Raw genomic sequence first — 53,222 nt, 5'->3', positions numbered from 1 at the left:
CCAGAGATTGCGTGGCGTCAGGAAGGTCCGGCTGTCGAAGTCGAACGGATTGACGCCGAGCCGTACGCTAGAAATGACATGCAGGCCGACCCAGATGACCAGCAGCGCGCCGACCATGCCGAGCATGCGCGTGTCGAGTTCGGTTGCCTTGAGAAATCGGGCAACAATGCCGAGTTCGGATTCCCGTGCCCGGTCTGTCGTGCTGTCGACCGGCGTGTTGGACGTCGTGTCGGTCATGATGTTTCTCCCGCCGGGTTGCCGTCTGCCGCGGATGCCGGAAGCAGCCTAGAAGTTATCCGCCGGAAGCGGAAAAACAACTCTTGTTGGAAAAACGCCGCGGCGAGCGGCCGCGGCGTTCGGACTTTTCGGAAACGTCGGCTCAGTTGCAGACTGCAACAGTGCCAGCCGTCACCCCGGCGCAGACCTCTTCTTTCTTGATCCAGCCGGCGTCGATGACGACGTTGAGGTTGTCCTTGGTGATGGCGACCGGGGTCAGGAACAGCGACTTGACGGTATTGCCGCCGGGCGTGGTGAAATCCTTCACGCCGGCAATGTCGGTCATCTGCTTGCCGTCGGCCAGTTGCGAGGCGATCTCGGCGGCATTCTTGCCGAGCTCGCGCGCATCCTTCCACACCGACACGGTCTGTGTGCCGAGCGCGATGCGGTTCAGCGCGGCGTGGTCGCCGTCCTGGCCCGAAACCGGAACCGATCCGGCCAGCCCTTGCGCCGTCAGCGCGGCGACGACGCCGCCGGCAGTGCCGTCATTAGCGGCGACCACGGCATCGACCTTGTTGTCGTTGGCGGTCAGGAACTGTTCCATGTTCTTCTGAGCGTTGGCCGGCAGCCAGCCGTCCGTATAGGCCTCGCCGACATTCTTGATCTTGCCGCCGTCAATGGCCTCCTTCAGCACCTCCATCGAACCGGCAAACAGGAAATCGGCATTCGGATCGGAACCCGAACCCTTGATGAAGACGTAGTTGCCTTCCGGCTTCACCTTGAAGACTTCGCGGGCCTGCATGCGGCCGACTTCCTTGTTGTCGAAGGTCAGATAGAACACGTCCTTGTTCTCGATCAGCCGGTCATAGCCGACGACCGGGATGCCTTCGTCCAGTGCCTTCTGCACGGCCGGCCCGATGGCCGAGGCGTCCTGCGCCAGGATGATCAGTGCGCTGGCGCCCTGCGAGATCAGGCTCTCGACGTCGGTGAGCTGCTTGCCGGGGTTGGACTGTGCGTCGGCGGAAATATACTTGTCGCCTGCGGCCTCAATGGCCGCCTTCATTGCGGCCTCGTCGGTCTTCCAGCGCTCTTCCTGGAAGTTCGACCACGAAACGCCGATGACCTTGTCTTTAGCCTGCGCCACCGACGCCAGCGCCAGCGTCATGGCGACACCCGCCAGAATGGCGGTCGTGAATTTCTTCATCATATCCTCCCTGCGCCGCGTACGGCGTGACCAATTGGCTCAAAGACCAGCTTAGAAGCTCTAATTTTTTCGAGCCTCGAAAAAATACTGGCCCGATCTCCGGCTGCTGTCAACATCGATTCTGATGGATTTTGATGACTCTGCGGGTTTTTTCGAGCGTCGGAATAAACGATGACAGCGCCACCTGCATCTGACACTATTTGCCTGCGTCCGACACTATTTGTCGGACATTACCGACGGCTTCCGGTTCATGAGCGGCCGCGGCAACCGGGAGGAAAGCAAAACAATGTCGGTCGGAATCCGCCATGACGATTTGCGCCGGCGCAACCGGGCGATGGTGATCTCGGCGGTGCGCCGGGCCGGCCAGCCATCGCGTACTGAGATCGCAGCTACTACCGGCCTCAGTCATTCGACCATATCGGCGATCTCTTCCGACCTGATACGGGAAGGCATCCTCGCCGAGAGCAAGGCAAGTGAGCCCGTTTCGTTGAAACGCGGTCGTCCGCAGGTCGGCCTCGCCCTCAACCCGGAAGCGGCGGCGGTGCTGACCGTGGTGTTGTCGCTGAATTTCCTGTCGGCCGCCATTATCGACTATACGGGACAGGTGGTCGCCGAGGAACAGCGCCGACTGGACACGCTGACCATGCCGCGCGACGAGCTGATCCGTGAATGCATGGCCATCGTCCGGCGCCGGCTGCAGGATCCAGACCTTGACGTCCGCAGTGTCGCCCGCATCGCCCTGGCGATTCAGGGCATTACCGACTCCCCTGCACGCGCCATGCTGTGGTCGCCGATCACGCCGCAGACCGACATCGCCTTTGCCGACATGCTGGAGGACGAATTCGGCATCCCGGCAACGGTGGAGAACGACTGCAACATGATGGCGGTGGCTTTGCGCTGGCGCAATCCGGATCGCTATCGCGACGACTTCATCGCCATCCTGCTTTCGCATGGCATCGGCATGGGGCTGGTGCTGAAGGGCGAACTGTTCACCGGGACGCATTCCTCGGGTGGCGAATTTGGCCACATGATCCATCGTCCGGGCGGCGCGCTCTGCCGTTGCGGGCGGCGCGGCTGCATCGAGGCCTATGCCGGCAACTACGCCATCTGGCGCAACGCCAGGCAGATGAGCGAAGAAAGCGAACCGATCGCCGACGTCAGCGACGCCGACATGCGAGCACTGGCGGCCCGGGCGCGCGAGAAAGATGGGCCGGAACGCGAGGCCTACCGCAAGGCCGGCGAAGCGCTGGGTTTCGGTCTCGGCTCGCTGTTCGCGCTGATCGATCCGGCACCGGTCGCGATGGTCGGCGCCAGTGCCGCCGCCTTCGATCTGATCGAGCCGGCCTTGCGGAAGGCAATCGCCCAGACCGCCGGCGGCCAGCATTCGGGCTCGATCTCCTTCGATACAGAGCCGAACGAATTGCCGCTGATCCGCGAAGGCTGCGCGATGCGGGCGCTAAGCTTCGTCGACCAGGAGATTTTCGCGCCGGGCGCGCAAATGAGGCCCAGCGTCAGAAAGAACGTAGCCTGACCAGGCGGGTCAATCTTCCCTGATCGCATAGCCGGCACCGCGGATGGTGCGGATGACATCCGGCATCCGGCCGTTGTTGACGGCTTTGCGCAGCCGCCCGACATGCACGTCGACGGTGCGTTCGTCGATGTAGATTGTCTCGCCCCAGACATTATCGAGTAACTGGCTGCGCGAGAAGACACGGCCCGGATGCCGCATCATGAACTCGAGCAGCCGGAATTCGGTCGGCCCGAGCCTGATTTCGCTCTTCTTGCGATAGACCCTGTGCGATTCGCGATCGAGCACGATGTCGCCGACCTTCAGCACGCTGGACAGCACTTCCGGCTTGGCGCGCCGCAGCAGCGCCTTGACCCTGGCCATGAATTCCGGTGTCGAAAACGGTTTGACCAGATAGTCGTCGGCGCCGGTCGAAAGCCCGCGCACCCGGTCGCTCTCCTCGCCGCGCGCGGTCAGCATGATGATCGGCAGCCGCTCGGTTTCGGGGCGCACCCGCAACCGACGACAGAGCTCGATGCCGGAAACCGCTGGTATCATCCAGTCGAGCACCAAAAGGTCGGGCACATTCTCCTGCAAACGGATCTCGGCTTCGTCGCCGCGTGTCACCACCTCGACCTGGTAGCCTTCGGATTCGAGATTGTAGCGGAGCAGCACACCCAATGGCTCCTCGTCCTCCACCACCATTATGCGTGGTGCGATCATCGGCTGGGCACCCCCATCATGTCACCGGTGCGGACATTGTCGTTTCGTCCTGCTTCGGACGATTGACCGGCAATTGCTCGCCGGTCAGCACATAATACGCATTTTCGGCGATGTTGGTGACATGGTCGCCGATCCGCTCCAGATTCTTGGCGCAGAACAGCAGGTGCGTGCAAGCGGTGATGTTGCGCGGATCTTCCATCATGTAGGTCAACAGCTCGCGGAACACGGACGTGTATTTGACGTCGATGCGCTCGTCGGCGGCACGCAGCTTGGCCAACGCGGCCGCATCGCCTGCAGCATATTCCTCGATGACACCCTGCACCTGGATGAGAACCAGCTGCGCCATCGCGTCGATGGAATGCGACAGGTCCCGCGGCGTAGCGCTGAGGCCGACCGCACTCACGCGCTTGGCGATATTCTTGGCAAGGTCGCCGATGCGTTCGAGGTCGCCCGCCATGCGGATCGCTCCGACCACATGGCGAAGATCGTGGGCCATCGGCTGGCGTTTGGCGATCAGGGTGATGGCGCGGTCGTCCAGTTCGCGTTGACGCGCATCCATGATGGCGTCGTCGGAAACGACGCGTTGCGCCAGCACGTTGTCGGAATTCAACAGGGCCTTGGTCGCCCCGCCGACCATCGAACCGGCGAGGTCGGCCATGTCGCGGATCAGCTTGCTGATCTGCTCGAGATCCTCGTCGAAAGAAGCGACTGTGTGTTCGCCCATGGTCCTGTCCTCATATGCATGATCGGAACGGCTCAGCCGAAGCGGCCAGTGATGTAGTCCTGCGTGCGCTTCTCGCGGGGCGACGTGAAGATCTTCTCGGTCCGGTCGAACTCGACCAGTTCACCCAGATACATGAAGGCGGTCTGGCGCGACACGCGCGCCGCCTGCTGCATGTTGTGGGTGACGATGACGATCGTATAGTCGGCTTGCAATTCGTCGATCAGTTCCTCGATCTTGGCAGTCGACAGCGGGTCGAGGGCCGAAGCCGGTTCGTCGAGCAGAATGACTTCCGGCTTCACGGCCACGGTGCGGGCGATACAGAGCCGCTGCTGCTGGCCGCCGGACAGGCTCAAGCCGCTGGCGTTGAGCTTGTCCTTGACCTCGCTCCACAGCGCGGCGCGCTTCAACGCCTGTTCGACGCGGCCGTCCATCTCGGACTTGCCGAGGTTCTCGTAGAGCCTGACGCCGAAGGCGATGTTCTCGTAGATCGACATCGGGAACGGCGTCGGCTTCTGGAACACCATGCCGATCTTGGTCCTGAGGAGGTTGAGATCCTGCGACCGGTCGAGAATGTTCTTGCCGTCGAGCAGCACCTGGCCCTCGGCCGTCTGTTTTGGGTAGAGCTCATAGATGCGGTTGAACACACGCAGCAGCGTCGATTTCCCGCACCCCGAAGGGCCGATGAAGGCCGTGACACTGCGCTCAGGCAGTGACAGGCTGATGTCCTTCAGCGCCTTGCTCTGGCCGTAGTAGAAGTTGAGATTCTTGACCTCGATCTTCGTCTTCTCGACGACCGTTTCGGCCATCGTCATGTCTGGGGACAACATCTGTGTCATCTGTCCTCTCTGCGTCCGGTAAGGCTGCGGGCGAGGATGCTCAAGCCCAGAACCGTCAGGGTGATTATGAGTGCGCCGGTCCACGCCAGTTGCTGCCATTCCTCGTAAGGGCTGAGAGCGAACTGGAAGATGGTCACCGGCAGGCTGGCCATCGGCGCGTTGATATTGCTGCTCCAGAACTGGTTGTTGAGCGCGGTGAAGAGCAGCGGCGCCGTCTCGCCGGAAATGCGTGCTATCGCCAGCAATATGCCGGTGACGATGCCGGACAATGCGGCGCGGTAGGCGACCGAACGGATCACCACCCAGCGTGGCGCGCCGATCGCGGCACCGGCTTCACGCAACGCGTTCGGCACCAGGTTGAGCATGTCTTCAGTGGTGCGCACGACCACCGGAATGACCAGGATGGCAAGCGCAACGGCGCCGGCAATGGCCGAGAAATGTCCCATTGGCCGCACCATCAGCTCATAGACAAACAAGCCGATGATGATCGACGGCGCCGACAACAGGATGTCGTTGATGAAGCGGACGACGGTGGTGATGCGCGAAAAGCGTCCATACTCGGCCATGTAGGTTCCCGCCAGCACGCCGATCGGCGTGCCGACGACAACGGCGATGATCGTCATCAGCAGGCTGCCCGCGATGGCATTGAGCAGGCCGCCGGCCTCGCCCGGTGGTGGCGTCATCTCGGTGAAGACCGCGAGCGAAAGCCCGGCTGTGCCCTTATAGACCAGTGCGCCGAGAATGAGCGCCAGCCAGGCAAGCCCGATGCCGGCGGCGACGACGCAAAGCGCCATCATCACCGAATTCCTGGCTTTGCGGCGGCTGTGGAGCGATGAGGATGTCGACATCGGTCAGGCTCCCGTACGGGCGTCGATCCGCATCAACATATAGCGGGCGGCGGCAAGGATCAGGAAGGTGATAACGAAGAGGATCAGGCCGAGCGAAACCAGCGAGGAGGTGTAGAGGTCGCCGTCGGCCTCGGTGAATTCATTGGCGATGGTCGCCGAGATCGTCGTGCCCGGCGCGAACAGGGAGGCACTGATGCGGTGGGCGTTGCCGATGACGAAGGTCACCGCCATGGTCTCGCCGAGCGCCCGGCCCAGGCCAAGCATGACGCCGCCCATGATGCCGATGCGGGTATAGGGAATGACCACGCGCCGGGTCACTTCCCAGGTCGTGCAACCGATGCCATAGGCCGATTCCTTCAGCACCGCCGGCACCGTATCGAAGACGTCTTTGGTGATCGAGGTGATGAAGGGCAGCACCATGATGGCAAGGATCAGCGCCGAGGTCAGAAGGCCGATGCCGTAAGGAGGGCCGGCGAAAAGGCTGGATAGTCCCGGCACGCCGTGGAAGACGTTGATGATGAAGGGCTGTATCGCCGTCTGCAGGAACGGCGCGAACACGAACAGGCCCCAGATGCCGTAGATGATCGAAGGAATGCCGGCCAACAGCTCGACCGCTATGCCGATCGGGCGCCTGAGCGGGCGCGGGCAGAGCTCGGTGAGAAAGACTGCAATGCCGATGCCGATCGGAACCGCGATCAGGATGGCGATGGCCGCCGTGACCAGGGTGCCGTAGATCGGCGCCAGTGCGCCAAATTTTTCCGTGACCGGATTCCAGCTTTCAGTCGTCAGGAAGGAGAAACCGAAGGACGACAGCGCCTGCCACGAGCCGGCAAACAGCGAGATCGCGACACCGCCGAGGATGACCAGCACAAGAATTGCGGAAGCGCGGGTGAGTCCGCGGAATATGGCATCGGTGAGCGCGAAGCGCCGCACCGTAGCTTCCCTGGCCCGGGCTGCTGCAGATGATGGCATGGCATCGGAAGCGATGGTCATTGGGTCCTCGCGATTAAAGGCAACAGGGAGGGCGCCGTCGACGCCCTCCCTGGAGGAGATTACATAGCCGAGTAGAGCGGCTTGCCGTCGTCGCCGACAACTTCCTTGGCCCACATGGCCTTGACGCTCTCGACCACCTTGTCGGGCATCGGAACGTAGTCCAGCTCGCCGGCCATCTCGTCGCCCTTGTCGTATGCCCAGGCGAAGAATTTGAGCGCTTCGCCGGTGGTCGCGGCATCATCCGGCTTCTTGTAGAGCAGGATCCACGTTGCCGCCGTCATCGGCCAGGACTCGGCGCCCGGCTCGTTGGCGAGGATGACGCCATAGCCCGGCTGCGAGCTCCAGTCGGCATTGGCCGCTGCCGCCGAGAACGCCGCCGCGGCGGGCTCGACCTTCTTGCCGTCCTTGTTGATCATATCGGTGTGGGTGAGCTTGTTCTGCTTGGCGTAGGCATATTCGACATAACCGATCGCGCCGCCGGTCTGGGAGACGTTGTTGGCAACGCCCTCATTGCCCTTGGCGCCGATGCCGACCGGCCATTCCACGGCCTTGTCGACGCCGACCTTTTCTTTCCAGTCCGCGCTGACGTCGCCGAGGTAATAGGTGAAGTTGAACGTCGTGCCCGAACCATCGGAACGGTGAACGACCGCGATCGCCTGCGAAGGCAGCTTGACGTCGGGATTAAGCTTCTTGATCGCTTCGTCATCCCAGCTCGTGATCTTGCCGAGGAAGATGTCGGCCAGCGTCGGGCCGTCGAGAACCAACTCGCCCGGCTTGATGCCTTCGAGATTGACGACGGGAACGATGCCGCCCATCACCATCGGGAATTGAGCCAGTCCGGACGCTTCAAGCTCGTCGCCCTTGAGCGGCGCATCCGAAGCGCCGAAGGTAACGGTCTTGGCTTTGATCTGCTTGATGCCGCCGCCGGAACCGATCGACTGGTAGTTAAGGCCAATGCCGGTGTCTTTCTTGTAGGTGTCGGCCCACTTCGCATAGATCGGGTAGGGGAAGGTGGCGCCGGCGCCGGAGATGTCCGCGGCGAGCGCGGCGGACAGGGTGAGGGTGGTCGTCGCCGCAGCCATTGCAATCGCAACGGCCGCCGAGCGGATGAAATGTCTCATGTGGCCTGCTCCTGTTCGGAATATGGTCTCTCGGCGCCATTCCTCCGGCGCCCGCTGAGGCCAATAGCCCCCGATTATTACAGTCGCATGACAGTTTCATGTCGCTCCGGTAACGTCGTCCAGCCGGGTAAGAAGGAGCGGCCGCGGGGTTTGTCGGCATGGGCCGCGGTTTGCCGCTGGAATCAGCAGCTTGCTTGAATTCCGGCCGGCATCGTCTGCTCGGCGATCGTAGCCACCGGCTTTAAAAGAAAAAAAGCCGGACGGGAGCGCGTTGCATGCAGCCAGAACGTGTCATGGCCGCGCCATCGCCGAAACAGGTCCGTTGGGGTAAATCTGACCCTGTTTCTTGCCGGCGGTCGCTGCTCCCGCCCGTAACTGGAGGAGCGGAACTTCGAATATCCCATTGTCGCCACTGAGCGCGGCTTTGGTATGGTGCGATCGCACCATGGCCTTACGCTGGAAGCGTTGACGAATCGCAAGGTTCTAACTCGCGCTGGACCTCCATCCGCGCCCGACCCGGCGCTGGATCTTCGAGCAACGCCTTCGACTGGAAATGCGACGACTCTACTTCACGGTATCTACTCCCTTCGCCCTATTCCGCCGGTTGTCGGTTAGGCCGAAGCAGCGTTATAAGCTTGCAGGGGTATTGCTGATGTCTCGACGGATTCTGCCTGTCTTCCTGTGCCTGGCGCTGCCTCTGGGAAGCGGCTGCGCGCGCAGCTATGACGGCACCGTCATCATTCCCAAGCCGCTCGATGTTCGCCGTTTCTGGGACAGGCCTTCGCCGCAGGCGCAAGCCGAACAGTCGCAACTGGAGACCGACGTCTTTCCAGTGGCGCCGCAAACGCCGAAAAGGCCGGCGGTGCGCAGGAGCGCGGCTTCCGTTGCAGCGCCTCGGAGGAGGGTCACCAACAACCCGCCCATGCTGTCGCCGGAGCCGACGAAGCCGCTAACTTGCAAGAATGTCAGCGAGCCCGGCAAACGGGCCCGCATGGTCTGCGAATAACCAGCCGACGTCGGTCGATGCGCACGGCTCCAGGCCTTGAAGCGGCTATCCGATCCGGCCGTCTCGGAACATCGCCCGCCTTGGTCAGTCCGCCGGGAAGAAGGCCGGCCCGACCACTCTCACCGGCCGCGCGCCGATCGCTCTTTCGATCGACTGATGCTGGGCAACCCCCTGCACTTCGGCAGCCTGCGTTTTTGCCTCTGCCGGAGCGGCACCGGCGGTTTCGATCCCGGATTCAGGAATTTCCGCGACGATGCCAAAATCCGGCTTTGCCGTCGGCAACGGTATGATGGCATTGGTCATGTTGGCCGGTGTCACGGTTCGTGCCCTGAGCTCGGCGACGCGCCGATAATAGCGCTTGACGTCGCAGGCCTTGAAGTTCGCGTCGTCGCGGTACCGGAACGCGGCAGGTAGCTCCACATAGGGTTTTCCCGACTCGAGCGCGACCATCTCCTCGGTCTCGCGAGTGGCGTCGCTCAGCGTATAGAGGTCGACGCCGGCATCGTCGCAGATGTAGCGACACTGATCGACCATTTCCTTCAGATCGTCGCTCTTGGCGAACTGCGATTTTGGCGCGGGGAAGAAATATCCGTCCGACAAGCGAACGCAAAACAGCATCCGATTGCCGCCAATTGTTGTGCCTGCGGACTGGGCCTTGGGTGCCGTGCGTTGCTGCGCCGGCTGTTTCTTGGCAGCGGGGGCGGCGCAGCCCAGCGCGACAAACCTGGCCTTCAATCCGGACGTGTCCCTGCTCGAATTCGACAGTCTGGCGATCTGCCGTTGCACCTCCGCCTTGCTGCTGACCAGGTCGGCGCAGGGATTGAAGAAGAAGCCGGCCGTTCTCGCCGTGCATCTGCGTTGTCTCTCAAGCTTTTGAATCGCGGCGAGTTGCCGGCGCAGTTGGGCAAGCTCGGGGCTGGTCCCGCCGCTGCGCCCCGCCGAAAGCAATTGGCTCCTGATGGCACCGCAGCTATCCGCGTAGGAGAAGGATGTGCCGAGCGCAACGGCTATTGCCGACACCAGCATCAGAATCGTGAGGGGCCAGAAGCGTGTCATTGGAACGACCATTATCCTTGTTGCACCGAGAACAGGATTTCTTTGTCGACTATGGATAAGTACTAGCTAAATCAGTCTTTCCTAATTGGAGTAGATCAAATCGCCACCAGAGACTTTAGCTCTAGTGTATTAGATCCACTCGTGTAAATTCAATATTACATTTTTATTTCAAGATTGAGACGAACCGGCAGCAACGCCGGCGGACGCCCGCCACGGCGAAGTTTTGATGCGCGCGGCGGGTTCGGCATCGCGATCAATCCGGCGTTACCGGCCGGCCGTTGCTGAAACCTTAGCCCTCGGATCGGCGTTGAGCGGCCAAAGGAGGAGACCGCAAATGTCGATCCACTTCACTGTCGCGGACCTGACCAGGAATCTGTTCCATTCACTTGGGTTGGACCATGAACGCGCACCGAGGCCACTCGACCACGAGCAGAGGCTTTTGCTGGAGTGCTATCTCGCCGGCCAGATACCGGAATCGGCCTGGAGCGACTATGTCTTCGAGATGCCGGAACTGGCGCGACATGTCGAGGCCAGACGAAGGCGCCACTAAAGCGCATCGCGGTCGACCGGGCCTCATGCGACGCGCTTAGGTTCTTGTCTAATGCATGTCGTTGTCGCAAAACCGCTGCACACTTTTGCGCGACATGCACTAGATCCCGAAAAGTGGAATCCGGTTTTTGGAAAAGATCAAGGCGAAGCCTTCACTCGCGGTGCAGCCTGTTCTTGTTTGGGCGAGTTGAATTGCAGAGTGAACACCTTGCCCGGGATGCCTTGAGCCAACGCCGGTGAAAAGCTCAACGGCAGGCAATGGTCCACGGCCGCGACCGCCGCGTCGACAAAAGCTTGGCGCGTCTTCTCCTCGCCGGCGACGCGGATGGCGGTCGGCTTGGGCCGGCCGATCAGCGTGCCATCGCGCCTGAAGCTGAAGCTCAGGGTGACGGTGGAATTCCCGGCATTCGCCGGCGGGGTCCAGCACGCCTGGATGGCAGCCCCGACCTCGGGCATGGTGTTGAGCGTCGCTGCATTCGATTGACCGGCTGCACCCGCCAGCATGGCGCCTGCAATCACCATCATTCCAGCAATGCTTTTCATGACAGGGCCTCTGTCCTTGAACCGCCCTCGAGGAGGGTACTACTTCGATGGTAGGGCCGACATCGGCGATGGCAAGATGCCGGCAACGCGCTTCATCAGCCATGCAGGCGTCGTGAAACGCCGTCTGGCGCAACTTCGGCAGGGGCTGAAATAAGCAAAAGGCCGGCGAGCAGCCGACCTTTGCTTTCCATCCGCGCCAGTACATCCGTGGTCGCAAGCTGGAGGTGGATACCAGTAGAAAGGGTTTCGGTTAACGAAACCTTAAGCTCCCCACACCGTGCAAACAGGGGAGAGTAAGAAAGAATTACCCCAGATCATTACCGGCTCCCGCAGAACGTGCGGACGATCGCCGGCCTGCACGTGCCTCAGGCGTTGGCCTGCGACCGCACATAGGCGATATAGCCGCGCACGTCGCCGGCCGGCTCGGCATAGGCCTTGCCGAGCTTCTTCTCGATCGCCGCCATATAGTCTTTTGCCCATTGGGGCAGCGCATAGTCGATGACGGCGAGGAATTCGAGCGTCGCCGCCAGACGGATGTCGGCGATCGACGGGTTCTTGCCGCCGATGAACGGCTTGCCGTTCCTGAAGAAGCTGTGAAACACCTCCAGCGGCTCGGCTATCGCTTCTATAGCGGCCTTCTGGGCTTCCGACTTCTTGTCGGGATGAGCGTCGCTGTGGCCGACCTCGCCGGCATATTGCGGGAAATTCAGCACAGGATATGTGGCGCGCGCCACATAGGGGTAGAGCGTCCCGATCAGGTAGAACATGGCGCTGTCGATCATTGCCCGCTTGGCCGGCGCCTTGGGATATAATTTCTCCAGCCCGTGCTTGTTGGCGAGGTACTGCATGATGGCGCAGCTTTCCCACAAGACACCTCTCGGCAGGCCCTTGTCCTCGATCATCGGCGTAAGATGGGCCGGGTTTCGCGCCATATATTCGGGCGAGCGCGTGAGGCCCCAAACGTCGGTTTCGGAATGATCGAGCCCGGCGGCGCGTGCAAACACCCGAACGCTCATATTGTTGACGCTGGGCTTCAGCATGCTGAGCGTGAGCGCCGGCTTTTTCGCAGGCTTCGCCTTGGCCTTCGCGGGCTTTCTGCCGGAGACCTTCGTCGCCGGCCTTGCCACTTTCGCCGCTGACTTGGCGGCGGCTTTGGCCGCCGGCTTGGCTCCTGGTTTGGCTGCCTTGGCGGCGGGCTTTTTCGCACTCTTCGTTGCTGTCTTTGCCATTATGTCCTCCCTTTGTTTGGCGTGTCGTCAGTATGGATTTTTCGGTGCGCGATCCTCCGACAAGGTCGTGCGCGAGCGCTCGACAAGCGCTTGGATCGCGTCGGCGAGATGCACTTCGGCTATTGCGTAGTCGCCGCGCGCGACGCGGATCTTGTGCGCCTGCATCAGCACGTCGGCATGGGTGAAGCCCGCCGGCGGTTCGAAACGGTAGGAGGCGAGTTCGATCAGCAGGCCGAGCGGATCCTCGAAATAGATCGAGTCCATGAAGCCGCGATCCTTGACGCCGCTGTGCTTGATGGCGCGCTCGTCGAGCCGGGCAACCGCCTGCAGAAAGGTGACGCGCGACACCGCGAAAGCGATATGATGGACGCAGCCCGTGTCGGTCGGCGTGCGCCGCTTGACCGGCGTGCGGCTTTCGTCGGTGAAGACGGTGATCAGCCGGCCGTCGCCCGGATCGAAATAGAGATGGCTTTCGCTTGGCTTGTCGAGGTTGGGCTGCTCGAAGATGAAAGGCATGCCAAGCACGCCCTCCCAAAAATCGATCGAGGTCTGACGCCCGGCGCCGACCAGCGTGATGTGATGGACGCCTTGCGATTGTAGTTTTTGCATCTGACTCCTCCCGGCCACGCCGTCTTGCCGCCGAACGGAAGTTCGGATGCCCAGTCGCGCTTGGATCGGCGCCCGGCATGTGACCGCGCCCGGCCTCGCTCGCCTGCGCTCCGCATTCCGCATCCTGCAGGAGTGCGGCCGGAGCTTTGATGAACGGATGCTAATTCAATCCGAGGCGTTGCGCCAGAAGCGCTGAGTTTCAAGAACTCCACGCAGGCGCCAAGAGCGGCACCGGGATCGCGGACGCCTTCGCCGAGCTCGCTGAAACGATCCGTCGCCGGCAGCTGTAATGGTGCGGCGGCCCGCAGGCCGCTGGGTTTCCCGAGCGGCCGGTCTGGCGACGGCAGGTCAAAGGGGCCTCGCTGACGCATGCCGCGCCTGGTTCGGATTACGGGCATCCGCGGCCCTTAGATGAAAATCACATATTCTTCATCGGCACGTCGGGATCGACATGTCCCCCATCGGCAGTGATCTTCAGCCTTGAGAGGTAGTGCTCCCATCCCCTTCGGTGGCTGTCACGCTCCTTTGCGTTCGGCAGTCCGCTGTGCGTGAAGCGGATCAGTGTCCCCGCATCCCTCGCGATCAGGTCGATCTCGACATGACTGGAGCCGGGCGGCACGGTCTCGTTGTCTTCCCAGCCAAAACTGTAGGCAAGACGGTGGACCGGGATCACCTCGGTGAACTCACCGCGCGCCATATAGCGACCACCGACATTGACGAGGAACAGACCGCCCGGCGTTGCATCCAAATTCGCTTCGGTCCCGATCCATCGCACGATCTGGTCCGGATCCGTCAAAAGCGCGAACACGGTCGCTTGTGGCGCGGCGACCTCAATCTCTGTGTAAACCGATTCCGCCATCGCTCACTCCAGGTCACATCCGCATCGAATACCGTGCATGATTGAAGCGAATGTGGGGAGTTGCAAGAAGATGTTCGAGGCGTAAGCATAAGCCGGTGCCGAGTGACCTTCTACCGATGCTTCTCGCAAAGTCGCTTTCATTCCTTCTGGACGACGCCGCGCATATTGGCGACGGTGGGCGACTTCTATTGCAGCTCTCAACGCATTTGATGGAAGACGGCTTGCCGATCATCGCCGGCGCGCTGGCGCAGGATGCTCCCGACCCAATCATTTCACGCCGTATCTGGCTCTGGCGAGCGCCTGGGGGTGAAGTGGTCGAGGGTTTGGGGATAGGCGCCGACCGCCAGAATGCCGATCCCCGGCTCGTGCTGCGGGAGTGGCTTGGCACGACGCGGGCGATCGTGTTCGACGAGCGAGCGGGCGGTGTCGCACCGACCTTGGTGTGGGCGTTCGATCATACTCCGGATGAGGCGCAGTCAGAGCTGCTGCGGCAAATCTCCCGGTTTGCTGCGGCTCCGATGACCGCACTCGCAGAACGGTCCGCGAAACGCGCATTGCTCGAAGCATATTTGGGAAAGCGCAGTGCAGCACATGTGCTCAACGGTCATTCTCGTCGAGTAAAGGGAGAGACGATACGGGCTGCGCTTCTGTGCGCGGACCTTCGAGGTTTCACCGATCTATCCGAGGTTCATGATGCAGACGAGATCGTATTGGTACTTGATGCCTGGTTCGATTGCGTCGCCGGCGCGGTGCACGCATTTGGTGGTGAGGTTCTCAAGTTTATAGGTGATGGCGTCCTCGCGATTTTCCCGATTGGCGAGCGCGATGCAAATGCCGCATGTGACGCTGCGGTACGCGCCGTGAAGGCCACGCGCGCCGGGATAGATCATCTCAACCAAACTCGGCGCCGCAATGGCGGCCCTGAGCTCGGATATGGCATTGGCCTGCATGTCGGCGAGATACTCTGGGGGAATATCGGCACTGCCGGCAGGTTGGACTTCACCGCGATCGGCAAGGCTGTAAATCTTGTCAGCCGCATCGAAGGGCTGTGCAAGCCGTTGGGACGGACGGTGCTCGCGTCGACAGTGTTCGAGGCAGAAACTACCGAGCGGATGATCGCCATGGGCAGTCATCCGCTCGGAGGAATAGCAGGCGCGCAAACACTTTTCGGCTTGCCGGAATAGATCGAATGGTTGAGCCCGCCGTGGATGTGTCGTTCGCAGCATATCTTGGTATCGTGCGAAGCCATGACTGAGAGAAATTCGAACGGCAAAGAAGCTACGATACTGCAACTGGAGTATGGCGCGTTTAGAGCCCAGCCATGCGCGTCGCGCGCAGCTTCGCTGGCGGGTGCTAAGGGCCTTCCCGGCATCCACCCTTCGAGGGAGAGGCGCCTTCGCCGAGCTCGCCAAAACGATCCGCCGCCGGCAGCTGTAGCTCAGGTCGGCTCCAGGCAGTGCCGACCAGCGTGATGGACGCCTTGCGATTGTAGTTTCTGTATCTGGCTCCTCCCCGCGTGGCATCGACTCAGCGCGACGTTCTGCGCGCCGCTAACGCTGTGCCTCAAGACCCACGATGCAATGCTAATGCAATCGGCTCCGCTGCGCCGGAAGCGGCAATGAGCCAAACCCGCCGCGACCCAAGGCGATGGATCGGATTGATGGTTTGCCGAGAGTTTGGAGAGACTTGGTACGCCCAAGGGGAATCGAACCCCTGTTCCCGCCGTGAGAGGGCGGTGTCCTGACCGCTAGACGATGGGCGCGTTCAAGAACCGGCGATATAGGCTGACGGCTGGCAAAAAGCAACTAGGCTTAAGGCTGCCGATCGCGCCGGTGAAATATCCGCTGCAAGCCTAGCGTTTTGGCTCGATCAGGTCCCAGAGATTTCCATAAAGGTCGGCGAAAACCGCGACCGTGCCATAAGCCTCGTGGCGTGGAGCTTCGCGGAACTCGACGCCTTTTTCGAGCATCAGCGCATGGTCGCGGGCAAAATCGTCGGTTTCGAGGAACAAAAAGACCCGCCCGCCGGTCTGGTTGCCGACGGCGTGCCTTTGCGCATCGCCGGATGCTTCGGCGAGAAGCAGCCGCGCGCCCTGCCCTTTGCGCGGCGTGATCGTGACCCAGCGTTTGCCGCCGCCGAGATCGACATCTTCGGTGAGGACAAAACCCAGCCGGTCGACATACCACGAGATCGCCTCGTCATAATTTGCGACGACAAGCGCGACCGTGGCAATGCTGCGGTGTTCGGCAAAACCGGTCATTTGTTCCTGATCGAAAAACGCCCGACGATGCGGCGCTCAGTGATGTCATAAACGAAGATGGCGCGGCTGCCGTCGGGCAGCTCGGTGTCGATCGACAGGTGATTGCCGGACAGCGATTGGCTGATCACCCTGGCGCCGACCGGCAGCACGATGTCGCCGTTGACCGTTTCGCCGATCGGCACCTGGATGTCGCTGCTTAGCGGAGGGGCGGCAGGCGGCGCGTTGCGCGCTTTGTAGACAAGTGCTGCGATCACCACCATAAGGGCGAGGAACAGCAGGCCGAGATTGATGGCGACGAAGCGGACGAGCTTCCTCCGCACCTTTTCGACCTCGGGGTCGAGCGGCTTTTCCTCGTCTTCGTCGGCAAGCGGCCGGGCCATGGCAGCAGATTCCGGAACTGTTTTCGATGAGCGCTCATAACGAAGAGGTCAGACAATTAATAGGGGCCGGACCGATCGTCCTGGAGGCGGGCGCTGATGCGGCCGGCCAGCGGCTCGACCAATGGCTGGCGGCCAGGCTCGGCCCCGACATGTCGCGCAGCCGGGTACAGATGCTGATAAAGCAGGGCGCCGTCAGGATCGGCGGCAGGCCAGCCAGCGAAACGAAGCGCAAGATGGCACAAGGTGACAGCGTGTCGGTCGACATGCCGGAGCCGGAACCGGCGGAGCCGCAAGGCGAAGATATTGCGCTGGACGTCCTCTACGAGGACAGCGAGCTGATCGTCATCAACAAGCCGGCCGGGCTGGTCGTGCATCCCGGCGCCGGCAACTGGACCGGCACGCTGGTCAACGCGCTGATCCATCATTGCGGTGATAGCCTGTCGGGCATCGGCGGGGTGAGACGGCCGGGCATCGTCCACCGCCTCGACAAGGAGACCAGTGGCGTCATAGTCGTCGCCAAGACCGATCGCGCCCACAAGGCGTTGTCGGAGGCCTTTGCCGACCACGGCCTGACCGGCGATCTCGAGCGCGCGTATCTGGCGTTGGTCTGGGGCATACCGGCAAGGCCGACCGGGACGGTCGACGCGCCGCTCGGCCGCGCCGCCGACCGGGTACGCCGCGCCGTGGTGCCGCAAGGCCGCGACGATGCCCGCCACGCCGTCACGCATTTCACCGTTGTCGAGCGCTTTGGCGAGCAGCAGCAGGAATTCGCCACGGCGAGCCTGGTCGAATGCCGGCTGGAAACCGGTCGCACTCACCAGATACGCGTCCACATGGCCCATATCGGCCATCCGGTGATTGGCGACCCCGAATACGGCCAGGCTTTCCGCACCAAGGCCAATCGGTTGCCCGAGCCGCTAAGAAGCAAGGTAAAAGCGTTTCCGCGACAAGCTTTGCACGCCCGCCTCCTTGCATTTCGGCATCCGGATACCCATCTAACGATGAGGTTCGAAGCACCGATACCGTGGGACATGGAGGAACTCGTCGACGGCTTCCGCAAGCTCTGAACCAACCACCTGAAAACCTGACCGGCGTTGTTCACTTCAACGTGACACACTGTTTCGTGTTGAACAAATGCCTGTCTTTCTGGTTTTGTTCCTATATATGTCGGTTGGCGCGAATGTGCCTTTGGCATTCGCGCCACATGCCCGCCGCGTTTCGGGGGCATCACTCCAATAGAGAGGGGGCGCTATCATGGCCCAGTCATTACCCAGTATCGTTTCCGGCGAAGGCGGTCTCAGCCGCTACCTGGAAGAAATCCGCCGCTTTCCGATGCTTCAGCCGCAGGAAGAGTACATGCTCGCCAAGCGCTATGCCGAGCATGAGGACACCACGGCTGCACACAAGCTCGTCACCAGCCACCTTCGGCTCGTCGCCAAGATCGCCATGGGCTATCGCGGCTATGGCCTGCCGATCGGTGAGGTGATCTCGGAAGGCAATGTCGGCCTGATGCAGGCCGTCAAGAAATTCGAACCGGAGCGCGGTTTCCGTCTCGCCACCTATGCGATGTGGTGGATCAAGGCCTCTATCCAGGAATACATCCTGCGCTCGTGGAGCCTGGTCAAGATGGGCACCACCGCCAACCAGAAGCGCCTGTTCTTCAACCTGCGCAAGGTGAAGGGCAAGATCCAGGCGCTCGACGAAGGCGATTTGAAGCCCGACCAGATCACCGAGATTGCCACCCGGCTGAACGTCTCGGAAGCGGAAGTCGTGTCGATGAACCGCCGTCTGTCGGGCGACGCCTCGCTCAATGCGCCCATCCGGGCCAGTGAAGGCGAGTCCGGCGAATGGCAGGACTGGCTGGTCGACGACCACGAAAGCCAGGAAGAGATGCTGATCGAGCAGGACGAGCTGGAAAACCGGCGCGGCATGCTGTCGGGCGCTCTTGCCGTGCTCAACGACCGCGAACGCCGCATCTTCGAGGCGCGCCGCCTCGCCGATGAGCCGTTGACGCTTGAAGAGCTGTCGGCCGAGTTCGATATCAGCCGCGAGCGCGTGCGCCAGATCGAGGTGCGCGCCTTCGAGAAGGTGCAGGACGCGGTCAAGGCCGCGGCCAAGCGCCAGACGCAGGCGCTGCGCACCATCGAGGCGCAGCCGGCGGCGTAAGGCCTTCCAAGGGAACAAATAACGGCGGCGTCAGGTAACTGGCGCCGCCGTTTTTTAAAAGCGCGTCGCGTTCGACCGGCCTTGTGCGACGCGCTTTAGATTCTTGGTTTATGCATGTCGTTATCGCAAACCGCTGCCACTTTTGCGCGACATGTATTAGCGGGTTGCCGGTTCCGCGGCGCCTTCGCGGATGTCCGATCCGCCGCCATAACTGCTCAGTAGCCTTGCCATGGCGTCCCCAGACGATCGCATCGATAGCGGCATTACCGCAATTTTCCCCAAGCCCTGAAAACCGCAAGACTGCAAGCTGTGGCGGCAATGTTGCGGCGCCGACCGCGGCATTCCACAACCCGGCGCTCGCGGCAGGCGGCGCGACAACGAGCCGCCGAGGCTGCGCCGGGCAGTTGAGCTCGTTTATTGAAAACGAAAGGCAGTGTGACGATGACCATTTCTCCGTTTCTGGCCGCTCTCGGATCCGAAGGTCCGCCAGCCGACCGAGCGAAAGACATGGCCCTGTATGGATGGCTGATTGGAAGCTGGGAAATGGACTCGGTCCACTACCTCGACGACGGCACAATCCAGAAATGGGATGGCGAATGCCATTTTGGCTGGGTGCTCGAAGGCCGCGCGATTCAGGACGTTTGGATCAGGCCCAAGCGCCCTGCGCCGTCGACCATGTATGGTACGACCTTGCGCATCTTCGACCCTGGGATCGATGGCTGGCATATCATATGGAACGACCCGCTCAACCAGGATCACTCGCGCCAGATCGGGCGGGCCGAGGGTAAGGACATTGTCCAGCTCGGCAATGACTCGCGCGGTCTGCAAACTCGATGGCGTTTCACCGAGATCACTGCCAACAGCTTCCATTGGATCGGCGAGGAGAGATCTTCCGAGAGCAACCCTTGGCAAATCACGTATGAACATTTAGCCCGCCGAACAAAACCCTGACGCTGGACTAAACACTTAGCTGGCGTCTGCGCCGCTCCTCATCCGGCTGCCACCACCGTCTTCCGCATGGACCTATCGGATGCAAACATCGCAAAAATCGAATCAGGATCAATAACTTGGATGACCATCGCAGAACGATGAGGGCGGCGCCGAGTTTGAATGGCACTGTAGTGCCAGCGACCCATCTCCTCACAGGCAATCGAGCGGAAATTTCAGATAGCGCCGCCCGTTGGATTCCGGTTCCGGCAGGCGTCCGCCATTCATATTGACCTGCAGCGCGTGCAGGATCAGCCGCGGCATCGGCAACGTCCTGTCGCGGGCCTGGCGGAGCGCGACGAAGTCGGCTTCCGTCTTGCAGCCGGCAACATGGATGTTGCCGGCTTTCTGCTCCGCGACCGTGCTTTCCCACCGCGCTTCGCGACCGCCCGGCTGGTAGTCGTGACCGACGAACAGACGTGTCTCGTCCGGCAGCGCCAGGATGTCCTCGATCGAACGCCAGAGCCGCTCGGCACTGCCGCCCGGAAAGTCTGTCCTTGCGGTGCCGCTGTCCGGCATGAACAGCGTGTCGTGGATGAAGGCGGCGTCGCCAATGACGTAAGCGATCGAGGCCAGTGTGTGGCCCGGCGAGAACAGCACTCTTGCCGGAAGGCCGCCGACCGAAAAAGTTGCGCCGTCGGCGAACAGCCTGTCCCATTGCGAACCGTCGGCGGGGAATTCCGGCCAGTTGTAGATCACCTTCCACAATTTCTGGACGTCGATGACCTTTTCGCCGATTGCCGTCGGCGCTCCGGTTCTCCCCCTCAGATAATGGGCGGCGGAGAAATGATCGGCATGCGGATGCGTGTCGAGGATCCACTCGACCTCCAGCCCGCTTTCCCTGACGAAGTCGAGCAGGGCGTCGGCGTTTTTCGTTGCCGTTGCACCGGACCTTTCGTCGAAGTCGAGCACCGGATCGATGATGGCGCATTTGCGGGTCGCCATGTCGGCGACCACATACTGGACGGACCCGCTCGGCTTGTCATAGAAGCCGGTGACCTGCGACCTGGCCGATAATGCGTCCAATCCCAGCCCCCTTGATCCTCACCGTGGCAGGAATGACTTTCTCTGCCACGGCAAATGAAAGGCATGGTTGTCCGTCAACCAGGCGCCGTCAAGCACCCCATACTCACACGACCAGGAAAACCGAAAATTCTCCGTGCCGCCTCTGCCTGCTCAGGCGGAAGGCTGCTTGGTTTTCCTGAGATATGGCAGGATCGTCTCGTAGGCGCCGAAGCGCTTGATGGCATCCTCATTGGAGACGGCAGCGGTGATGATGACGTCCTCGCCCTGCTTCCAGTTCGCCGGCGTCGCCACCTGGTGCTTGGCGGTCAGCTGCATGGAATCGATGGCGCGCAGGATTTCGTCGAAGTTGCGGCCGGTCGTCATCGGATAGGTGAGAACCAGCTTGATCTTCTTGTCGGGCCCGATGACGTAAACCGAACGCACCGTGGCATTGTCGGCGGGCGTGCGGCCTTCCGAGCTCTCGCCGGCACCCGCCGGCAGCATCTCGTAAAGCTTGGCGACCTTGAGATCCTTGTCGCCGATCAGCGGGTAGTTCACCGAATGACCGGTCGCGGTCTTGATGTCGTTCTGCCACTTTTCATGGCTTTGGACGGGATCGACCGAGATGCCGATGATCTTGACGTTGCGCTTCCTGAACTCGCCTTCGAGCCCGGCCATTGTGCCGAGTTCGGTCGTGCAAACCGGCGTAAAGTTCTTGGGATGGCTGAACAATACCGCCCAGCCGTCGCCGATCCATTCATGGAAGCTGATCGGTCCTTGCGTGGTCTCAGCGGTGAAGTCCGGTGCGATATCGTTGATGCGAAGGCTCATGACGTGTCCCTTACCCTGTGCGTGCAGATCGCAGCCGGCGTTGCCCGGCGCTGCTTTTGCCTTTCTATCACTCCGGCGTCATCCTTCAAACGCCTGTTGCGCCGGCATCAAGGCCGGCGGCGAAATATTTTCATTGCTTCTCGGCAAATGCAGCAGGAATTTTCGCTGCGCTGGTTCAGGCCTTGTTCACTGCCAGCGTCGTCGCCAGGTCTTCCATGCGCTGGGCCAGTGCGCCGAGCGCCCCGGTCAGCACGGAATCGTTCTTGTCGGCCTTGGTCAGTGCGTCGTCGCGCGTCTTGCGCAGCGTCAGCACTTCGCTTTCCATGCCCTTGACCCGCTTCTGCAGTTCCGAAAGCTCGTCCATGACCATGATGCCGGCCATCACGGTCAGCCGCTGGTCGCCGATCTCGCCAAAAGAATCCTTCAGATGCGAGACATAGCGGTCGAAGCGCTCGGCAAGATCGATCAGATGCTCTTCCTGGCCCTCGTCGCAGGCCATCCGATACTGCTTGCCGTCGATGGAAACCGTGACTTGTGCCATTGGCCTACCTGTCCAGTACCGCGCGGATGGTTTCCATGGCTGTCACCAGCCTTCGCGACACTTCCTTGTTGGCATCTTCCAGCCGTTCGGCGCGGGCCTCGGAATTGTCGAGCTCCTGCGCCAGCCGCGAGCGGTCGGCGTTCATCCGCTGCACTTCGGCCTCGGCTTCCGAATAGTCCCGCTCGTGCTCGAGCTTGGCCGCGACGGCGTTTTCCAGCCCTTCGATGGCCTTACCCAGCCTGGCAATGACTTCCTTGAGGGTCGTTTCCCCGGTCATGGCTTTCGTCCTGCGCCCTGCCCATCACCGAATCATCCACGTTCAGAACGCGTTATCCCTGAAACATTACGCGTCGTGTGAACCGCACGTCAATAAAGCTGTCGCGACTGTCCCCTGCTAACGCTAATGTAAGTCGCGCATGGCCATCACAAGACCGGCAAAAGCACACCGATTTGTTGACTAAAAGGCCGCGCCTGCTATGTGTCGCGCACCCTTTTCAAGGGCTTTCCCAAGGCCCAAACCCCCATTTTGGAGGAAGCATGACCTCGCGCGAACAACATGACCGGATGGCCAATGCGATCCGTTTTCTCGCCATGGACGCCGTCGAGAAGGCAAATTCCGGCCACCCCGGACTGCCCATGGGCTGCGCCGACATCGCCACGGTGCTGTTCACCCGCTTTCTCAAATACGATCCGAAAAACCCGCATTGGCCGGACCGCGACCGCTTTATCCTGTCGGCCGGCCACGGCTCGATGCTGCTTTACTCGCTGCTCTATCTGACCGGCTACGAAGACATCACCATCGACCAGATCAAGCAGTTCCGCCAATTGGGGTCGAGGACCGCGGGCCACCCGGAATACGGCCATGCCGCCGGCATCGAGACGACGACAGGCCCACTCGGCCAGGGCCTTGCCAATTCGGTCGGCTTCGCGCTCGGCGAGCGCATCATGAATGCCGCTTTCGGCAATGATCTCGTCGACCACTACACCTATGTGCTGGCCGGCGACGGCTGCCTGATGGAAGGCGTATCCCAGGAAGCCATCGCGCTTGCCGGGCATCTGAAGCTGAACAAGCTGATCGTCTTCTGGGACAACAACAACATCTCGATCGATGGCCCAGTGTCGCTCGCCGATAACACCGATCAGGTCGCCCGCTTCCAGGCGTCCGGCTGGAATGCCAGCCATATCGACGGCCAGGACCCGGAAGCGATCGCCTATGCCATCGAAGCGGCCCGCCACTCCGACAAGCCGACGATGATCGCCTGCAAGACGACGATCGGCTTCGGCGCGCCGACCAAGGCCGGCACCAACAAGGCGCATGGCTCGCCGCTCGGCGCCGAGGAAATCGCCGGCGCCAGAAAATTCTTCGGCTGGGATTATCCGCCCTTCGAGGTTCCGGCCGATATCCTCGACGCATGGCGTACCGCCGGGCGGACCGGCGTCAAGGCGCGCACCGACTGGGAAAGCCGGCTTGCCAAGGCTGATGCCAAATTGCGCGCAGAGTTCGAACGCCGCATCAGTGGCACGCTGCCAGCCAACTTCGACGCCGTCATTGGCGATTACAAGAAGAAGCTCGCGGCCGACAAGCCGAAGGTCGCCACCCGCAAATCGTCGGAAATGGCACTGGAGGTCATCAACGGCGCCTTGCCCGAAACCATCGGCGGCTCGGCCGATTTGACCGGCTCCAACAACACCAAGACCAGCCAGACCAAGAACATCACTGCCGACGATTACGGCCAGCGCTACGTTCATTACGGCGTTCGCGAGCACGGCATGGCGGCCGCGCTCAACGGGCTGACATTGCATGGCGGCATTATCGCCTATGGCGGCACTTTCATGTGCTTTTCCGATTATGCCCGTCCGGCGATGCGGCTTGCTTCGCTGATGGGCATCCGCTCGATCTTCGTCATGACCCATGATTCCATCGGCCTTGGCGAAGACGGCCCGACCCATCAGCCGGTCGAGCATCTGGGAGCACTTCGCGCCATTCCGAACCACAATGTCTTCCGCCCGGCCGACGCGGTGGAAACCGCGGAATGCTGGCAGTTGGCCATTGAGTCGGAAAAGACGCCTTCGACATTGGCGCTGACCCGGCAGAACCTGCCGACGGTACGCAACGACTTCGTTGTGGAAAACCTCTCCAGCCGCGGCGCCTATGAACTTGCCGCCGCCAGTGGCGAGGCGGCGGTGACGATCTTCGCTTCGGGCTCCGAGGTCGAGATCGCGCTGGCCGCCCGCGAGGCCTTGGAAAAGCACGGCCACGCGACCCGCGTCGTCTCGGTGCCGTGCTTCGAATTGTTCGACAAGCAGAGCGCCGACTATCGCAGCAGGACGATCGGCAATGCGCCGCTCAAGATTGCCATCGAAGCCGGCATCCGTCAGGGCTGGGATCACTTCATCGGCACCGACGGCATCTTTGTCGGCATGACCGGCTTCGGCGCCTCCGGCACCATCGAACAGCTCTACCCGCATTTCGGCATCACAGCCGAGGCAACGGTGAAGGCGGCGGAAGCCCGTCTGCATGGCAAATGAAAGTGAGCCCCGCCCGGCAAAGGCTGGCATAGCGGTTTTGCCGGGCGGTGGAGCACTAATCGATTTAAATCCACGCCTCGGCGGCTGGATTCTTTGCCCGTCCGCCGTTATGAAGCTGCGGACTTGATCTTCGGCCTCCAACTCCCAGGGAGAGAACAATGACCGTCAGAGTTGCCATCAACGGATTCGGCCGCATCGGCCGCAACATCCTGCGCGCCATCCATGAATCCGGCCGCAAGGATATCGACGTCGTCGCGGTCAACGATCTCGGCCCGGTCGAGACCAACGCGCATCTGCTGCGCTTCGACAGCGTGCATGGCCGCTTTCCGCATGAGGTGACGGTTGACGGCGACCAGATCATCGTCGGCAAGGAAAAATTCAAGGTCACCGCGATCAAGGATCCGACGCAACTGCCCTGGAAGGAGCTTGGCATCGACATCGCGCTCGAATGCACCGGCATCTTCACCGCCCGCGACAAGGCCGTCGCCCATCTGACCGCCGGTGCCAAGCGCGTTCTCGTCTCCGCTCCGGCAGAGGGCGCCGATCTCACCGTCGTCTATGGCATCAATCACGACAAGCTGACCAAGGACCACATCGTCATCTCGAACGCCTCCTGCACCACCAACTGCCTGGCGCCGCTGGCGGCCGTGCTGAATGAGGCGGTCGGCATCGAAAAGGGCATGATGACGACGATCCATTCCTACACCGGCGACCAGCCGACGCTGGACACCATGCACAAGGACCTCTACCGCGCCCGCGCCGCCGCGCTGTCGCAGATTCCGACCTCGACCGGTGCTGCCAAGGCCATCGGCCTGGTACTGCCCGAACTCAAGGGCAAGCTCGACGGCATCTCCATCCGCGTGCCGACCCCGAACGTCTCGCTCGTCGATTTCAAGTTCATCGCCAAGCGGCCGACCACCGTCCAGGAGATCAATGACGCGGTGATCGCCGCCTCGAACGGCAAGCTGAAGGGCATCCTCGCCGTTACCCGTCACCCCAATGTTTCGATCGACTTCAACCATGATCCGCATTCCTCGATCGTGGCGCTCGACCAGACCAAGGTCATGGACGGCAACTTCGTTTCGGTGCTGTCGTGGTACGACAATGAGTGGGGCTTTTCCAACCGCATGGGCGATACCGCCGTCGCCTTCGGCAAGACCATCGCCTGATCGCAGAGCCAGCTTCTCGACCTGGAGACGCCCGGCTCAGTCCGGGCGTTTTTCATTGCAGCACGAACCGCCGAGGCACGCTCCGCTGCTCGGGGGTGCCAAAACTTTCGACGATCGGCAGCGTGGGGCAAAAAGCCACGCTGCTGCCTTGCAGCGGCCATGTCTTCGCCCCACTCTCCCGTGATGCCGGAGCATAATCGACTAGGGGCGACCAACGAATGGAGCATGGTATCTATCTTGTGACGCTCGTTGGCGCAGCACTTGTCGTTGCCGCCGCGTTTTCAAGCCTGATCGCCTTCCGTTTCGGCGCCCCTCTCCTGCTGCTGTTTCTCTGCATCGGCCTCGCCACCGGAACCGACGGTCTCGGCATCCATTTCGACAATGCCCGAGTTGCTTATTTTGCCGGCTCATTGGCGCTTGCGGTCATCCTTTTCGATTCCGGCTTCGGCACGCCGCTCAACGCCTTGCGGCAGGCGGCCGGGCCGGCGCTGTCGCTGGCCACATTCGGCGTCCTTTTGACCACCGGGCTCTTCGGCGCCGCCGCCTATTATCTGCTCGACCTGACCTGGCTGGAATCCTTCCTGCTCGGTGCCGCCGTCGCCTCGACCGACGCCGCGGCGGTGTTCTTCCTGCTGCGCGCCGGCGAGATCAATTTGCGCGAGCGCGTGCGGTCCACGCTCGAGGTGGAATCCGGCACAAATGACCCGATCGCCATCTTCCTGACCATCACGCTGGTCGAGGTCATCGCCGCCAATACCCACCCCGAGGCCAAGGTGCTGGTCACCGATCTTGCCGTCGGCTTCCTTGTCAACATGGGGCTCGGCGCGGTCATCGGCATTCTCGGCGGCATGGCCATCGTGCGCCTTGTCGATCGCCTCAATCTCGATCACGGGCTGCTGCCGATCTTCGTGCTGACGCTGTCGCTTATGGTGTTCGCTGCCGCCGGTGCCGTCGGCGGCTCCGGCTTCCTGGCGGTCTATCTCGCAGGCCTGATTGCCGGCAATTCCGACATCCGGGCCGTCACCATCCTCAAGCGCTTCCAGGACGGCATGTCGTGGCTGGCGCAGATCATCATGTTCCTGATCCTCGGCCTGTTCGCGACGCCTTCGCAATTTCCGGCGATCCTGGTGCCGGCGGTGCTGCTCGGCCTGTTCCTGGTATTTGTGGCACGGCCAATCGCCGTCTGGCTCTGCCTGGTGCCGTTCCGTCTGCCACGCCCGGAAGTCGCCTTCGTCTCATGGGTTGGCCTGCGTGGTGCCGTGTCGATCCTGCTTGCCATCACGCCGCTGCTCGGCGGTCTTGAGAACGGCCGCCTCATCTTCAACACTGCCTTCATCATCGTGCTGGTCTCGCTGATCATCCAGGGATGGACCGTCGGGCCGCTGGCGCGCCGTCTCGGCCTTATCGTGCCAGCCCGCCTGGGACCGCTCGACAAGGTCGAATTGGAACTGCCGGGCTCCGCCCATCATGAGCTTCTCGCCTACCGCGTGGCACCTGGCAGCCCGGTGGCGCGCGGCGAACGCATTCCGCGCTGGGCGCGGCCGTCGCTGGTGCTGCGCGACGGCCGCTCGATGCGCTTCCAGGATATGGGCCGGCTCGCGGCCGGCGACCATGTCTACATCTTCGTGCCGGACCGCTATCCGCGCCTGCTCGACAAGCTGTTCGCCAGCCGTGCCGTGGTCGATCCCGAGGACGCGGATTTCTTCGGGGCCTTCGCCGTCGATCCGTCACGCCCCGCCGAGGAACTGGAGACCGCCTACGCGCCGGGCCTGACCGAAGCGGAACGCAAGCTCAGCATTGGCGACCTGGTCACTACCCGGCTCGGCGGCCACGCCGAATACGCCGACCGCGTGCTGCTCGGTCCGATCGAGCTGATCGTCCGCGACGTCGACGACAAGGGCAGGATCACCGGCCTTGGCCTGTCCTTTGAGCCGACCGCGCCGGTGGCGCGCGTTCCGGTGTTCCTCAGCGCCGGCGAAATCCGCGACCGCATCGCCGCCTTCATCCGCAACCGACGCAAGCCGGCCGAGGCGCAGGCGGTCGAGGCGGCGGCCGAGATGGAACCGGTTCCGCAGCCCGTGGTGGAAAAGACAACTGGCGACGGCTGACCGCTGTCCACCCGAGCCGCGGAACCCTGCCGCGAGGCTGAAGAATGGCTCGGCAACTGGTGTGGCGGGTCCATGTGGTCCGACATCGCCGGAAATGATCCCGATCGGCCGGTTGCGAGGGCGTCCGGCCGATCAGTCGCCAATTCTCCGGCGCGCCATAGGGGCGCGCTTAATTGTTGCGGGCCGCTACGAACCGCGCCGCTTGTTTCAGAAGCGCAGCTTGCTCGCCAAAAGGTTCGAGCAACGCATGAGCCTGGTCAACGAGGCCATGGAGCTGGCCCCGCGCCCAGTCCGGTCCGTGCAGCGCGACCAGCGTCGCCTTGCCGGCCGCGGCGTCCTTGCCGGTCGCCTTGCCCATCTGATGCGCGTCGGCGGTCAGGTCGAGCAGATCGTCGGCAAGCTGAAAGGCAAGCCCGATCGCCGAGCCGAACTCGGCCAGCCTTTCGCGGTCGCCCGACGGCGCGCCGGCAAGGATAGCGCCCGCTTCGCAGGCAAAGCGGATCAGCGCACCGGTTTTCATCGCCTGAAGCCGGATGATGCCGGCCTCGTCCGGCCGGCTTTGTTCGGCTTCGAGATCGAGCATCTGGCCGCCGACCATGCTTCCCGCCCCGGCGGCGCGGGCCAGTGCCAGCACCAGCGTTGCCCTGCGCTCGGCCGGCAGCATTGTCGCCTCGTCGGCAAGGATGTCGAAGGCAAGTGTCAGCAAGGCGTCGCCCGCAAGAATAGCGGTCGCCTCATCGAAAGCCCTGTGCACGGTCGGCTGGCCGCGGCGCAAATCGTCGTCGTCCATGGCCGGCAGATCGTCATGGATGAGCGAATAGCAGTGCACGCATTCGAGCGCCGCCGCGACGCGCAGCGCTGCCTCGCCGTCGGCTGAAAACAGTGCAGCACTTTCCATGACCAGGAAGGGACGCAGTCGTTTGCCGCCGTTCAGCACGCCATGTCGCATTGCCGCCATCAGGCGTTCGGGCCGCGCGACCTCGCCCGAAAGGGTCCGTCCGTCGAGCAACCGCCTCAGCAGCGCCTCGAGCGGAACTGCCCGGGCAATAAGTGCAGCTTCGAACGCCATTTGGTCGTCTTTCGTCATGGTCGGGAGCGGTAGCCGACACTCAGACGTTGCGCAAGAAGCCAAGCGCCATTATGCCGGGGGCAGGGAGTAGCGCGGACTGGGTGGCTTGGCGGAACCGATCGTCGATCACGAAACCGAAGGGTTGGACATGGCGAGACCGAGACGCGGCAGCCGCATCGGTCTTCAACGCTGGGTCCGGCGCGGCATCGCCGTCGCCGTCGTGCTGGCGCTGGTGCCGGTGGTGCTGACCTTCCTGTACCTGCCGACATTCGTGCATCCGGTGTCGACATTGATGCTGAAGGACCTGGCGACGTTTTCTGGCTACGATCGGCGCTGGGTTTCCATCGACGATGTGGCGCCGGTGCTGGCATATTCGGTCATCATGTCGGAGGACGGGCAGTTCTGTTTCCATCGCGGCGTCGATCTGGGCGAGTTGCGCGGCGTCGTCGACGATGCGCTCGCCGGCGAGATGACGCGTGGCGCCTCGACCATCACCATGCAGACGGTAAAGAATCTTTATCTATGGTCGCGGCCGTTGGGCTCGGTCCGTAAGGTCGTGGAACTGCCGCTGGCCGTCTATTTCGATGCGGTGCTGTCGAAACGGCGGATCATGGAGATCTACCTCAACATCGCCGAATGGGGACCGGGCATCTACGGCATCGAGGCCGCCGCCCAGCATCATTTCGGCGTCTCGGCAAAACAGCTGTCGCGCCGGCAGGCAGCGCTGCTTGCCGTCACCTTGCCGAATCCGATCGTGCGCAATCCGGCGAAACCGGGGCTGGGACTGAGGCGGCTTGCCGCGTTGATCGAACGGCGCGCCGGCCGCGCCGGCGCCTATGTCGGTTGCCTGCGATAGTGTCAAAAAAAAACACGGCGACGCTGGCCAAAACGCCGTCGGGCGTGTATAGGCACCCGACTTTCTCAGATTCCGGCCCCTGATGTGGCCCTTTCACGAGGGCCGCCGGGGCGTTTTGACCATGTAGTGGAGCATATCCATGGCCGTTCCGAAACGAAAAACCTCTCCGTCGAAGCGCGGCATGCGCCGTTCTGCCGACGCACTGAAGGCCCCGACCTATGTCGAGGACAAGAACTCCGGCGAGATGCGCCGTCCGCACCATATCGACCTGAAGACCGGCATGTATCGCGGTCGCCAGGTTCTGGAGCCGAAGGAAAGCTGAGAGAGCTTTCGACGGTTTATGGGTTGCGAAACGACCGGCCATTGGCCGGTCTTTTTGCGTTTGCGACAACTGATCGTATCAGCCGGGCCTGACATTGTTGTTTCACGCCGTCTTTGTCCGTGTTTATCGGCCGCACGAAAATTCTTGACGGCGAACGCCGGGCGCACTCTACAAAGATCAGTCCAACCGGAGCCGCCACATGTTCGGTGCCATCCCGCTGCTGATCGTGCCTTTCATCCTCTACAATCTCGGGCTTCTGGGAATATTCGGCAGCGGCGACGATCCGTGGGCCACCGAAATGTTTTCGGTCCGGATGATGTCGGGTGGCGTGTTCTCGATGACCCTCGGCGACCTCATCGTGCTGATCGCACTGATCTTCTTGTTCGTCGAAGTGGTGAAGTCGACGCGCACGACAAATGCCTCGATCATGGACCATCTTTTGTCGACCTTCGTCTTTGTGGCCTATCTGGTCGAGTTCCTGCTGGTGAAGGGCGCCGCCCATTCCGTTTTCTTCACACTGATGGTCATAGCGCTGATCGACGTGCTGGCCGGCTTTTCGGTGTCGATGCGGTCGGCCACCCGCGACATCAATATGAGTTAAGGATCCCGACTCAGCCCGGGTCAGCGGTGAAGCCAGCCGCCTCGACGCCGGCGATGGCTGCCGTTTCATCATTGTCGGACGTGTCGCCGGAAATACCGATGGCGCCGATGATCGTGCCGGCGTTGTCGCGGATCAGCACGCCGCCGACGACCGGCAGGACGCGCCCGCCCGACACGTCGGAGACGCCGGCGATCAGATGCGGGCGCTCCTTGGCGAAAGCTTCCACCCGGCGCGAGCCCATGCCGATAGCGAGCGCGCCATAGGCCTTGCCGGCCGACATTTGCGGACGCAGGAAAGAGGCGCCGTCCTGACGCTGGAACGCGACCAGATGGGCGCCGGCGTCGAGCACCGAGACGCCAAGCGGCCTGAGCTTGAGCTCGGCACCCTTGGCAAAGGCGGCGGCGATGATTTCAAGGGCTTTGTCGAGCGTCAGTGCGGTCATGGCCGTCTCCTAAACGCGCCAGTTATCAACCGGCAGAACAGACTCCGAGTGAACTGTTTCGCGTGCGAAAGGAAGCATGCATTCTGGGAGCGCCGGCCTATTTCTTCTTGGCGCGAGGCTTCTTCACCGGGGCCGGAGGCGCATTGGCCAGGTCTTCCGCTTCCTTGGCGAGGCGCAGCGCCCGCAGCTTGTTGGTCTTGGCTTGGCGAGCGTCGCTCTCGGCGACATATTCCGCCATCGCCTTCTGGCGAACCGTGGCTGCCTCTTCCTGTTTCTTGAAACGCAAATCGGCCCGCGCACGGGCAGTGTCCTTAGAGTTCTCGACCAAGAGCGTTATCCAATCCGTAAATTATCTTCAGTCCCTTGATAGCAGAGCCAGCCCGCAATTGGGAAAATAAGTTGGTCATGGCGCCGGATCGCAGCCGACTCGCTCCGCCTTGCGGGCGACTACCGCATCGTATCCGGCCTGCAAAGTCGCGCGGACGGTGGGTCCAGATGGGGCGGGAGACGCACCCAGATGCTCGTGGCGCAACTCGTTCATGAACTTATCCCACATCGGCGGGCCGCCTTTTTCCAGAAGCTCGGCACGGATAGAGAGCTCTTCGCTGACCGGCAGCCAGACGCGGCCCCAGGCGCCGAGATGCGCCAGGATCGGCACCAGCGTAATCGCCATTTCGGTCAGGCTGTAGATCGCCTTTTGCTTGTGGGAGGGATCGTCCGCCTTGGTCAGCATGCCGAGCTCCATCAGCCGCTTCAGCCGGTCGGCGAGGATGTTGGAGGCGATGCCCTCCATCGAGCCGTTGAGCAGTTCGCGAAAGTGGCGTCTGCCGCCGAAGATGATGTCGCGAAGGATGATCAGGCTCCACCGGTCACCGAACACTTCGAGCGACAGGTTGATGGGGCATCCGGACCGACGATCGATGTTCATGCGAATCTCCAAAACCGGTTGCATTGTCGTATCGTTTTAATATCGTGCAACTGATTGCAACTTGCAATCGGATTTGCGGCCCAAGGAGGAAAGTCATGAGAAACGCCGAATACCCCGAAATCGTATCCCAAACCTTCGGCGATCCGGCCCATCCGGCGGTGTTGTTGATCATGGGCGCGATGGCTTCCATGCTTTGGTGGCCCGAAGCGTTTTGCCGGAAGCTGGCCGGCGAAGGTCGCTTCGTGATCCGCTATGACAATCGCGATACCGGCCGTTCGACCAAATACGCGCCGGGCGAGCCGCCTTATACATTCGACGACATGGCGGACGATGCTATCCGCGTCCTTGACGACCATGGAATCCGAAAGGCGCATGTGGTCGGCATGTCGATGGGCGGCATGATCGCGCAGCTCGTTGCGTTGAAATACCCGTCGCGTGTCACTTCGCTGACGGTGATCAGCAGTTCGCCCTTGGGCATCGATACGTCGCATTTGCCCGGAACCACCGAGGCCTATAGGAAACATTCGGCCGAAGGCGCGAAGGTCGACTGGTCTGACCGTGGCCAAGCGGTCGATTTCATGGTCAAAAACGCGCGTGCGCTCGCCGGCACCGCGCATCCGTTCGATGAGGCGCGGACGAGAGCGTTCGTGGAACAGGACTACGACCGGTCCGGCGGCTTTCTCAGCGCGACCAATCACTTCATGCTCAAGGGCGGCGAAGATCGGAGCGGCGAGGACTGGACGGGGCGGCTGCACGAGATGAAGATTCCGCTCCTCGTTGTCCACGGCACCGACGATCCGATCTTTCCAGCCGAGCATGGCGCCGCTCTTGCCGACGCGGTCGCCGGTGCAAGACTGGTCCGGATCAAGGGCGGCGGCCACGAGCTGCATCCCGACGATTGGGCCGCGATCATCGATGCGATCGTCGCCCACAGCCGGGCCACGTAGCAGCGGGCCGAACCTTGACACCGGATGCCCGCGAGACGAAGCACCAAAGATAGGAGCAAAAATGTCCCTGACGATGCATCTTCATCCGCTGGCCTCCTTCTGCTGGAAACCGCTGATCGCGCTCTATGAGAACGGCACGCCATTCACATCGGTCGTCGTCGATCTCGGCAACGAACAGTCGCGCGCGGCGTTCCTGAAATTGTGGCCGGCCGGCAAGATGCCGGTGCTGCGCGATGAGGCGCTGGACCGGACCGTGCCGGAATCGACGATCGTCATCGAATATCTCAACGCGTATTATCCCGGACCGGTCGAGCTGATCCCCGGCGATCTCGATCTCGCCCGTCAGACCCGGCTTGCCGACCGCTTCTATGACTTCTACGTCCAGGAACCGATGCAGAAGATCGTTGGCGACCGGCTGCGGCCGGAGGGCAAGACCGATCCGTTCGGCGTCGAGCAGGCCCGCGCCCAGCTGCGCAGCTCCTACGCCATCATTGAACAGGACATGCAGTCGAGGACATGGGCGGTGGGTGCGAGCTTCACCATGGCCGACTGCGCTGCCGCCCCCGCGCTGTTCTACGCCAACAAGGTCGAGCCGTTCGGAGACGAATATCCTGCGGTCAGGCGCTATCACGACCGGTTGCTGCAACGCCCCTCGGTTGCCCGTGTGATCGAGGAAGCGCAGCCGTATTTCAAGCTCTTCCCCTACAACAATGGCTAGAGTGGTTCATCGTTTCACGGAAACGCCGAACCGCTCTATCTCTTCCGGACGGAAAACCGCTTCACATTTTTCCTGGAATTGCTCTAGGCCCGATGCTGCATAGTTGCTCGACGCGCTGACGATGCCTCTCAGCTTCCGGGTGAACCGAGCTGCTCCGCATCCCAGAACTGGTCAAGCCAGATGTTGAGCTTCAGGAAGCCGGCATTGCTGACCGTATAGACGCGCCTGGTGCCTTCCGGCTTGGCGTTGACCAACCCCGCATCAAGCAGCACCTTCAGGTGCTGCGAAACGGCCGGGCGGGACACCGGCAAGCCGGATGCCAATTCGTTGACGGTCTTCGGTCCGCGCCGGAGCTCTTCCAAGAGATGGCGCCGGTTGGGATCGGCAATCGCCATGAAGGCGTCGGAAAGCATCATGCCTTATTTGTGGGGCAAAGCGCCTCGAATCTCAACTGTCGGCTTCAGCTTTTCTGCGCGGGTCGAGCCGCAACGCTTCCGGCGTCACCGAGCGATCGGCGGGCTGGGTCTTGAAGGCATCGCGGCCTTCGATCGGCACCGGCGCGCGACGGCTGATGCGCAGCAGCGTATAGCCAGCCAGGCTGAGATGCGCGAGCGCAGTGGCCAGGAACAGCCCCTCAGGGCGCATCCAGCCCATCAGGCCGGCGGCCACCAGCGGACCGATCATCGTGCCGAAGCCATAAAGCAGCAGCAGGCCGCCCGACACTTTGACGAAGTCCTCCGATCGCGCATGGTCATTGGCATGCGCCACCGCGATCGAATAGAGCGTGTAGGCGAAGGCGCCGTAGGCGGCGGTGCAGACGATGACGAAGACGCCGGAGCGCGGTTCGAACAGGAAGATGGCGATGGCAAACAGCGCAGCGCCGAAGGCCGCGCCCGCCAGCACGAAACGACGGTCCGTCGTGTCGGAGAGCCGCCCGGCCGGAAGCTGCATGGCGGCGCCGGCGATGACCACGAGGCTCATCATCAGCGCGATCTCGGCTGTCGAGATGCCGATGCGCGCTCCATAGACGGCACCAAGTGTACCCCAGGCGCCGTTGGCGATGCCGATCAGCACGCAAGCGATCGCCGACACCGGCGAATTGACGTAGAGCCCCTTGACGTCAAGCGACACGTCCTGCAGCGGCTTGGGGTGAGACGCCGTCGAGACCGCCGTCGGGATCAGCGACAGGCAGAACAGAATACCGGTGATCATGAACAGCGACGCCGATCTCACATCGCCGCCGGCAACGATCATCTGACCGCCCATGATCGAGGCATAGGTGACCATCATGTAGAGGCCGAAGACGGTGCCGCGGTTTTCGTTGGTGGCCTTCTCGTTGAGCCAGCTTTCGATGACCATGAAGGCGCCGGCCATGGTGAAGCCGGTGAAGGCGCGCAGCAGGATCCAGGTATATTCGTCGATGATCAGGCCGGTGAGCAGTGCGACGATCGCTCCCGATGCGGCAAAGGCGCCGAAAGCCCTGACATGACCGGCGCGGCGCACGATGCGTGGCGCAAAGAAGCAGCCGGTGACGAAGCCGCCGGCCCAAGCCGTGCCCATCAGGCCGAGCGATGCCGTCGAGAAGCCCTCCACCTGGCCGCGCAGCGGCAACAGCAGACCGTGCAATCCGGATGCCGCCAACAGGAACGCGGTGCCGCGCAGCAGCGAGAGGATCGGTCTGTAGCTTGCGAACATTTTTCAATCCGGCTGGGGTTTAGGGCACAAGTCTGGAGACAGCGGCATTCGGGCTTTTCGGCGGCGTGCCCGAGCTTTTGGAATTACCCGCAGTAACTACCCGCGGCGAAACAGCGCCTCTGCCGCCGACTTGGTCGAGCCCTTGGTCTTGAGCTCGGCTTCCAGCCGGGCGATCTCGTCGCGCAGGATGCCGATCCGTTCGGACAATTCATCGACGGAAAGCAGCGACAGATCCTGCCCGATCTCGTGCGGGCGCGCTTTCTTCTTGGGTTCGTCGTCGAAGATCGCCATCGTCGCTCCTCCGTGATTGCCCATTTGCCTGATTTGCCAATGAGCATACATAGGGCAAGGGTATGGATGCAAATGGCGGGCAAGAGGCGGCACGAGAAACCGGCGGAGCACGACGGGAAAATTCATGGCGAACGCACAGAAAATTCCGGCGAAGATGATGGCGATCGCCATATCGGAACCGGGCGGGCCGCGGGTGCTGAAACCGGAAACCCGCGACGTACCGGTTCCCGGTCCCGGCGAGATCCTGATCCGGGTGCGGGCCGCCGGCGTCAACCGCCCGGACGTGCAACAGCGCAAGGGCGCCTATCCGCCACCGCCGGGAGCGTCGGATCTGCCGGGCCTGGAAGCAGCAGGCGAAGTTGCTGCCCTTGGTGACGAGATATCGCGCTGGCGCGTCGGCGACCGGGTCTGTGCGCTGACGGCGGGCGGCGGCTATGCCGAATATGTCAGAGTGCACGCTGGCAGCGTGCTGCCGCTGCCCGCCGGCTTTACCTACACCGAAGCGGCGGCGCTGCCGGAAAACTACTTCACTGTTTGGCACAATGTCTTCGAGCGCGGCGGCCTGAAGAGCGGCGAGACCCTGCTCGTGCATGGCGGCTCGTCGGGTATCGGCACAACGGCGATCCAGCTTGCTGCCGCTTTCGGCGCCTATGTCGTCACCACCGCCGGCAGCAAGGAGAAATGCGACGCCTGCCTCAAGCTCGGCGCCGACCGGGCGATCAACTACCGCGAGGAGGACTTCGTCGCCGCAGTCAAGGAGGCAACCGGCGGCAAGGGTGCCAATGTCATCCTTGACATGGTCGGCGGCGACTATGTGGCGCGAAACTATGAGGCTGCAGCCATGGAAGGCCGCATCGTCCAGATCGCGACGCAGGGCGGGGCGGTGGCGAGCGCCGATTTCTTCAAGATCATGGCCAAGCGGCTCGTGCACACAGGATCGCTGCTCAGGCCACGCACCGTGGAGTTCAAGGCGGCAGTTGCGGCTGCGCTGGAGGCGCAGGTTTGGCCGCTGCTCGGCACGCGCAAGGTTGCGCCGGTGATGGATACGATCTTCCCGCTCAAGGAAGCGTGGCGGGCGCATGAGCGGATGGAGGAGGGTGAGCACATCGGCAAGATTGTGCTCGATGTCGCCTGACGGCCCGCAAACAGGCTGAACGAAAGCTTAATGGTGCAATGCAACAAACGCATTGCGGCCATGCAAAAGCGTCTGTTCAATTTTTCATCGCCGATGCCTATTTACACGGCATCAAAACGATGGAGGACTACCATGAACCCGATCCGCGCTTTCCGTAACTGGCGCATGTACAACGAAACCGTGCGCGAACTGAACCGGCTGAATGCTCGTCAGCTCAACGACCTCGGCATCAACCGCGGCGACATCGAGAGAATCGCCCGCAAAGGGCTTTGATCTCGAGCACGATCCCGCCCGAAGACCGGGCGCTGCTTTTCGGCAACGCCGAGCCGCGGTTCGGGATCAAGCTTTAGAAGCCAGAGCCGCGGCAGACGGATTTCCGTCGCCGGTTCCGAGCCCGCCCGACCTTGGTCTGGCGGGCTTTGTCTTTTTGAAGCTTTCGACTGCATGGCGTCATCTGCCGACCCTTCGCGGTCTGCTGGTCGCGCTGCCGTGCCGTCCTTGACGCGCGCCTGCCAAAAACATTGCGAAACGGCGAGCGAGCGGTTATATAGACCGCGATTTTCCCATTTTGGTGGCTCTAAACCACCGCCCGCGCGGGAACGCGGGCGAACGAGAAGGATTTTTGTAATGGCCAATACGCTGCTGATGCCAAAGGCGACCGCCGTCTGGCTGGTTGACAACACAGCGCTTTCCTTCGAGCAGATCGCGCAGTTCTGCGGACTGCATCCGCTTGAGGTCAAGGCGATCGCCGACGGCGAGTCGGCGCAAGGTATCAAGGGCATGGACCCGATCATGACCGGCCAGCTCACTCGCGACGAGATCGCGCGCGCAGAGAAGGACCCGAACCACCGGCTGAAGCTCTCCGATCCCAAGGTGCGGGTGCCGGAATCCAAACGCAAGGGTCCGCGCTACACGCCGCTGTCGAAGCGCCAGGACCGGCCCAACGCCATCCTCTGGCTGGTGCGCAACCATCCCGAGCTCAAGGATGCGCAGATTGCCCGCCTTGTCGGCACAACGAAGTCGACGATCGACCAGATCCGCGACAGAAAGCACTGGAACTCCGCCAATCTCCAGCCGATGGATCCGGTGACGCTCGGCCTGACGTCGCAGATCGACCTCGATATGGAAATCAACCGCGCCTCGCGCGGCCGCGAGCAGGCGCAGCCGGTCGGCGATACGCTGCTGCCGGCCGCCTTGACCGAACGGCTGGTGCCGGCGCCCGAAAAGCCGAAGGACGAGGACCGCGAACTTGACGCCAACGCCGTCTTCGCCAAGCTTTCGGCGCTGAAGTCGAAGGACAAGGACGCCGACGAAGAGGAATAGGTCTGGCATCCAAAACAAAAAGCCCGCTTTCAAGCGGGCTTTTTTGTGATCTTCCGTGTCAGCTTCGCGCCGCCCGGTCCGGCGCCATGCCGTAATCCTCGCTGCGCTCCACCGCGCGATAGAAATCGGCGAGCTGCTTGCCGCGCTCCGGCTTGAAGGTGCGGCCGGCGATGACCACCGAGGCGATGCGGTCGATGCGGAAGGCGCGGAAATCGCCGCGCATCTCACACCAGGCGACCAAGGTCCACACCTTGCCCCAGAACCACAGGCCGAGCGGGCGGATGTCGCGCGCGGTGCTGCGGCCGGCCTCATCCGAATAGTCGATGGTCAGCACCTGACGTTTCTCGATGGACCGCTCGATCAGGTCGATGGCTTCGCGGGCGGCATCGCTTACCACCCACATCGGCGTGTGGATCTCGGTACGGGCGATGCGGTCCTTTTCGGCGTCGGGCAACACGGCGCCTATCTTGACCAGCGCCTCGTCGGCGGCTCGCGCCATGGCCGCGCCACCAAAGGCGCGCACCATGCGGGCGCCGGCGACCAGCGCGACGATCTCGTCACGCGTGAACATCAGCGGCGGAAGGTCGAAACCCTCCCTCATCATGTAGCCGACACCGGCCTCGCCGTCGATCGGCACGCCGGTCGACTGCAGGTCTGCGATGTCGCGATAGATCGTCCGCTCGGAAACCTCGAGCCACGTGCCCAGCTTCTGGGCGGTGACCAGACGACCACCACGCAGATGCTGCACGATCTGGAAGAGCCTGTCGGCGCGGCGCATCGTATGGTCCCTCGGCGTCTATCGTTCCAGCCCTTCGCGCTTGCGCTGCGCGGCGACGAAGGCCGCGCCGAAGGACAGTTTCCTCGTTGTCGGCGTGCTTGCGTCGACCACCCGCCAGAACGGCGCAACGTCGCCCAGCGCCATACCACGCTCAAGATCCTCGTTGGCGGCCTCGGCGACGGTGCGCAGATGATAGCCGATTGTGACCGGACATGTCATCTCGGCACCGTGCTCGATGGCGAGAGCGGTGCGCAAAGCGCGGATATTCATGTCCATGCCTTCGGGGATGGAGCGGATGAATGCATGAACCTGGCGAGCTGTAGGAACCAGCATCGGCTGGCCTTCGACGACGTCGCCGATGGTGCGTGGCGACGGTCTTATGCCGTTGATGCCGGGCGTGCTCAGCCTGTCGTTCCAGCTTTTCATCGATCGTCCTCTCGGGCATCCGGCTCCGGCGGCCATCGCACTATGGCACGAGCCTCCTGACACCATACTGTCAGGAGGCTTCAGCATGCCCATTTCAGCTCGTCGCCAGGTCGCATCCAAACGCCACGCAGAAAGCTTGCCTCAATTGCCGCCATTGCGGCGGTCGCCATACATGTCCGGCCAACCAATATCCTTGCGGATGTCCGCCGGCAGGGTGTTCATGAATCGCTGGGTGCGGATCTCATTGCGGATCGTCCGGATCTTGCCGACATAGTGCTGCACGCTACGCAGAATGGTAATACCGTTCATGGCTGGTCTCCTCTCTTTCGATACAGGCACTATCGCACACCCCTGCTGACAGCAGTCTGTCAGGAGGGTGCGGCTCTCATGACCGGCGTTCCGATTTATCCATCGAAGTGACAAGGCAGTGCTGAAAAGAGGCCTGCCGCAGTGGAAGCCGGCGATCCCGGAGCCGCTTTGACAGCCAGCCGCGATGCTGATCAAAGGCTGCATGTCGAAACTTCTCGCGCTCGTCATCATCTTCATGATGGTCATCCAGCTCATCAAGCCGCTCGGCTGGCCTGGGCTGAAGCGGCGCAGCGATTTCTGGAAGCTGGCGCTGCTGGCGATGGCGGCGATTTCGATTACGGCGGTGCTCGGGCACTGGACGTAATGCATGTCGCGCAAAAGTGTGCAGCGGTTTTGCGACAATGACATGCATAAAAACAAGAACCTGAAGCGCGTCGGATGAGGCCAATCGAACGCGACGCGCTTTAGTGCGGGCGGCCCGCTACGCGACGCCCGGTTCGTTGGCGAGCACCAGGCTGACCAGATGTTCCGCCCAGGCTCGGTAGCCGGCTTCCGAAGCGTGAAATCCATCCGATGCGAAGCCGGCATCGGCATCCGTGATCGGCAGCCGGGGCGCCGGTATGGCGCCGCGTTCGAGGCAAAGGCGCTCGCCCATCCGGTTCATTTCGACGGCGCGGATTTCGAGGATCTTGCCGAGCAGCGGCGGCATTGCCGGAGCCCGGGTGAACTCCAGCACCGGCGACCACACGACGCGCGCTTCCGGCCATTTGGCGCGCAGCGCGTAGAGCAGGCCGCCAAACTCGCGCTTGAAGCGCGGTACCGAATGAAAATTCTTGGTGTCGTTGGTACCGATGGCCAGCACGATATGCGTCCACGGATCGGCCGATAGATTGGGCAGCACATGATCGCGGATCTGGCCAGAGGTTGCCGAGTTGAAGCCGGCCGCCCGCCAGCGCACGGTGCGGCCGGTGCGTTGCGCAATCAGAACTGCCAGTTGCGCGGCCAATCCGTTTTCGGAATTGCCGATCCCTACCGAGGCGGCGGAGGAATCGCCAAGCACCAGAACCGAGATTGCTGGCGCAAGGCCAGACATCTCGTGCATGACCGGACCTTGTGCCGGCAGCATGCGGGCGGTGCGGCGACGCACGCCAAGTCCTTGCCAGACATAGACCGGAAAGGCGAGCCAGGTGAGAAGGGTCGGAAAGCGCCGCATGGCAAGTCCATTTTAGGGCATAGCGAACAGCACTTAGCGCATGTCGGGCCGAAGGCGAAAGACCTTGGGTGACCGCCCGTCGTCAATGGCAGCAGCTGTCCTGCATCTCGGGCGTATCCGCATATTCGTCGTGCAGCCGCACCCAGTCCACCAGGCTATGGTGGGGACCGGTTTCGTTGCGACCCTTCGGCGTCAGGTCGAGATAGTGATAGGCGCCGATCAGCGGATCGCCGCCTCTGGAGCGCGAGATAAAAGTCAGGAAGATGTCGCCTTTCTCGTCGCGATAGAACACGCTGGTGCCGGGAAGATCCTTCGATTGCCGCGCGCGCCGCTCGAAATTGTAGGTCGTGTCGCCGGCCGCGATCTGCTTGTCGGTGAATGACACCTGCATGTCGAAGTTGAAGTCCGAAGCGTACGACGACACCCAGTCGAATTTCCAGCCCATGCGCTGCTTGTAGGGAAGAAGCTCGGCCAGCGGCGCCCGCGCCACCACCACGAGCGAGACGTCGTGGTGCCTGAGATGCTGGTTGGCACCGTCAATGTGGTCGGCAAGGAACGAGCAGCCCTCGCAACGATAATCGGCGCCCGGCCCGAACATGAAATGGTAGACGATCAGCTGGCTGTTGCCGCCGAACAGGTCGGGCAGTTTCTTTGGCCCTTGCTCGGTCTCGAAGACATAGTCCTTGCGGATCTTCAGCCACGGCAATTCGCGGCGTTCGGCGGCGACGCGGTCGCGAAAGCGCGTCAATTCCTTTTCGCGCGCCAGATGCGCCTTGTGCGCCTGAAACCAGTCTTCCTGCGACACGGTCTTGTTGTTTGGCATAGGTCTGCTCCTCTTTTCACGGAGGACGATCGGCAGCGAGGAATGCCGACACAGAGCTGCATTTTTAGTTGCAGGAAATTGCAGACCTTGCTGCTTTCAAACAAACCCGGGCACATGGCCCGGGTCGGAGGGAACGCAACCTGAATTCCGTCAGGCGGCTTGCTCCAGCGTCGGCTGCCATTGTCCAAGGGCTGCCAGATGGTTCATGTGGGCGCGATGGGCGAAGGCGGCCTGCGCGGCGGCGACGTTTGCCGGCTTGCCGCTCCAGGCCTTCTGCGGAGCGGCCTGCAAGGCGCGGCCGTAGGAGAAGGTCAGCTTCCACGGATGCGGCCCGATGGCGTTGATGGCATTGAGGTTGGCGGTCGCTTGCTCGTCCGATTGTCCGCCTGACAGGAAGGCAATGCCTCCGATCGCGGCCGGTACCGTCTCGCGGAACAGTTTTATCGTCTTTTCGGCGACTTCGTCGGGACTGCTGACCTTGCCTGATTTCTTGCCGGCGAGGATCATGTTCGGCTTCAGGATGGTGCCTTCGAGCACGACGCGGGCCGCATAGAGCTCGGTGTACAACTTTGTCAGTGTCGCCTTGCTGATCTCGTAGCAGGTGTCGATGTCGTGGGCGCCGTCCATCAGCACCTCCGGCTCGACGATCGGCACGATGCCGGCCTCCTGGCAAAGCGCGGCGTAACGGGCGAGCGCATGGGCGTTCGAGCCGATCGAGGTGGCGGAAGGCACGCCCTTGGCAACATCGATGTCGATCACCGCGCGCCATTTGGCAAAGCGGGCGCCGAGCTTGTAATAGTCGGCAAGGCGTTCGCGCAGGCCGTCCAGGCCCTCGGTGATGGTGTCGCCGGGAAAGCCGGCCAGCGGCTTGGCGCCGGCGTCGACCTTGATGCCGGGGATAGCGCCTGATGCCTTGATGATATCGACCAGCGGTGTGCCGTCGGCGGCCTTCTGGTGAATGGTCTCGTCATAGAGGATGACGCCGGAAATGTATTTGGTCATTGCCTCGCTGGCGCGGAACATCATCTCGCGATAGTCGCGGCGGCTGTCGGCGGTCGACTCGACGCCGATGACATCGAAGCGCTTCTTGATGGTGCCGGAGCTTTCGTCGGCGGCCAGCAGGCCCTTGCCATCGGCCACCATCGCGGCGGCAATGTCCTCGAGACGTTCGCTCATTTTTGCTTCTCCTGAAAGAATTGATCCGCGCCCAGCAGACCACCAGAGCAACGCAGGTTCAAGTCGAACCATTTCGTCAAACAATCGCGAATCGATTGAAAGTCGCGGGCGCACTCCTTCGCGCTGCTCTTGCGGCCGCGCTCAGCGCTTCAAAACGTCGACGCCGGGCAAGGGCTTGCCTTCCATCCATTCGAGGAAAGCGCCGCCGGCCGTCGAGACATAAGTGAAATCATCGCTGACGCCGGCATGGTTGAGCGCCGCCACCGTATCGCCGCCGCCGGCGACCGAGATCAGTCTGCCGGCCCTGGTGCGCGCTGCCGCGTGCCTGGCCGTCGCCACCGTTGCGTGGTCGAATGGCTCGATCTCGAAGGCGCCGAGCGGCCCGTTCCAGACCAGCGTCGCGGCACGGTCGATCCATTCGGCAATGGTTTTCACGGTCTTTGCGCCGACGTCGAGGATCATGCCGTCGGCCGGCACGTCTGCTATGGCGACGGTCTCGTTGGCGGCGCCGGCCCTGAACTCCCTGGCGACAACGCCGTCGGCGGGCAGGATGATGGCGCAGCCGGCCTCGGCTGCCTCGATCATGATCTGCTTGGCGGTGGTCGCGAGATCATGCTCGCACAAGGATTTCCCGACGTCGGTGCCGCGCGCCGCTAGAAACGTATTGGCCATGCCGCCGCCGATGACCAGCGCGTCGACCTTCTTCACCAGGTTCATCAACAGGTCGATCTTGGTCGAGACCTTGGCCCCGCCGACGATGGCGACAACCGGACGGACAGGATTGCCGAGACCCTTTTCCAGCGCATCGAGCTCGGCCTGCATGGTGCGCCCGGCGAACGCCGGCAGCACATTCGCCAGGCCTTCCGTGGACGAATGGGCGCGGTGCGCAGCCGAGAAGGCGTCGTTGACGAAGATGTCGCCGTTGGCGGCGAGCTTTTCGGTGAAGGTCGGGTCGTTCTTCTCCTCAGCTTTGTAGAAGCGGGTGTTCTCGAGCAGCAGCACGTCGCCGTTATTCATGGCAGCAACGGCATTTGCCGCCTTGTCACCGATGCAGTCGGAGGCAAAGCCAACCGGACGGCCGAGCACGTCCGCCGTCGCGTTGGCGATCGGCTCGAGCGAGAATTCCGGCGCCGGTCCATCCTTGGGCCGGCCGAAATGGGCAAGCAGAATGACCTTGGCGCCCTTGCCGGAGAGCTCGGCGATGGTCGGCGCAATGCGCTCGATGCGGGTGGCGTCGGTGACCTTGTCCTCGGTGACGGGAACGTTGAGGTCGACACGCACCAGCACACGCTTGCCGCTGATATCGCCGATGTCGTCCAGTGTCTTGAAGCCGGCCATGCTGATCCCTTTCGCGAAAAATCGCGGGGACCTTACCCCGCATCGACAACGATGCAAGACCTGCCTGACGGTTCACCGAAAATATGATTCACGTATCGAGGACGAAGTGCCCACGGGGAACAAGATGGCAGCGATGGCGCGAAACGCACCGACATATGGCTTACCGATTGCGCACCACGATGCATGCGCCGCCCACGCTGTGCAGTTTCTGGCAAATATCGTCGGCCTTGGCTTTGGTGTCGGCGCCGATCCGCACCGCATAGATGCCGCGCCTGCCGATCGGTGTGCGCACCCGGCTGACCACCGGATCGCGACCGCTGAGCAAGGCTGGAAACCGGCGCTTCACGTTGCTCCACTGATTGAGCGCCGCGGCGCGGCGGAAATTGCCGGCCACCTGCACGCCCCACGGCTTGATGTTGATCGACGACATCGGCACGGTTCTGGACATGATCACCGGCAGCTCACGGCAAGCAGCAGCGAAACTCGCCTTCTTGTCGAGCGGCCGGATGACGCCGGCGTAGGCGGTATTGGTGAAGTTGTCGGCCGGCTCGCCCATGACGTCCAGAACGTAGCTTTCGGTCTCCATCGGCAAGAAGCCGCCGGAATTCAGCCAGCGCGACACCCGGGTCTCGCCGGCGTTGTAGGCGGCTGCGGCGAGGCCCAGATTGCCGAAGCCGGTCTTCAGTTCGGCGAGATATTTTGCCGAGGCCGGGATCGCTTGCTCGATATCGAACGAATTGGTGAGGCCGCGTATCCTGGCGGTGCCCGGCATGAACTGGGCAATGCCTTCGGCGCCGACCGGGCTGACCGCATTGGGATCGAAACGGCTTTCCTTCCAGATCAGCCGGGCAAAGAAATCCCTGGGCAGCCCGTTCCGGTCGGCATGGGCCTCGATCAGGTTGCAAACCTGGTCGATCAGCTTCTTTTTGGCGGGCCGTGGTGGATCGGCCTGAACGGCTGTCGCCCAGATCAGCCCGCAAATGAGAACCAGCGCCGCGCCGAGCAAACGCCGCATTCAACTACTCCGCCGCGGCTTTGTCGTGCTGCCCGAACCGCCGTTCGATATAGTCGGCGACCATTTTCTCGAAATCCGCGGCAATCGATGAGCCGCGCAGCGTCGCCGCCTTCTTGCCGTCGACGAATACCGGGGCGGTCGGCATCTCGCCGGTGCCGGGCAGCGAAATGCCGATATCGGCATGTTTGGATTCGCCCGGACCGTTGACGATGCAACCCATCACCGCGACCTTGAGGTTCTCGACGCCGGGATATTGTTCGCGCCACACCGGCATGTTCTTGCGCAGGTCGGCCTGGATGTTCTGGGCAAGCTCCTGGAACACGGTCGAGGTCGTGCGGCCGCAGCCCGGGCAGGCGGCGACGATCGGCACGAACTGCCGGAAGCCCATGGTCTGCAACAGCTCCTGCGACACCTGCACCTCGCGCGTGCGGTCGCCGTTCGGCTCCGGCGTCAGCGAGATGCGGATTGTGTCGCCGATGCCTTGCTGGAGCAGGATGCCCATGGCCGCGGACGAGGCGACAATGCCTTTCGAGCCCATGCCCGCCTCCGTCAGGCCGAGGTGCAGCGCATGGTCGGAACGGGTGGCAAGCTCGGTGTAGACGGCGATCAGATCCTGCACGCCGCTGACCTTGGCCGACAGGATGATTTTCTCGCGGGCAAGGCCAATCTCTTCGGCCATTTCGGCCGACAGGATCGCCGATTGCACGATTGCCTCGCGCGTCACTTCCTGCGCGGTCAGCGGAAAGCCTTGGGCCTGGTTGTCATCCATCAGCCGGGTCAGCAGCTCCTGGTCGAGCGAACCCCAGTTGACGCCGATGCGCACCGGCTTGTCGTATCGGATCGCCATCTCGACGATTGCCGCGAACTGCCGGTCCTTCTTGTCCTTGAAACCGACATTGCCGGGGTTGATGCGGTACTTGGCCAAGGCCGCGGCGCAGGCCGGATGATCGGCCAGGAGCTTGTGGCCGATATAATGGAAATCGCCGACCAGCGGCACGTTGATGCCGAGCCGCTCCAGTCGCTCGCGGATGGCCGGCACAGCGGCAGCGCTTTCGTCGCGGTCGACCGTTATGCGCACGATCTCGGAGCCGGCGCGATGCAGCGCCGCCACCTGCGCGACCGTCTGGTCGATATCGGCCGTGTCGGTGTTGGTCATCGACTGGACGACGACTGGGGCGCCGCCGCCGACCATCACGCCGCCGACATCGACACCGACCGACCTGCGGCGCGGGAAGGGTGAGGAAAAATATCCGGTCATGCCGGCTGCCTTTAATCTTGAAGGTCCGGGCATGAGGTGGAGGAGCAAAGATGGCTTGTCAATGGCGACTGGCGCGCAGGCCTAGCAAATCGGAAATAACAAGACGGCAGCTTGCCGCGAATCCATAGGCGTTTCCGGCAGCATAGAGACATGCCACCGGAAAGAAATCACGCGCCGGGCGGCGGTTCTAGTCCTGGAAGGGCTTCAGTGGGTCGTCGGTTTCGCCTTCAGTTTTTCAATCTCGTCCTTGAGCGCCAGCTTGCGCCGCTTGAGATTCACGATTTCGAGGTCGTCTACCGACGGATGGGTCATCGCATCGTCGATTTCCCGTTCGATGTCGCCGTGTTTCCGCTGCAGCTCATCAAGATGGGATGCAAGAGACATGATTGGTTCTCCCTTTCATGGTTTCCTCGGATTGCAGCCGTCATGGCACGTCCACCGCAGGCTCGCTTCTGTGACGGCATAATGACAGTGTGCCACCATCGCGCACCGATGTCGAATGCTGCGTGGTAGCATTCCACGCCAATATGAAATGTGATATGGGCTGCGCGCCGGTGCAAGAAGACCCGGTCCCGCCCAATCAGGCCCATAGTTTGGGCGCCGCAGACGTGCAGACGGTAAAAATGTCCGATCAGGAACAGGCAGATATCCGCCTCGAATATTCCCGGCTGAAGCAGGAACACGCCGATTTCGACGCCGCCATCAATGCGATGATCGCCATGAATTGCGACCCGCTGCAGATCCAGCGCATGAAGAAAAAGAAGCTCTTCCTTAAGGACAGGCTGATGGCGCTGGAAGACAAGATCATTCCAGACATTATCGCTTGAACGGACGCCGGCGCTGGCCTGCTGGAAAGGCGGCCTATGCCGCGATCGAAAGCCGCGCGGCGCGCTCGAGCAACAGCTCTATCAGGTCATCGGTCTTTTCGGTCGAGGTATCGATGGGAACCACCAGGCACATCGTCGCCTCGACCCTGCCCGGCGCTGAAAAGACCGGCGCGGCCAGGCATTTCGTGTAGGCATCGACAAGGCCGGAGGTGACGCAGTAGCCGGCCGACTTGGCGACGGCGATGTCGTCTATGAAATCGTCGAGCTGCAATCTGCGGCCGTCCGGCAGCACGAGATCGTCTTCCGAGACCATATCCTCGATCGCCGCCCTGTCGAAGCCGGCGAGGAGCAGCCGCCCGGAAGCTGTCCAGGGGAGCGGTATTTGCAGACCCGTCGCCGAGCTGATCCGGAATGGCCTCGTTCCCGGGCTTGAATGGACGATGGTGTAGCGGCCGCTTTGCAGCATGCACAACTCCGAGGTCTCGCCGGTCTCGCGTGACAGATGGTCGACTTCCTGGCGCCCTCGCCTGAGCAGGTCGTTGCCCCGCACATAGTCCATTCCGTAGAGATAGAGCTTCTTTCCGAAATAGACCCGATTGCCGTCTCCGGCCATTTCCAGCAGGCCTGCGTCGACCAGCGAGCGCACCAGCGTATAGGTCGTCGACCGCGGCGCGTTTACCCCCTTGGCAAGGTCGCCGATGCCGATCGCACGCTGGGTCGTGTGGAGAAACTCCAAAATCTGGAGAACCCGGTTGAGACCCTTCTCCCGAGAGCTCGAGTTCTTGTCTTCGTCCAGACCGACGTCCGGTCGAGCGGCCAAGGCATTGCCATCTTGCATTATCGATCCCTGATGTTAATCTGTCTTGTACAGAGTACAGGCGTCTCTTGTAAGGGACAATGACGTCAGTTGCAACCGATGCCTGTACTGCTGGTCCAAAGGGGAACTCAACACGAAAGGAGGTCGCCGTGAACGACACATCCAAAAGGCGTGAATTTCTGAAACTGGGAATGGCCGGGCTTGCAACGGCCGGAGTGATGAGCGCCGCTGCCGCGGTCGACGTTCAGAAAGCGGCGGCCCAGGCAGCGCCGGACAGCCTGCTGCGCACCGTCCTCGAGCGCGGCAAGGTGATCGTCGGCACCGGCAGTACCAATGCGCCCTGGCATTTCGAGAACGACGCCGGCGAACTGGTGGGCATGGACATCACCATGGGTCGCATTCTCGCCAAGGGGCTTTTCGACGATCCGACCAAAGTGGAATTCGTCATGCAGGATCCGGCTCAGCGCATTCCGAACGTGACCACCAACAAGGTCGACATCACCATCCAGTTCATGACCATGACCGCCCAGCGCTCGCAGCTGATCCACTTCTCCCGACCCTACTACGTCGAAGGCATCGCCTTGCTGACCCTTCCGAACGCCGAAAACAAGACCTTCGACAAGCTGCTTGCCGGCGGTTCGGCGACGCGGATTTCCATCCTGCAAAATGTCGATGCCGAGGCTAACGTGCATATCGTCCTGCCGGAGTCGCAGGTGATGCAGATAGACACGCAGGCCAACGTGCTGCAGGCCTTGGAATCGAAGCGCGTCGACGCCGCCGCGGTCGATCTGTCAACGGTGCGCTGGCTCGCCTCGCGCAATCCGGATAAGTACTTCGATGCCGGCAAGAGCTGGTTCTCGATGCTTTATGGTGCCGCGCTGCGGCAGGGCGACCTCGACTGGCTGACCTTCGTCAACCAGACCTTCACCATCGCCATGTTCGGCCATGAAACGGCACTCTACGATGCTGCGTTCAAGGATTATTTCGGACAGGAGCCGCCGGCGCGCCATCCCGGTTTCCCGGTCATTTGATGCAAGCAGGCGGAAGGACAACGTCCTTCCGCCTTCTCTCATCACAGCCCTCCATGACGAGGACGCATGGGTTATACTCTCAACTTCAACCTTATCTGGCGGCATTTCGACAAGCTCTGGGGCGGACTGCTGCTAAGCCTCGAACTGGCCGTCATCTCGATCGCGATCGGCATCGTCATCGGGCTCGTTCTGGCGGTCTGGTACGTGTCGGCCGGACGTGCGGTGCGGACCATCATCGCGGGGTATGTCGAGTTCATCCGCAACGTGCCGCTGATCCTGCTCGTCTATCTGGTCTTCTACGGCTTGCCGACGGTGGTCGACATTGCCTACAGCACGCAAACCTCATTCATTGCCACGCTGTCGCTCTACAGCGGCGCCTACCTGGTCGAGGTGTTTCGCTCGGGGCTCGAGGCGGTGCCGCGCGGTCAGCTCGACGCCGGCAAGGCAATCGGCCTGACGCCATGGCAAAGGCTGCTCGATGTGCGCCTGCCGACGATGCTGCGCATAACCCTGCCGGCGCTTTCCAACACATTCATATCGCTCTTCAAGGATACGTCCGTGGCGTCGGTCATCTCGGTACCCGAACTCACCTATGGCGCCCAGTGGATCAACTTCAACACGTTCCGCATTGTCGAAGTCTATCTGGTGGTGACGGCAATGTACCTGTTGACCGGCTACACGCTGCTTTTCGCGCTGCGGCTCGTCGAGCGCCGGTTCAAGGCGGCGCGCTGACATGCTGAGCCAGATCATCTACGCCTTGCCGTTCCTCGCCGAAGGCTTTGCCGTAACCTTGTGGGTGTCGCTGCTGGTCGTGGTGTTATCGCTCATCGCCGGCGTGCTGATGGGCGTCGGCCTTGTCTATGGTCCTTTTCCGCTGCACTGGGCAGTGCGCATCTTCAGCGACACCATACGCGGCATTCCGATCCTGGTGCTGATCTTCTTCGTCTATTACGGCCTGCCCGCGGTGGGGCTGCATCTGGAATCCTTTTGGGCGGCCGTGTTCGCCCTCACCCTCTTCAAGACCGCGCAAGTCGTCGAGTATCTCAGGGGCGCCGTCGGCTCGATTCCCAAGGGTCAGTCCGAGGCGGCGATGGCGATCGGACTGACCTTTCGCCAGCGGCTGGCCTACGTCATTTTTCCGCAGGCGTTCAGGCGCTTCCTGCCACCCTGGATCAATGGCGTCACCGACGCGGTGAAGGGCAGCGCGCTGGTCTCGCTGCTCGGCATCACCGACCTCATGCAGGCAATCAACCAGGTCATCGGCCGCACCTATGAGGCGATGCCACTCTACATTCTCGGTGCGCTCGTCTACTTCGCCGTCAACTACGCCCTCTCCTTGGCCAGCCGGCGCCTGGAGCGGCGTTTCTCCTTCATCCGGGAATAGCACGATGTCCAACGCCTCGCACCAGAATCCGGCACTTCTCGATGTCACCGAGGTTTCCAAAGCCTTTGGATCCGTCGAGGTCCTGCGCTCCGTCAGCCTGCAAGTGACACGCGGCGAGGTCGTGACTATCATCGGCCCCTCCGGCAGCGGCAAGACCACGCTACTGCGCTGCGTCAACTTCCTGGAGAGCTACGACAGCGGCTCGATCCGTATCGACGGCAAAGAAGTCGGCTATCGCGGGACGGGAACACGCCAGCGACGCAGCGAGCGCGACCTGGCGGCGATGCGAGCCGAGACCGGAATGGTGTTCCAGAGCTTCAATCTGTTTCCGCATTTGACTGCGGCCGGCAACATCATGCTTGGCCTGCGCAAGGTGCGCGGCAAGAGCAATGCCGAGGCCCGCACCATTGCCGAGCACTGGCTCGGCCGCGTAGGCCTCGCCCACAAAGCCGACAGTCTGCCGGCCGAGCTTTCCGGCGGCCAGCAGCAGCGCGTCGGCATCGCCCGCGCCGTGGCGATGGAGCCGAAGATATTGCTTCTCGACGAGATAACCTCGGCGCTCGACCCCGAACTGGTTGGCGAGGTGCTCGAGGTCGTGCGCAGCCTCGCCGAAGACGGCATGACGATGCTGATGGTCACGCATGAAATGGCTTTTGCGCGCGACGCATCGAGCCGCATCGTTTTCATGGCGGATGGCGGCGTCAGTGCCGTCGGACCACCCGCCGAGATTCTGGCGGCGGGGTTCGACAATGAACGCCTTCGCAGTTTCCTGGCGCGGTTTCGCGCCTCGCATTTTTGACATCGGACGGCGAAAGCTGTCGCAAGGAGCTTTTATGACGCCTTACATCCGGCTCGCGGAATTGGGCCTGACACTGCCCGAGCCGCCGAAGCCCATCGCCAACTTCGTCACCTATGCCGAGAGCGGACGGCTGATCTTCCTCTCCGGCCAGGGGCCGTTGCGCGCCGATGGCGCGCTCTGCACCGGCAAGGTCGGAGAGGATGTCAGCGTTGAAGAGGCTTACGGGCATGCGCGTCTGACCGGCCTGAACCTGCTCGCCGTCATGCATGCGGCGGCCGGCGACCTCGGCCGCATCGTGCGCGTCGTCAAGCTGCTTGGCTTTGTCAATGCGACGCCGACATTCGGCGAGCACCCCAAGGTGGTGAACGGCTGTTCCGATCTTTTCGCGGCCGTCTTTGATACGCTTGGCGGACATGCCCGTTCCGCGATCGGTGTCGGCTCGCTGCCGGGCAACATCACAGTTGAAATCGAGGCGGTCGTCGAGATCGCCGCCTGAAATCTTAAACAGGATCTACAGAGATGACGACCTATGCCGCTGACCGTTCCAACACGACAATCCGCGAACGGCTTGGCCTTCGCCCAATCATCAATGTCTCCGGCACGATGACGGCACTCGGTGCTTCGATCATCGTGCCAGAAGCGATTGCCGCAATGTCGGAAATGGCCTCGCAATGGGTCGAGATGGACGATCTGCAGCGCGCCGCAAGTAGGGTGATTGCACGCCTTACCGGCGGCGAGGCCGGCTTCATCACCGCATGCTGCGCCAGCGGCATAACAATGGCGATTGCCGGCGCGATGACCGGGACCAGCCTTCTTGCGATCGAGCGGCTGCCGGACGACACCGAGGGCCTCAAATCGGAGGTCATCGTTCAGCTTGGTCACATCGTCAATTATGGCGCGCCGATCGACCAGTCGATCCGGCTTGCCGGAGCCAAGGCAGTGCCTGCCGGCACGGTCAGCGTCACCCAGGATTATCATGTTGCCGAGGCGATCCGGGACCGGACGGCGGCAGCCCTCTACGTCGTTGCGCACCACACCGTGCAATACGGCATGCTCTCGCTTGAGGAGTTCTGCGAGATTTGCCACGCCAAGGGCGTGCCGGTGATCGTCGACGCCGCCTCGGAATACGATTTGCGTGGCTTTCTGGCGCGCGGCGCCGACATTGTTGTCTACAGCGGGCACAAATTTCTCTCAGGGCCGACAAGCGGCATCGTTGCCGGCCGCAAGGATCTGGTACGGGCCGCCTATCTTCAGAACCGGGGCGTTGCGCGCGCCATGAAGGTCGGCAAGGAGAGCATTGCCGGCACTATGGCGGCCCTGGAAGCCTGGGAGCGGCGCGACCATGCCGGCATTCGCCAGCGGGAAGACGCCGCACTGCATCTGTGGCAAACCGCATTGCAGGGCCTGCCTGGCATCGAGGCACGTATCATTCCAGATCCGACCGGAAATCCTCTCGACCGCCTGCAGGTGTTTGTTGCGCCGGAAAGCCGCTTCACCGCCGCCGGCCTCGCCTCGGCGCTTGCGGCGGGTTCGCCGCCCGTGATCGTGCGCAACCACGAGGTCGAGCGCGGTCACTTCTTCCTTGATCCGTGCAATCTCCATCCCGGCGAGGCGGAGATCGTTGCCGAACGCCTGCGAGCGGTGTTGAGTGCTGCCGATCGGCCCGCGGATGCGATGAAACCCGCTCGCAAGCAGTCCGCCG

Annotated in this window: 63 protein-coding genes and 1 tRNA gene (2 of these 64 cut by a window edge); 26 read left to right on the top strand and 38 right to left on the bottom strand. The window is 62.3% G+C overall.

Annotation, left to right across the window (positions count from 1 at the left end; all coding sequences use genetic code 11):
- A protein-coding gene (locus NKK47_RS01675; RefSeq protein ID WP_352574833.1) for a sugar ABC transporter permease crosses the window boundary here: on the bottom strand, positions 1–237 show its start. 1,128 nt of this gene lie to the left of the window's left edge; only the first 237 of its 1,365 coding nucleotides appear in the window; it begins with the start codon at positions 235–237; its stop codon lies off the left edge, out of view.
- A 142-nt stretch (positions 238–379) separates the two neighbouring features.
- A complete protein-coding gene (xylF, locus tag NKK47_RS01670) occupies positions 380–1,420 on the bottom strand; it encodes a D-xylose ABC transporter substrate-binding protein (protein ID WP_352480859.1) in 1,041 nt (346 codons plus the stop codon).
- 286 nt (positions 1,421–1,706) lie between these two features.
- Here xylF and NKK47_RS01665 point away from each other — a divergent pair, with 286 nt between their 5' ends.
- Complete coding sequence (locus NKK47_RS01665) at positions 1,707–2,951, top strand: ROK family protein (protein ID WP_352480860.1); 1,245 nt, start codon at positions 1,707–1,709, stop codon at positions 2,949–2,951.
- 9 nt (positions 2,952–2,960) lie between these two features.
- Here NKK47_RS01665 and phoB read toward each other — a convergent pair whose 3' ends face one another.
- The 6 genes from phoB to pstS are packed head-to-tail and all read right to left on the bottom strand — an operon-like array spanning position 2,961 to position 8,172.
- Positions 2,961–3,650 (bottom strand): phosphate regulon transcriptional regulator PhoB, encoded by a 690-nt coding sequence (gene phoB, locus NKK47_RS01660; protein ID WP_031212149.1) that lies wholly within the window; start codon positions 3,648–3,650, stop codon positions 2,961–2,963.
- A 16-nt stretch (positions 3,651–3,666) separates the two neighbouring features.
- The gene (gene phoU, locus NKK47_RS01655; RefSeq protein WP_023678534.1) at positions 3,667–4,374 is read right to left on the bottom strand and encodes a phosphate signaling complex protein PhoU; all 708 of its coding nucleotides are present in this window, start codon (positions 4,372–4,374) and stop codon (positions 3,667–3,669) included.
- A 32-nt stretch (positions 4,375–4,406) separates the two neighbouring features.
- The gene (gene pstB / locus NKK47_RS01650) at positions 4,407–5,210 is read right to left on the bottom strand and encodes a phosphate ABC transporter ATP-binding protein PstB (RefSeq protein ID WP_031212148.1); all 804 of its coding nucleotides are present in this window, start codon (positions 5,208–5,210) and stop codon (positions 4,407–4,409) included.
- Positions 5,207–6,058: a phosphate ABC transporter permease PstA gene (gene pstA / locus NKK47_RS01645; RefSeq protein ID WP_023678532.1), complete on the bottom strand. Its 852-nt coding sequence runs from the start codon at positions 6,056–6,058 to the stop codon at positions 5,207–5,209. Before pstA ends, pstB begins: the two co-directional genes overlap by 4 nt.
- A 3-nt stretch (positions 6,059–6,061) precedes the next feature.
- Complete coding sequence (pstC, locus tag NKK47_RS01640; RefSeq protein ID WP_352574831.1) at positions 6,062–7,051, bottom strand: phosphate ABC transporter permease subunit PstC; 990 nt, start codon at positions 7,049–7,051, stop codon at positions 6,062–6,064.
- A gap of 59 nt (positions 7,052–7,110) precedes the next feature.
- A complete protein-coding gene (gene pstS, locus NKK47_RS01635) occupies positions 7,111–8,172 on the bottom strand; it encodes a phosphate ABC transporter substrate-binding protein PstS (RefSeq protein ID WP_352574829.1) in 1,062 nt (353 codons plus the stop codon).
- A 652-nt stretch (positions 8,173–8,824) separates the two neighbouring features.
- Between pstS and NKK47_RS01630 the strand changes: the two genes are divergently transcribed.
- Positions 8,825–9,178 carry a hypothetical protein gene (locus tag NKK47_RS01630; protein ID WP_352457960.1) on the top strand — a complete coding sequence of 118 codons (354 nt, stop codon included), beginning with the start codon at positions 8,825–8,827 and terminating at the stop codon, positions 9,176–9,178.
- Positions 9,179–9,262: 84 nt separating this feature from the next.
- Here NKK47_RS01630 and NKK47_RS01625 read toward each other — a convergent pair whose 3' ends face one another.
- A complete protein-coding gene (locus tag NKK47_RS01625; RefSeq protein ID WP_352574827.1) occupies positions 9,263–10,234 on the bottom strand; it encodes a DUF2865 domain-containing protein in 972 nt (323 codons plus the stop codon).
- Between the two features lie 334 nt (positions 10,235–10,568).
- On the opposite strand from NKK47_RS01625, the gene NKK47_RS01620 reads away from it, so the two are divergent.
- Positions 10,569–10,784: a hypothetical protein gene (locus NKK47_RS01620; protein WP_023678527.1), complete on the top strand. Its 216-nt coding sequence runs from the start codon at positions 10,569–10,571 to the stop codon at positions 10,782–10,784.
- A 137-nt stretch (positions 10,785–10,921) separates the two neighbouring features.
- Here the strand turns inward: NKK47_RS01620 and tolA are convergent, their stop codons facing one another.
- The 4 genes from tolA to NKK47_RS01600 form a co-directional block, all read right to left on the bottom strand.
- Entirely contained in the window at positions 10,922–11,326 is a 405-nt protein-coding gene (tolA, locus tag NKK47_RS01615; protein WP_352574825.1) for a cell envelope integrity protein TolA, read from the bottom strand.
- 365 nt (positions 11,327–11,691) lie between these two features.
- Positions 11,692–12,555: a glutathione S-transferase family protein gene (locus tag NKK47_RS01610; protein WP_352574823.1), complete on the bottom strand. Its 864-nt coding sequence runs from the start codon at positions 12,553–12,555 to the stop codon at positions 11,692–11,694.
- Between the two features lie 27 nt (positions 12,556–12,582).
- Positions 12,583–13,164: a VOC family protein gene (locus tag NKK47_RS01605; RefSeq protein WP_352574821.1), complete on the bottom strand. Its 582-nt coding sequence runs from the start codon at positions 13,162–13,164 to the stop codon at positions 12,583–12,585.
- A 418-nt stretch (positions 13,165–13,582) separates the two neighbouring features.
- A complete protein-coding gene (locus NKK47_RS01600) occupies positions 13,583–14,023 on the bottom strand; it encodes an SRPBCC family protein (protein WP_352574819.1) in 441 nt (146 codons plus the stop codon).
- A 116-nt stretch (positions 14,024–14,139) separates the two neighbouring features.
- Between NKK47_RS01600 and NKK47_RS01595 the strand changes: the two genes are divergently transcribed.
- A complete protein-coding gene (locus NKK47_RS01595) occupies positions 14,140–15,207 on the top strand; it encodes an adenylate/guanylate cyclase domain-containing protein (RefSeq protein ID WP_352574817.1) in 1,068 nt (355 codons plus the stop codon).
- Positions 15,208–15,710: 503 nt separating this feature from the next.
- Here NKK47_RS01595 and NKK47_RS01590 read toward each other — a convergent pair.
- From NKK47_RS01590 to NKK47_RS01580, 3 genes are all read right to left on the bottom strand, one after another.
- Positions 15,711–15,785: transfer RNA gene (locus tag NKK47_RS01590), tRNA-Glu, on the bottom strand.
- Between the two features lie 90 nt (positions 15,786–15,875).
- On the bottom strand, positions 15,876–16,283 hold the full coding sequence (locus NKK47_RS01585) for a VOC family protein (RefSeq protein WP_352574815.1): 408 nt from the start codon (positions 16,281–16,283) through the stop codon (positions 15,876–15,878).
- On the bottom strand, positions 16,280–16,663 hold the full coding sequence (locus NKK47_RS01580; RefSeq protein ID WP_352457953.1) for a fimbrial protein: 384 nt from the start codon (positions 16,661–16,663) through the stop codon (positions 16,280–16,282). Before NKK47_RS01580 ends, NKK47_RS01585 begins: the two co-directional genes overlap by 4 nt.
- Before the next feature lie 26 nt (positions 16,664–16,689).
- On the opposite strand from NKK47_RS01580, the gene NKK47_RS01575 reads away from it, so the two are divergent.
- The 3 genes from NKK47_RS01575 to NKK47_RS01565 all read left to right on the top strand — a co-directional run bounded on the left by NKK47_RS01575 (position 16,690) and on the right by NKK47_RS01565 (position 19,780).
- A complete protein-coding gene (locus tag NKK47_RS01575) occupies positions 16,690–17,730 on the top strand; it encodes an RluA family pseudouridine synthase (RefSeq protein WP_352574813.1) in 1,041 nt (346 codons plus the stop codon).
- Positions 17,731–17,917: 187 nt separating this feature from the next.
- Complete coding sequence (gene rpoH, locus NKK47_RS01570) at positions 17,918–18,829, top strand: RNA polymerase sigma factor RpoH (RefSeq protein WP_023678514.1); 912 nt, start codon at positions 17,918–17,920, stop codon at positions 18,827–18,829.
- Between the two features lie 441 nt (positions 18,830–19,270).
- On the top strand, positions 19,271–19,780 hold the full coding sequence (locus NKK47_RS01565; protein ID WP_352574811.1) for a hypothetical protein: 510 nt from the start codon (positions 19,271–19,273) through the stop codon (positions 19,778–19,780).
- 189 nt (positions 19,781–19,969) lie between these two features.
- On the opposite strand, the gene NKK47_RS01560 is transcribed toward NKK47_RS01565, so the two are convergent.
- From NKK47_RS01560 to NKK47_RS01545, 4 genes are all read right to left on the bottom strand, one after another.
- The gene (locus NKK47_RS01560; protein WP_352574809.1) at positions 19,970–20,842 is read right to left on the bottom strand and encodes an MBL fold metallo-hydrolase; all 873 of its coding nucleotides are present in this window, start codon (positions 20,840–20,842) and stop codon (positions 19,970–19,972) included.
- A gap of 150 nt (positions 20,843–20,992) precedes the next feature.
- Entirely contained in the window at positions 20,993–21,652 is a 660-nt protein-coding gene (locus tag NKK47_RS01555; protein WP_023678511.1) for a peroxiredoxin, read from the bottom strand.
- A gap of 175 nt (positions 21,653–21,827) precedes the next feature.
- Complete coding sequence (locus NKK47_RS01550; protein WP_254816554.1) at positions 21,828–22,193, bottom strand: cell division protein ZapA; 366 nt, start codon at positions 22,191–22,193, stop codon at positions 21,828–21,830.
- A gap of 4 nt (positions 22,194–22,197) precedes the next feature.
- Positions 22,198–22,470, bottom strand: a complete 273-nt coding sequence (locus NKK47_RS01545; RefSeq protein ID WP_006200774.1) for a DUF4164 domain-containing protein — start codon at positions 22,468–22,470, stop codon at positions 22,198–22,200.
- Positions 22,471–22,730: 260 nt separating this feature from the next.
- On the opposite strand from NKK47_RS01545, the gene tkt reads away from it, so the two are divergent.
- From tkt to NKK47_RS01530, 3 genes are all read left to right on the top strand, one after another.
- Entirely contained in the window at positions 22,731–24,722 is a 1,992-nt protein-coding gene (gene tkt / locus NKK47_RS01540; RefSeq protein WP_352574807.1) for a transketolase, read from the top strand.
- A 158-nt stretch (positions 24,723–24,880) separates the two neighbouring features.
- Positions 24,881–25,891: a type I glyceraldehyde-3-phosphate dehydrogenase gene (gene gap, locus NKK47_RS01535; protein WP_023678507.1), complete on the top strand. Its 1,011-nt coding sequence runs from the start codon at positions 24,881–24,883 to the stop codon at positions 25,889–25,891.
- A 218-nt stretch (positions 25,892–26,109) separates the two neighbouring features.
- Positions 26,110–27,999, top strand: a complete 1,890-nt coding sequence (locus NKK47_RS01530) for a potassium/proton antiporter (RefSeq protein ID WP_352457949.1) — start codon at positions 26,110–26,112, stop codon at positions 27,997–27,999.
- Between the two features lie 169 nt (positions 28,000–28,168).
- Here the strand turns inward: NKK47_RS01530 and NKK47_RS01525 are convergent, their stop codons facing one another.
- Positions 28,169–29,086 carry a polyprenyl synthetase family protein gene (locus tag NKK47_RS01525; protein ID WP_352574805.1) on the bottom strand — a complete coding sequence of 306 codons (918 nt, stop codon included), beginning with the start codon at positions 29,084–29,086 and terminating at the stop codon, positions 28,169–28,171.
- Between the two features lie 79 nt (positions 29,087–29,165).
- Here NKK47_RS01525 and NKK47_RS01520 point away from each other — a divergent pair, with 79 nt between their 5' ends.
- The 3 genes from NKK47_RS01520 to NKK47_RS01510 all read left to right on the top strand — a co-directional run bounded on the left by NKK47_RS01520 (position 29,166) and on the right by NKK47_RS01510 (position 30,847).
- Positions 29,166–29,924 (top strand): biosynthetic peptidoglycan transglycosylase, encoded by a 759-nt coding sequence (locus NKK47_RS01520; RefSeq protein ID WP_352574933.1) that lies wholly within the window; start codon positions 29,166–29,168, stop codon positions 29,922–29,924.
- Positions 29,925–30,063: 139 nt separating this feature from the next.
- Complete coding sequence (gene rpmF, locus NKK47_RS01515) at positions 30,064–30,246, top strand: 50S ribosomal protein L32 (RefSeq protein WP_006203806.1); 183 nt, start codon at positions 30,064–30,066, stop codon at positions 30,244–30,246.
- 199 nt (positions 30,247–30,445) lie between these two features.
- Entirely contained in the window at positions 30,446–30,847 is a 402-nt protein-coding gene (locus NKK47_RS01510) for a hypothetical protein (RefSeq protein ID WP_023678503.1), read from the top strand.
- A 10-nt stretch (positions 30,848–30,857) separates the two neighbouring features.
- On the opposite strand, the gene NKK47_RS01505 is transcribed toward NKK47_RS01510, so the two are convergent.
- The 3 genes from NKK47_RS01505 to NKK47_RS01495 all read right to left on the bottom strand — a co-directional run bounded on the left by NKK47_RS01505 (position 30,858) and on the right by NKK47_RS01495 (position 32,217).
- On the bottom strand, positions 30,858–31,289 hold the full coding sequence (locus tag NKK47_RS01505) for a GlcG/HbpS family heme-binding protein (RefSeq protein ID WP_023678502.1): 432 nt from the start codon (positions 31,287–31,289) through the stop codon (positions 30,858–30,860).
- Between the two features lie 97 nt (positions 31,290–31,386).
- Positions 31,387–31,617, bottom strand: coding sequence for a hypothetical protein (locus NKK47_RS01500; RefSeq protein ID WP_023678501.1), 231 nt, complete (start codon positions 31,615–31,617; stop codon positions 31,387–31,389).
- Positions 31,618–31,692: 75 nt separating this feature from the next.
- A complete protein-coding gene (locus tag NKK47_RS01495) occupies positions 31,693–32,217 on the bottom strand; it encodes a winged helix-turn-helix transcriptional regulator (RefSeq protein ID WP_352451127.1) in 525 nt (174 codons plus the stop codon).
- A 95-nt stretch (positions 32,218–32,312) separates the two neighbouring features.
- Between NKK47_RS01495 and NKK47_RS01490 the strand changes: the two genes are divergently transcribed.
- Entirely contained in the window at positions 32,313–33,164 is an 852-nt protein-coding gene (locus NKK47_RS01490) for an alpha/beta fold hydrolase (protein ID WP_023678499.1), read from the top strand.
- 61 nt (positions 33,165–33,225) lie between these two features.
- A complete protein-coding gene (locus NKK47_RS01485) occupies positions 33,226–33,882 on the top strand; it encodes a glutathione S-transferase family protein (protein ID WP_352457946.1) in 657 nt (218 codons plus the stop codon).
- Positions 33,883–34,010: 128 nt separating this feature from the next.
- Here NKK47_RS01485 and NKK47_RS01480 read toward each other — a convergent pair whose 3' ends face one another.
- From NKK47_RS01480 to NKK47_RS01470, 3 genes are all read right to left on the bottom strand, one after another.
- Complete coding sequence (locus tag NKK47_RS01480; RefSeq protein ID WP_023678497.1) at positions 34,011–34,298, bottom strand: ArsR/SmtB family transcription factor; 288 nt, start codon at positions 34,296–34,298, stop codon at positions 34,011–34,013.
- A gap of 31 nt (positions 34,299–34,329) precedes the next feature.
- Complete coding sequence (locus NKK47_RS01475) at positions 34,330–35,577, bottom strand: MFS transporter (RefSeq protein WP_023678496.1); 1,248 nt, start codon at positions 35,575–35,577, stop codon at positions 34,330–34,332.
- 96 nt (positions 35,578–35,673) lie between these two features.
- A complete protein-coding gene (locus NKK47_RS01470) occupies positions 35,674–35,868 on the bottom strand; it encodes a DUF1192 domain-containing protein (RefSeq protein WP_023678495.1) in 195 nt (64 codons plus the stop codon).
- Positions 35,869–35,992: 124 nt separating this feature from the next.
- Here NKK47_RS01470 and NKK47_RS01465 point away from each other — a divergent pair, with 124 nt between their 5' ends.
- From NKK47_RS01465 to NKK47_RS01455, 3 genes are all read left to right on the top strand, one after another.
- Positions 35,993–37,003 carry an NAD(P)H-quinone oxidoreductase gene (locus tag NKK47_RS01465; protein WP_352454845.1) on the top strand — a complete coding sequence of 337 codons (1,011 nt, stop codon included), beginning with the start codon at positions 35,993–35,995 and terminating at the stop codon, positions 37,001–37,003.
- 132 nt (positions 37,004–37,135) lie between these two features.
- Complete coding sequence (locus NKK47_RS01460; RefSeq protein ID WP_023678493.1) at positions 37,136–37,276, top strand: DUF1127 domain-containing protein; 141 nt, start codon at positions 37,136–37,138, stop codon at positions 37,274–37,276.
- Between the two features lie 354 nt (positions 37,277–37,630).
- Complete coding sequence (locus tag NKK47_RS01455) at positions 37,631–38,326, top strand: DUF1013 domain-containing protein (RefSeq protein ID WP_292655650.1); 696 nt, start codon at positions 37,631–37,633, stop codon at positions 38,324–38,326.
- Positions 38,327–38,384: 58 nt separating this feature from the next.
- Here the strand turns inward: NKK47_RS01455 and NKK47_RS01450 are convergent, their stop codons facing one another.
- From NKK47_RS01450 to NKK47_RS01440, 3 genes are all read right to left on the bottom strand, one after another.
- Positions 38,385–39,104 carry a helix-turn-helix transcriptional regulator gene (locus tag NKK47_RS01450; protein WP_023678491.1) on the bottom strand — a complete coding sequence of 240 codons (720 nt, stop codon included), beginning with the start codon at positions 39,102–39,104 and terminating at the stop codon, positions 38,385–38,387.
- Positions 39,105–39,122: 18 nt separating this feature from the next.
- A complete protein-coding gene (locus NKK47_RS01445; protein WP_352574803.1) occupies positions 39,123–39,530 on the bottom strand; it encodes a hypothetical protein in 408 nt (135 codons plus the stop codon).
- 141 nt (positions 39,531–39,671) lie between these two features.
- Positions 39,672–39,839: a hypothetical protein gene (locus NKK47_RS01440; RefSeq protein WP_023678489.1), complete on the bottom strand. Its 168-nt coding sequence runs from the start codon at positions 39,837–39,839 to the stop codon at positions 39,672–39,674.
- A gap of 202 nt (positions 39,840–40,041) precedes the next feature.
- Here NKK47_RS01440 and NKK47_RS01435 point away from each other — a divergent pair, with 202 nt between their 5' ends.
- Positions 40,042–40,203, top strand: a complete 162-nt coding sequence (locus NKK47_RS01435; protein ID WP_352540257.1) for a hypothetical protein — start codon at positions 40,042–40,044, stop codon at positions 40,201–40,203.
- A gap of 117 nt (positions 40,204–40,320) precedes the next feature.
- Here the strand turns inward: NKK47_RS01435 and NKK47_RS01430 are convergent, their stop codons facing one another.
- The 7 genes from NKK47_RS01430 to NKK47_RS01400 form a co-directional block, all read right to left on the bottom strand.
- Positions 40,321–41,052 (bottom strand): SGNH/GDSL hydrolase family protein, encoded by a 732-nt coding sequence (locus tag NKK47_RS01430; protein ID WP_352574801.1) that lies wholly within the window; start codon positions 41,050–41,052, stop codon positions 40,321–40,323.
- An 82-nt stretch (positions 41,053–41,134) separates the two neighbouring features.
- Positions 41,135–41,875 carry a DUF899 domain-containing protein gene (locus tag NKK47_RS01425; protein ID WP_352574799.1) on the bottom strand — a complete coding sequence of 247 codons (741 nt, stop codon included), beginning with the start codon at positions 41,873–41,875 and terminating at the stop codon, positions 41,135–41,137.
- A 150-nt stretch (positions 41,876–42,025) separates the two neighbouring features.
- On the bottom strand, positions 42,026–43,051 hold the full coding sequence (locus NKK47_RS01420) for a class I fructose-bisphosphate aldolase (RefSeq protein WP_352574797.1): 1,026 nt from the start codon (positions 43,049–43,051) through the stop codon (positions 42,026–42,028).
- A 141-nt stretch (positions 43,052–43,192) separates the two neighbouring features.
- Positions 43,193–44,389, bottom strand: a complete 1,197-nt coding sequence (locus tag NKK47_RS01415; protein ID WP_352574795.1) for a phosphoglycerate kinase — start codon at positions 44,387–44,389, stop codon at positions 43,193–43,195.
- 160 nt (positions 44,390–44,549) lie between these two features.
- On the bottom strand, positions 44,550–45,404 hold the full coding sequence (locus tag NKK47_RS01410; protein ID WP_352571990.1) for a lytic transglycosylase domain-containing protein: 855 nt from the start codon (positions 45,402–45,404) through the stop codon (positions 44,550–44,552).
- 4 nt (positions 45,405–45,408) lie between these two features.
- The gene (gene ispG, locus NKK47_RS01405; RefSeq protein ID WP_352571991.1) at positions 45,409–46,662 is read right to left on the bottom strand and encodes a flavodoxin-dependent (E)-4-hydroxy-3-methylbut-2-enyl-diphosphate synthase; all 1,254 of its coding nucleotides are present in this window, start codon (positions 46,660–46,662) and stop codon (positions 45,409–45,411) included.
- Between the two features lie 204 nt (positions 46,663–46,866).
- Complete coding sequence (locus NKK47_RS01400) at positions 46,867–47,046, bottom strand: YdcH family protein (RefSeq protein WP_023678481.1); 180 nt, start codon at positions 47,044–47,046, stop codon at positions 46,867–46,869.
- Positions 47,047–47,285: 239 nt separating this feature from the next.
- On the opposite strand from NKK47_RS01400, the gene NKK47_RS01395 reads away from it, so the two are divergent.
- Positions 47,286–47,489: a YdcH family protein gene (locus NKK47_RS01395; RefSeq protein ID WP_023678480.1), complete on the top strand. Its 204-nt coding sequence runs from the start codon at positions 47,286–47,288 to the stop codon at positions 47,487–47,489.
- A gap of 34 nt (positions 47,490–47,523) precedes the next feature.
- On the opposite strand, the gene NKK47_RS01390 is transcribed toward NKK47_RS01395, so the two are convergent.
- Positions 47,524–48,327 carry an IclR family transcriptional regulator gene (locus NKK47_RS01390; protein WP_352574794.1) on the bottom strand — a complete coding sequence of 268 codons (804 nt, stop codon included), beginning with the start codon at positions 48,325–48,327 and terminating at the stop codon, positions 47,524–47,526.
- Between the two features lie 128 nt (positions 48,328–48,455).
- On the opposite strand from NKK47_RS01390, the gene NKK47_RS01385 reads away from it, so the two are divergent.
- The 6 genes from NKK47_RS01385 to NKK47_RS01360 all read left to right on the top strand — a co-directional run.
- On the top strand, positions 48,456–49,337 hold the full coding sequence (locus NKK47_RS01385; protein WP_352574792.1) for a transporter substrate-binding protein: 882 nt from the start codon (positions 48,456–48,458) through the stop codon (positions 49,335–49,337).
- A 66-nt stretch (positions 49,338–49,403) separates the two neighbouring features.
- Positions 49,404–50,069, top strand: coding sequence for an amino acid ABC transporter permease (locus NKK47_RS01380; protein ID WP_352574790.1), 666 nt, complete (start codon positions 49,404–49,406; stop codon positions 50,067–50,069).
- Between the two features lies 1 nt (position 50,070).
- A complete protein-coding gene (locus NKK47_RS01375; protein ID WP_352574788.1) occupies positions 50,071–50,721 on the top strand; it encodes an amino acid ABC transporter permease in 651 nt (216 codons plus the stop codon).
- A gap of 4 nt (positions 50,722–50,725) precedes the next feature.
- Positions 50,726–51,520, top strand: coding sequence for an amino acid ABC transporter ATP-binding protein (locus NKK47_RS01370; protein WP_352574786.1), 795 nt, complete (start codon positions 50,726–50,728; stop codon positions 51,518–51,520).
- Between the two features lie 34 nt (positions 51,521–51,554).
- The gene (locus NKK47_RS01365) at positions 51,555–52,016 is read left to right on the top strand and encodes a RidA family protein (RefSeq protein WP_352574784.1); all 462 of its coding nucleotides are present in this window, start codon (positions 51,555–51,557) and stop codon (positions 52,014–52,016) included.
- 23 nt (positions 52,017–52,039) lie between these two features.
- On the top strand, positions 52,040–53,222 hold the 5' portion of the coding sequence (locus tag NKK47_RS01360; RefSeq protein ID WP_031212142.1) for an aminotransferase class V-fold PLP-dependent enzyme. Its footprint extends 23 nt past the window's final position; the window shows 1,183 of its 1,206 coding nt (coding positions 1–1,183); it begins with the start codon at positions 52,040–52,042; its stop codon lies beyond the right edge, outside the window.

Source organism: Mesorhizobium sp. M0019 (genome assembly GCF_040323975.1).
Classification (GTDB): domain Bacteria; phylum Pseudomonadota; class Alphaproteobacteria; order Rhizobiales; family Rhizobiaceae; genus Mesorhizobium.
Note: the sequence above shows the minus strand (reverse complement) of the source record. Positions and strands in the feature narration are given on the sequence as shown.

What these genes read in the sequence shown, in the direction of transcription:
- NKK47_RS01435 (WP_352540257.1), top strand. Translation starts at nt 40,042, where the DNA reads ATGTCGAAACTTCTCGCGCTCGTCATCATCTTCATGATGGTCATCCAG.
- NKK47_RS01550 (WP_254816554.1), bottom strand. Translation starts at nt 22,193, where the DNA reads ATGGCACAAGTCACGGTTTCCATCGACGGCAAGCAGTATCGGATGGCC.
- NKK47_RS01455 (WP_292655650.1), top strand. Translation starts at nt 37,631, where the DNA reads ATGGCCAATACGCTGCTGATGCCAAAGGCGACCGCCGTCTGGCTGGTT.
- NKK47_RS01630 (WP_352457960.1), top strand. Translation starts at nt 8,825, where the DNA reads ATGTCTCGACGGATTCTGCCTGTCTTCCTGTGCCTGGCGCTGCCTCTG.
- phoB (WP_031212149.1), bottom strand. Translation starts at nt 3,650, where the DNA reads ATGATCGCACCACGCATAATGGTGGTGGAGGACGAGGAGCCATTGGGT.
- NKK47_RS01575 (WP_352574813.1), top strand. Translation starts at nt 16,690, where the DNA reads ATGAGCGCTCATAACGAAGAGGTCAGACAATTAATAGGGGCCGGACCG.
- NKK47_RS01445 (WP_352574803.1), bottom strand. Translation starts at nt 39,530, where the DNA reads ATGAAAAGCTGGAACGACAGGCTGAGCACGCCCGGCATCAACGGCATA.
- NKK47_RS01510 (WP_023678503.1), top strand. Translation starts at nt 30,446, where the DNA reads ATGTTCGGTGCCATCCCGCTGCTGATCGTGCCTTTCATCCTCTACAAT.
- NKK47_RS01380 (WP_352574790.1), top strand. Translation starts at nt 49,404, where the DNA reads ATGGGTTATACTCTCAACTTCAACCTTATCTGGCGGCATTTCGACAAG.
- NKK47_RS01420 (WP_352574797.1), bottom strand. Translation starts at nt 43,051, where the DNA reads ATGAGCGAACGTCTCGAGGACATTGCCGCCGCGATGGTGGCCGATGGC.
- NKK47_RS01395 (WP_023678480.1), top strand. Translation starts at nt 47,286, where the DNA reads ATGTCCGATCAGGAACAGGCAGATATCCGCCTCGAATATTCCCGGCTG.
- NKK47_RS01595 (WP_352574817.1), top strand. Translation starts at nt 14,140, where the DNA reads ATGCTTCTCGCAAAGTCGCTTTCATTCCTTCTGGACGACGCCGCGCAT.
- tkt (WP_352574807.1), top strand. Translation starts at nt 22,731, where the DNA reads ATGACCTCGCGCGAACAACATGACCGGATGGCCAATGCGATCCGTTTT.
- pstS (WP_352574829.1), bottom strand. Translation starts at nt 8,172, where the DNA reads ATGAGACATTTCATCCGCTCGGCGGCCGTTGCGATTGCAATGGCTGCG.
- NKK47_RS01430 (WP_352574801.1), bottom strand. Translation starts at nt 41,052, where the DNA reads ATGCGGCGCTTTCCGACCCTTCTCACCTGGCTCGCCTTTCCGGTCTAT.
- NKK47_RS01490 (WP_023678499.1), top strand. Translation starts at nt 32,313, where the DNA reads ATGAGAAACGCCGAATACCCCGAAATCGTATCCCAAACCTTCGGCGAT.
- pstB (WP_031212148.1), bottom strand. Translation starts at nt 5,210, where the DNA reads ATGACACAGATGTTGTCCCCAGACATGACGATGGCCGAAACGGTCGTC.
- rpoH (WP_023678514.1), top strand. Translation starts at nt 17,918, where the DNA reads ATGGCCCAGTCATTACCCAGTATCGTTTCCGGCGAAGGCGGTCTCAGC.
- ispG (WP_352571991.1), bottom strand. Translation starts at nt 46,662, where the DNA reads ATGACCGGATATTTTTCCTCACCCTTCCCGCGCCGCAGGTCGGTCGGT.
- NKK47_RS01585 (WP_352574815.1), bottom strand. Translation starts at nt 16,283, where the DNA reads ATGACCGGTTTTGCCGAACACCGCAGCATTGCCACGGTCGCGCTTGTC.
- NKK47_RS01425 (WP_352574799.1), bottom strand. Translation starts at nt 41,875, where the DNA reads ATGCCAAACAACAAGACCGTGTCGCAGGAAGACTGGTTTCAGGCGCAC.
- NKK47_RS01370 (WP_352574786.1), top strand. Translation starts at nt 50,726, where the DNA reads ATGTCCAACGCCTCGCACCAGAATCCGGCACTTCTCGATGTCACCGAG.
- pstC (WP_352574831.1), bottom strand. Translation starts at nt 7,051, where the DNA reads ATGACCATCGCTTCCGATGCCATGCCATCATCTGCAGCAGCCCGGGCC.
- NKK47_RS01505 (WP_023678502.1), bottom strand. Translation starts at nt 31,289, where the DNA reads ATGACCGCACTGACGCTCGACAAAGCCCTTGAAATCATCGCCGCCGCC.
- xylF (WP_352480859.1), bottom strand. Translation starts at nt 1,420, where the DNA reads ATGAAGAAATTCACGACCGCCATTCTGGCGGGTGTCGCCATGACGCTG.
- NKK47_RS01480 (WP_023678497.1), bottom strand. Translation starts at nt 34,298, where the DNA reads ATGATGCTTTCCGACGCCTTCATGGCGATTGCCGATCCCAACCGGCGC.
- NKK47_RS01665 (WP_352480860.1), top strand. Translation starts at nt 1,707, where the DNA reads ATGTCGGTCGGAATCCGCCATGACGATTTGCGCCGGCGCAACCGGGCG.
- NKK47_RS01390 (WP_352574794.1), bottom strand. Translation starts at nt 48,327, where the DNA reads ATGCAAGATGGCAATGCCTTGGCCGCTCGACCGGACGTCGGTCTGGAC.
- NKK47_RS01620 (WP_023678527.1), top strand. Translation starts at nt 10,569, where the DNA reads ATGTCGATCCACTTCACTGTCGCGGACCTGACCAGGAATCTGTTCCAT.
- NKK47_RS01450 (WP_023678491.1), bottom strand. Translation starts at nt 39,104, where the DNA reads ATGCGCCGCGCCGACAGGCTCTTCCAGATCGTGCAGCATCTGCGTGGT.
- NKK47_RS01625 (WP_352574827.1), bottom strand. Translation starts at nt 10,234, where the DNA reads ATGACACGCTTCTGGCCCCTCACGATTCTGATGCTGGTGTCGGCAATA.
- NKK47_RS01580 (WP_352457953.1), bottom strand. Translation starts at nt 16,663, where the DNA reads ATGGCCCGGCCGCTTGCCGACGAAGACGAGGAAAAGCCGCTCGACCCC.
- NKK47_RS01600 (WP_352574819.1), bottom strand. Translation starts at nt 14,023, where the DNA reads ATGGCGGAATCGGTTTACACAGAGATTGAGGTCGCCGCGCCACAAGCG.
- NKK47_RS01365 (WP_352574784.1), top strand. Translation starts at nt 51,555, where the DNA reads ATGACGCCTTACATCCGGCTCGCGGAATTGGGCCTGACACTGCCCGAG.
- NKK47_RS01545 (WP_006200774.1), bottom strand. Translation starts at nt 22,470, where the DNA reads ATGACCGGGGAAACGACCCTCAAGGAAGTCATTGCCAGGCTGGGTAAG.
- rpmF (WP_006203806.1), top strand. Translation starts at nt 30,064, where the DNA reads ATGGCCGTTCCGAAACGAAAAACCTCTCCGTCGAAGCGCGGCATGCGC.
- NKK47_RS01485 (WP_352457946.1), top strand. Translation starts at nt 33,226, where the DNA reads ATGTCCCTGACGATGCATCTTCATCCGCTGGCCTCCTTCTGCTGGAAA.
- NKK47_RS01460 (WP_023678493.1), top strand. Translation starts at nt 37,136, where the DNA reads ATGAACCCGATCCGCGCTTTCCGTAACTGGCGCATGTACAACGAAACC.
- NKK47_RS01440 (WP_023678489.1), bottom strand. Translation starts at nt 39,839, where the DNA reads ATGAACGGTATTACCATTCTGCGTAGCGTGCAGCACTATGTCGGCAAG.
- NKK47_RS01470 (WP_023678495.1), bottom strand. Translation starts at nt 35,868, where the DNA reads ATGGCGATCTTCGACGACGAACCCAAGAAGAAAGCGCGCCCGCACGAG.
- NKK47_RS01495 (WP_352451127.1), bottom strand. Translation starts at nt 32,217, where the DNA reads ATGAACATCGATCGTCGGTCCGGATGCCCCATCAACCTGTCGCTCGAA.
- NKK47_RS01605 (WP_352574821.1), bottom strand. Translation starts at nt 13,164, where the DNA reads ATGCAAAAACTACAATCGCAAGGCGTCCATCACATCACGCTGGTCGGC.
- NKK47_RS01465 (WP_352454845.1), top strand. Translation starts at nt 35,993, where the DNA reads ATGGCGAACGCACAGAAAATTCCGGCGAAGATGATGGCGATCGCCATA.
- NKK47_RS01555 (WP_023678511.1), bottom strand. Translation starts at nt 21,652, where the DNA reads ATGAGCCTTCGCATCAACGATATCGCACCGGACTTCACCGCTGAGACC.
- tolA (WP_352574825.1), bottom strand. Translation starts at nt 11,326, where the DNA reads ATGAAAAGCATTGCTGGAATGATGGTGATTGCAGGCGCCATGCTGGCG.
- NKK47_RS01565 (WP_352574811.1), top strand. Translation starts at nt 19,271, where the DNA reads ATGACCATTTCTCCGTTTCTGGCCGCTCTCGGATCCGAAGGTCCGCCA.
- NKK47_RS01610 (WP_352574823.1), bottom strand. Translation starts at nt 12,555, where the DNA reads ATGGCAAAGACAGCAACGAAGAGTGCGAAAAAGCCCGCCGCCAAGGCA.
- NKK47_RS01475 (WP_023678496.1), bottom strand. Translation starts at nt 35,577, where the DNA reads ATGTTCGCAAGCTACAGACCGATCCTCTCGCTGCTGCGCGGCACCGCG.
- phoU (WP_023678534.1), bottom strand. Translation starts at nt 4,374, where the DNA reads ATGGGCGAACACACAGTCGCTTCTTTCGACGAGGATCTCGAGCAGATC.
- NKK47_RS01415 (WP_352574795.1), bottom strand. Translation starts at nt 44,389, where the DNA reads ATGGCCGGCTTCAAGACACTGGACGACATCGGCGATATCAGCGGCAAG.
- gap (WP_023678507.1), top strand. Translation starts at nt 24,881, where the DNA reads ATGACCGTCAGAGTTGCCATCAACGGATTCGGCCGCATCGGCCGCAAC.
- NKK47_RS01375 (WP_352574788.1), top strand. Translation starts at nt 50,071, where the DNA reads ATGCTGAGCCAGATCATCTACGCCTTGCCGTTCCTCGCCGAAGGCTTT.
- pstA (WP_023678532.1), bottom strand. Translation starts at nt 6,058, where the DNA reads ATGTCGACATCCTCATCGCTCCACAGCCGCCGCAAAGCCAGGAATTCG.
- NKK47_RS01410 (WP_352571990.1), bottom strand. Translation starts at nt 45,404, where the DNA reads ATGCGGCGTTTGCTCGGCGCGGCGCTGGTTCTCATTTGCGGGCTGATC.
- NKK47_RS01525 (WP_352574805.1), bottom strand. Translation starts at nt 29,086, where the DNA reads ATGACGAAAGACGACCAAATGGCGTTCGAAGCTGCACTTATTGCCCGG.
- NKK47_RS01400 (WP_023678481.1), bottom strand. Translation starts at nt 47,046, where the DNA reads ATGTCTCTTGCATCCCATCTTGATGAGCTGCAGCGGAAACACGGCGAC.
- NKK47_RS01530 (WP_352457949.1), top strand. Translation starts at nt 26,110, where the DNA reads ATGGAGCATGGTATCTATCTTGTGACGCTCGTTGGCGCAGCACTTGTC.